The 55126-nt window shown below is 60.0% G+C and carries 60 protein-coding genes (2 of these 60 running past the window's edge); 17 read left to right on the top strand and 43 right to left on the bottom strand.

Annotation, left to right across the window (positions count from 1 at the left end; genetic code table 11):
* From ACMVPR_RS09540 to phnC (ACMVPR_RS09450), 19 genes are all read right to left on the bottom strand, one after another.
* A protein-coding gene (locus ACMVPR_RS09540) for an MFS transporter (protein WP_416882673.1) crosses the window boundary here: on the bottom strand, positions 1–665 show its 5' portion. Its footprint begins 592 nt before the window's first position; only the first 665 of its 1257 coding nucleotides appear in the window; it begins with the start codon at positions 663–665; the stop codon falls past the left edge of the window.
* Between the two features lie 7 nt (positions 666–672).
* Entirely contained in the window at positions 673–1539 is an 867-nt protein-coding gene (locus ACMVPR_RS09535) for an endonuclease/exonuclease/phosphatase family protein (protein WP_416882672.1), read from the bottom strand.
* The gene (locus ACMVPR_RS09530) at positions 1536–2648 is read right to left on the bottom strand and encodes an ABC transporter ATP-binding protein (RefSeq protein ID WP_416882671.1); all 1113 of its coding nucleotides are present in this window, start codon (positions 2646–2648) and stop codon (positions 1536–1538) included. Before ACMVPR_RS09530 ends, ACMVPR_RS09535 begins: the two co-directional genes overlap by 4 nt.
* Before the next feature lie 10 nt (positions 2649–2658).
* Positions 2659–3675, bottom strand: a complete 1017-nt coding sequence (locus tag ACMVPR_RS09525; protein ID WP_416882670.1) for an ABC transporter permease subunit — start codon at positions 3673–3675, stop codon at positions 2659–2661.
* Positions 3672–4553, bottom strand: coding sequence for a carbohydrate ABC transporter permease (locus tag ACMVPR_RS09520; protein WP_300587568.1), 882 nt, complete (start codon positions 4551–4553; stop codon positions 3672–3674). Before ACMVPR_RS09520 ends, ACMVPR_RS09525 begins: the two co-directional genes overlap by 4 nt.
* 87 nt (positions 4554–4640) lie before the next feature.
* Entirely contained in the window at positions 4641–5975 is a 1335-nt protein-coding gene (locus tag ACMVPR_RS09515) for an extracellular solute-binding protein (protein ID WP_416882669.1), read from the bottom strand.
* Between the two features lie 205 nt (positions 5976–6180).
* Positions 6181–6975 (bottom strand): metallophosphoesterase, encoded by a 795-nt coding sequence (locus ACMVPR_RS09510; RefSeq protein WP_416882668.1) that lies wholly within the window; start codon positions 6973–6975, stop codon positions 6181–6183.
* Positions 6976–7223: 248 nt separating this feature from the next.
* Positions 7224–8252, bottom strand: coding sequence for an ABC transporter permease (locus ACMVPR_RS09505; RefSeq protein ID WP_416882667.1), 1029 nt, complete (start codon positions 8250–8252; stop codon positions 7224–7226).
* The gene (locus ACMVPR_RS09500; protein ID WP_416882666.1) at positions 8249–9004 is read right to left on the bottom strand and encodes an ABC transporter ATP-binding protein; all 756 of its coding nucleotides are present in this window, start codon (positions 9002–9004) and stop codon (positions 8249–8251) included. Before ACMVPR_RS09500 ends, ACMVPR_RS09505 begins: the two co-directional genes overlap by 4 nt.
* 105 nt (positions 9005–9109) lie before the next feature.
* Positions 9110–10144 carry an ABC transporter substrate-binding protein gene (locus ACMVPR_RS09495; protein WP_416882665.1) on the bottom strand — a complete coding sequence of 345 codons (1035 nt, stop codon included), beginning with the start codon at positions 10142–10144 and terminating at the stop codon, positions 9110–9112.
* Positions 10145–10711: 567 nt separating this feature from the next.
* Positions 10712–11413, bottom strand: a complete 702-nt coding sequence (locus tag ACMVPR_RS09490; protein ID WP_416882664.1) for a response regulator transcription factor — start codon at positions 11411–11413, stop codon at positions 10712–10714.
* On the bottom strand, positions 11410–12984 hold the full coding sequence (locus ACMVPR_RS09485; RefSeq protein WP_416882663.1) for a sensor histidine kinase: 1575 nt from the start codon (positions 12982–12984) through the stop codon (positions 11410–11412). Before ACMVPR_RS09485 ends, ACMVPR_RS09490 begins: the two co-directional genes overlap by 4 nt.
* Positions 12985–13096: 112 nt before the next feature.
* A complete protein-coding gene (locus tag ACMVPR_RS09480) occupies positions 13097–13945 on the bottom strand; it encodes a delta-class carbonic anhydrase (RefSeq protein WP_416882662.1) in 849 nt (282 codons plus the stop codon).
* A 215-nt stretch (positions 13946–14160) separates the two neighbouring features.
* Positions 14161–14487, bottom strand: coding sequence for a hypothetical protein (locus tag ACMVPR_RS09475; protein ID WP_416882661.1), 327 nt, complete (start codon positions 14485–14487; stop codon positions 14161–14163).
* A gap of 2 nt (positions 14488–14489) precedes the next feature.
* The gene (locus ACMVPR_RS09470) at positions 14490–15107 is read right to left on the bottom strand and encodes a chloramphenicol acetyltransferase (RefSeq protein WP_416882660.1); all 618 of its coding nucleotides are present in this window, start codon (positions 15105–15107) and stop codon (positions 14490–14492) included.
* A gap of 1 nt (position 15108) precedes the next feature.
* Entirely contained in the window at positions 15109–16443 is a 1335-nt protein-coding gene (phnE, locus tag ACMVPR_RS09465) for a phosphonate ABC transporter, permease protein PhnE (RefSeq protein WP_416882659.1), read from the bottom strand.
* 1 nt (position 16444) lies between these two features.
* A complete protein-coding gene (gene phnE / locus ACMVPR_RS09460) occupies positions 16445–17320 on the bottom strand; it encodes a phosphonate ABC transporter, permease protein PhnE (protein WP_416882658.1) in 876 nt (291 codons plus the stop codon).
* A gap of 108 nt (positions 17321–17428) precedes the next feature.
* A complete protein-coding gene (gene phnD / locus ACMVPR_RS09455) occupies positions 17429–18343 on the bottom strand; it encodes a phosphonate ABC transporter substrate-binding protein (protein ID WP_300587546.1) in 915 nt (304 codons plus the stop codon).
* Positions 18344–18404: 61 nt separating this feature from the next.
* A complete protein-coding gene (gene phnC, locus ACMVPR_RS09450) occupies positions 18405–19214 on the bottom strand; it encodes a phosphonate ABC transporter ATP-binding protein (RefSeq protein ID WP_300587545.1) in 810 nt (269 codons plus the stop codon).
* Positions 19215–19432: 218 nt separating this feature from the next.
* Between phnC (ACMVPR_RS09450) and ACMVPR_RS09445 the strand changes: the two genes are divergently transcribed.
* From ACMVPR_RS09445 to ACMVPR_RS09365, 17 genes are all read left to right on the top strand, one after another.
* Entirely contained in the window at positions 19433–19732 is a 300-nt protein-coding gene (locus ACMVPR_RS09445) for a hypothetical protein (protein WP_416882657.1), read from the top strand.
* Positions 19733–20025: 293 nt separating this feature from the next.
* The gene (gene phnF, locus ACMVPR_RS09440) at positions 20026–20751 is read left to right on the top strand and encodes a phosphonate metabolism transcriptional regulator PhnF (RefSeq protein WP_416882656.1); all 726 of its coding nucleotides are present in this window, start codon (positions 20026–20028) and stop codon (positions 20749–20751) included.
* The gene (locus tag ACMVPR_RS09435; protein WP_416882655.1) at positions 20748–21191 is read left to right on the top strand and encodes a phosphonate C-P lyase system protein PhnG; all 444 of its coding nucleotides are present in this window, start codon (positions 20748–20750) and stop codon (positions 21189–21191) included. Before phnF ends, ACMVPR_RS09435 begins: the two co-directional genes overlap by 4 nt.
* Positions 21191–21724, top strand: coding sequence for a phosphonate C-P lyase system protein PhnH (gene phnH, locus ACMVPR_RS09430; protein ID WP_416882654.1), 534 nt, complete (start codon positions 21191–21193; stop codon positions 21722–21724). The genes ACMVPR_RS09435 and phnH overlap by 1 nt, the downstream gene beginning before the upstream one ends.
* Positions 21724–22788, top strand: coding sequence for a carbon-phosphorus lyase complex subunit PhnI (locus tag ACMVPR_RS09425; RefSeq protein WP_416882653.1), 1065 nt, complete (start codon positions 21724–21726; stop codon positions 22786–22788). Before phnH ends, ACMVPR_RS09425 begins: the two co-directional genes overlap by 1 nt.
* Positions 22785–23699 (top strand): alpha-D-ribose 1-methylphosphonate 5-phosphate C-P-lyase PhnJ, encoded by a 915-nt coding sequence (locus tag ACMVPR_RS09420; protein ID WP_416882652.1) that lies wholly within the window; start codon positions 22785–22787, stop codon positions 23697–23699. Before ACMVPR_RS09425 ends, ACMVPR_RS09420 begins: the two co-directional genes overlap by 4 nt.
* The gene (locus tag ACMVPR_RS09415; protein WP_416882651.1) at positions 23696–24493 is read left to right on the top strand and encodes an ATP-binding cassette domain-containing protein; all 798 of its coding nucleotides are present in this window, start codon (positions 23696–23698) and stop codon (positions 24491–24493) included. The genes ACMVPR_RS09420 and ACMVPR_RS09415 overlap by 4 nt, the downstream gene beginning before the upstream one ends.
* On the top strand, positions 24490–25209 hold the full coding sequence (locus tag ACMVPR_RS09410) for a phosphonate C-P lyase system protein PhnL (RefSeq protein ID WP_416882650.1): 720 nt from the start codon (positions 24490–24492) through the stop codon (positions 25207–25209). The genes ACMVPR_RS09415 and ACMVPR_RS09410 overlap by 4 nt, the downstream gene beginning before the upstream one ends.
* Positions 25196–26371, top strand: coding sequence for an alpha-D-ribose 1-methylphosphonate 5-triphosphate diphosphatase (locus tag ACMVPR_RS09405; RefSeq protein ID WP_416882649.1), 1176 nt, complete (start codon positions 25196–25198; stop codon positions 26369–26371). The genes ACMVPR_RS09410 and ACMVPR_RS09405 overlap by 14 nt, the downstream gene beginning before the upstream one ends.
* Positions 26372–26473: 102 nt before the next feature.
* Positions 26474–27274 (top strand): phosphonate ABC transporter ATP-binding protein, encoded by an 801-nt coding sequence (phnC, locus tag ACMVPR_RS09400; protein WP_416882648.1) that lies wholly within the window; start codon positions 26474–26476, stop codon positions 27272–27274.
* 50 nt (positions 27275–27324) lie between these two features.
* Positions 27325–28245: a phosphate/phosphite/phosphonate ABC transporter substrate-binding protein gene (gene phnD / locus ACMVPR_RS09395; RefSeq protein ID WP_416882647.1), complete on the top strand. Its 921-nt coding sequence runs from the start codon at positions 27325–27327 to the stop codon at positions 28243–28245.
* Positions 28246–28366: 121 nt separating this feature from the next.
* A complete protein-coding gene (gene phnE, locus ACMVPR_RS09390) occupies positions 28367–29314 on the top strand; it encodes a phosphonate ABC transporter, permease protein PhnE (RefSeq protein WP_416882646.1) in 948 nt (315 codons plus the stop codon).
* Positions 29311–30168 carry a phosphonate ABC transporter, permease protein PhnE gene (gene phnE / locus ACMVPR_RS09385; RefSeq protein WP_416882645.1) on the top strand — a complete coding sequence of 286 codons (858 nt, stop codon included), beginning with the start codon at positions 29311–29313 and terminating at the stop codon, positions 30166–30168. The genes phnE (ACMVPR_RS09390) and phnE (ACMVPR_RS09385) overlap by 4 nt, the downstream gene beginning before the upstream one ends.
* Complete coding sequence (locus tag ACMVPR_RS09380; RefSeq protein ID WP_416882644.1) at positions 30165–30683, top strand: AAA family ATPase; 519 nt, start codon at positions 30165–30167, stop codon at positions 30681–30683. The genes phnE (ACMVPR_RS09385) and ACMVPR_RS09380 overlap by 4 nt, the downstream gene beginning before the upstream one ends.
* Positions 30680–31306 (top strand): DapH/DapD/GlmU-related protein, encoded by a 627-nt coding sequence (locus tag ACMVPR_RS09375; RefSeq protein ID WP_416882643.1) that lies wholly within the window; start codon positions 30680–30682, stop codon positions 31304–31306. The genes ACMVPR_RS09380 and ACMVPR_RS09375 overlap by 4 nt, the downstream gene beginning before the upstream one ends.
* The gene (locus ACMVPR_RS09370) at positions 31281–32375 is read left to right on the top strand and encodes a GNAT family N-acetyltransferase (protein WP_416882642.1); all 1095 of its coding nucleotides are present in this window, start codon (positions 31281–31283) and stop codon (positions 32373–32375) included. Before ACMVPR_RS09375 ends, ACMVPR_RS09370 begins: the two co-directional genes overlap by 26 nt.
* 16 nt (positions 32376–32391) lie before the next feature.
* On the top strand, positions 32392–32907 hold the full coding sequence (locus tag ACMVPR_RS09365; RefSeq protein ID WP_416882641.1) for a GNAT family N-acetyltransferase: 516 nt from the start codon (positions 32392–32394) through the stop codon (positions 32905–32907).
* 3 nt (positions 32908–32910) lie between these two features.
* Here ACMVPR_RS09365 and ACMVPR_RS09360 read toward each other — a convergent pair whose 3' ends face one another.
* From ACMVPR_RS09360 to ACMVPR_RS09245, 24 genes are all read right to left on the bottom strand, one after another.
* A complete protein-coding gene (locus ACMVPR_RS09360; protein WP_300587511.1) occupies positions 32911–33123 on the bottom strand; it encodes a hypothetical protein in 213 nt (70 codons plus the stop codon).
* A gap of 84 nt (positions 33124–33207) precedes the next feature.
* Entirely contained in the window at positions 33208–34023 is an 816-nt protein-coding gene (locus tag ACMVPR_RS09355) for a sugar phosphate isomerase/epimerase family protein (RefSeq protein ID WP_416882640.1), read from the bottom strand.
* 50 nt (positions 34024–34073) lie between these two features.
* Positions 34074–34274, bottom strand: coding sequence for a hypothetical protein (locus ACMVPR_RS09350; protein ID WP_416882639.1), 201 nt, complete (start codon positions 34272–34274; stop codon positions 34074–34076).
* Between the two features lie 136 nt (positions 34275–34410).
* A complete protein-coding gene (locus ACMVPR_RS09345) occupies positions 34411–35694 on the bottom strand; it encodes a hydantoinase/carbamoylase family amidase (protein ID WP_416882638.1) in 1284 nt (427 codons plus the stop codon).
* A complete protein-coding gene (locus tag ACMVPR_RS09340) occupies positions 35682–36983 on the bottom strand; it encodes a TRAP transporter large permease (RefSeq protein WP_416882637.1) in 1302 nt (433 codons plus the stop codon). The genes ACMVPR_RS09345 and ACMVPR_RS09340 overlap by 13 nt, the downstream gene beginning before the upstream one ends.
* On the bottom strand, positions 36980–37504 hold the full coding sequence (locus ACMVPR_RS09335) for a TRAP transporter small permease subunit (RefSeq protein ID WP_300582756.1): 525 nt from the start codon (positions 37502–37504) through the stop codon (positions 36980–36982). The genes ACMVPR_RS09340 and ACMVPR_RS09335 overlap by 4 nt, the downstream gene beginning before the upstream one ends.
* A 57-nt stretch (positions 37505–37561) precedes the next feature.
* Positions 37562–38596, bottom strand: coding sequence for a TRAP transporter substrate-binding protein (locus ACMVPR_RS09330; protein ID WP_416882636.1), 1035 nt, complete (start codon positions 38594–38596; stop codon positions 37562–37564).
* A complete protein-coding gene (locus ACMVPR_RS09325) occupies positions 38593–39519 on the bottom strand; it encodes a polysaccharide deacetylase family protein (protein ID WP_416882635.1) in 927 nt (308 codons plus the stop codon). The genes ACMVPR_RS09330 and ACMVPR_RS09325 overlap by 4 nt, the downstream gene beginning before the upstream one ends.
* The gene (locus tag ACMVPR_RS09320) at positions 39512–40243 is read right to left on the bottom strand and encodes an aspartate/glutamate racemase family protein (RefSeq protein ID WP_416882634.1); all 732 of its coding nucleotides are present in this window, start codon (positions 40241–40243) and stop codon (positions 39512–39514) included. The genes ACMVPR_RS09325 and ACMVPR_RS09320 overlap by 8 nt, the downstream gene beginning before the upstream one ends.
* 36 nt (positions 40244–40279) lie before the next feature.
* Positions 40280–41677, bottom strand: coding sequence for a dihydropyrimidinase (gene hydA, locus ACMVPR_RS09315; protein ID WP_416882633.1), 1398 nt, complete (start codon positions 41675–41677; stop codon positions 40280–40282).
* 3 nt (positions 41678–41680) lie between these two features.
* Entirely contained in the window at positions 41681–42418 is a 738-nt protein-coding gene (locus ACMVPR_RS09310; RefSeq protein ID WP_292271141.1) for an aspartate/glutamate racemase family protein, read from the bottom strand.
* The gene (locus tag ACMVPR_RS09305) at positions 42418–43752 is read right to left on the bottom strand and encodes an amidase (protein ID WP_416882632.1); all 1335 of its coding nucleotides are present in this window, start codon (positions 43750–43752) and stop codon (positions 42418–42420) included. Before ACMVPR_RS09305 ends, ACMVPR_RS09310 begins: the two co-directional genes overlap by 1 nt.
* Complete coding sequence (locus ACMVPR_RS09300) at positions 43749–44630, bottom strand: polysaccharide deacetylase family protein (RefSeq protein WP_416882631.1); 882 nt, start codon at positions 44628–44630, stop codon at positions 43749–43751. The genes ACMVPR_RS09305 and ACMVPR_RS09300 overlap by 4 nt, the downstream gene beginning before the upstream one ends.
* Positions 44627–45427 carry an ABC transporter permease gene (locus ACMVPR_RS09295; protein WP_416882630.1) on the bottom strand — a complete coding sequence of 267 codons (801 nt, stop codon included), beginning with the start codon at positions 45425–45427 and terminating at the stop codon, positions 44627–44629. The genes ACMVPR_RS09300 and ACMVPR_RS09295 overlap by 4 nt, the downstream gene beginning before the upstream one ends.
* On the bottom strand, positions 45424–46251 hold the full coding sequence (locus ACMVPR_RS09290) for an ABC transporter permease (protein ID WP_300582733.1): 828 nt from the start codon (positions 46249–46251) through the stop codon (positions 45424–45426). The genes ACMVPR_RS09295 and ACMVPR_RS09290 overlap by 4 nt, the downstream gene beginning before the upstream one ends.
* The gene (locus tag ACMVPR_RS09285) at positions 46251–47336 is read right to left on the bottom strand and encodes an ABC transporter ATP-binding protein (RefSeq protein ID WP_416882629.1); all 1086 of its coding nucleotides are present in this window, start codon (positions 47334–47336) and stop codon (positions 46251–46253) included. The genes ACMVPR_RS09290 and ACMVPR_RS09285 overlap by 1 nt, the downstream gene beginning before the upstream one ends.
* 3 nt (positions 47337–47339) lie before the next feature.
* Positions 47340–48395 (bottom strand): extracellular solute-binding protein, encoded by a 1056-nt coding sequence (locus ACMVPR_RS09280; protein ID WP_416882628.1) that lies wholly within the window; start codon positions 48393–48395, stop codon positions 47340–47342.
* A 157-nt stretch (positions 48396–48552) separates the two neighbouring features.
* On the bottom strand, positions 48553–49230 hold the full coding sequence (locus ACMVPR_RS09275) for a GntR family transcriptional regulator (protein ID WP_300582725.1): 678 nt from the start codon (positions 49228–49230) through the stop codon (positions 48553–48555).
* 101 nt (positions 49231–49331) lie between these two features.
* A complete protein-coding gene (locus tag ACMVPR_RS09270) occupies positions 49332–50873 on the bottom strand; it encodes an amidohydrolase family protein (protein WP_416882627.1) in 1542 nt (513 codons plus the stop codon).
* Positions 50870–51556, bottom strand: a complete 687-nt coding sequence (locus tag ACMVPR_RS09265) for an aspartate/glutamate racemase family protein (protein ID WP_416882626.1) — start codon at positions 51554–51556, stop codon at positions 50870–50872. Before ACMVPR_RS09265 ends, ACMVPR_RS09270 begins: the two co-directional genes overlap by 4 nt.
* Positions 51556–52845 carry a TRAP transporter large permease gene (locus ACMVPR_RS09260; RefSeq protein WP_416882625.1) on the bottom strand — a complete coding sequence of 430 codons (1290 nt, stop codon included), beginning with the start codon at positions 52843–52845 and terminating at the stop codon, positions 51556–51558. The genes ACMVPR_RS09265 and ACMVPR_RS09260 overlap by 1 nt, the downstream gene beginning before the upstream one ends.
* Positions 52842–53363: a TRAP transporter small permease gene (locus ACMVPR_RS09255; RefSeq protein ID WP_300582716.1), complete on the bottom strand. Its 522-nt coding sequence runs from the start codon at positions 53361–53363 to the stop codon at positions 52842–52844. The genes ACMVPR_RS09260 and ACMVPR_RS09255 overlap by 4 nt, the downstream gene beginning before the upstream one ends.
* A 9-nt stretch (positions 53364–53372) precedes the next feature.
* A complete protein-coding gene (locus tag ACMVPR_RS09250) occupies positions 53373–54344 on the bottom strand; it encodes a TRAP transporter substrate-binding protein (protein ID WP_416882624.1) in 972 nt (323 codons plus the stop codon).
* Between the two features lie 199 nt (positions 54345–54543).
* Positions 54544–55126, bottom strand: partial view of a MurR/RpiR family transcriptional regulator gene (locus ACMVPR_RS09245; RefSeq protein ID WP_416882623.1) — the 3' portion only. Its footprint extends 263 nt past the window's final position; only the last 583 of its 846 coding nucleotides appear in the window; the start codon falls outside the window, past its right edge; the stop codon is at positions 54544–54546.

Genomic DNA, 55126 nt, shown 5'->3' with positions numbered 1-55126 from the left:
CCGGCCATGTTCACGGGCTGGGCCGAGACAACACGGTTCGTCTGTGCCGGAACGTTGCGGATGCGGTAGAGCGCAACGGACAGCGCAAGGAAACCCGCAGCCGACACCGAGAAGACCAGACCAGCAGAACCGACCACCAACAGGCCCGCGGCAAGCGCCGGGCCAAGGAACCGCGACAGGTTGAAGCCGGTCGAATTGACCGCCAGCGCCGAAGACAGCAGTTTCGGTGGTGCCAGATGCCGCGCCATCGACAGCCGCGCGGGCAGCAGCACACCGGAGACCGCGCCAAGCACCGCCATCATGCCTGCCATCGCCCAGGGTGTCAGGCAGCCGGTGAAATAGAGCAGCGCCAGAGCAACCGATACGGCCGCGCTGGCGATCTGTCCCCAATACATGATCTTGGGGGCTGCGTGTCGGTCGGCGAGCGAACCGCCCCACAACGCCGTCAACAGCGACGGAAAGAGTTCGGCAAAAGCCACCGTGCCGAGCCATGCCTCGGACCCGGTCAGCTCCCAAGTGACCCAGCCCACCGCGATGCGTTGCATCCAGAAGCCGGTGGTCATGATCAGGTTGCCCGCCTGATAGGTGGCAAAGGCGGGGATGGCGAATACGGCTTTGAAATCGGCGATGCGTGCACGAACAGCTTCAAGCGGATGCGCACGCATCAGAGCCTCATAAATCGAGTGTCACGAAAATCGGCTGATGATCGGACCCTTGGGCATCGTTCCCGATCTCCATCGACTGCACCCTGTGTGCCAAATCTGTCGTGACGAAACAATGGTCGATGCGGCGCGCACCGCGGCCTTCGCGCGGGATCGTGTCGCCTTCGTTTTCCGCATGACTGGCCAATGTCCATGCGTCGGCCAGCCCGTGCGCCCTTATGGTGCGGCCGTGGTTCTGTGACAGGTCGCCGACCACGCGGGTGTATTCCAGGCTGCCGGGTTCGAAATTCATGTCGCCCATGATGATCGCCGTCATCGGCTGAGGTGGCATCGGGCGGTCGTTCCAGTCAGGGTCTTTGACCATGCCACCTGCACTGGCACCGCGTTCATGGCCTCGTAGCAGCAGGTCACACATATACTCGACCTGATCCCGGCGCGTGTCGGTCGAGACATGATCCAGATGCACCGAGCAGAACCGCAGCGGGCCTGAGGGCGCATCGATCACGCACTCCACCAGCGTGCGCTGCAGGTGGAAGGTGTTGAGCAGAGCGATCTTGGGCAGGCTATGGTTGATCATCGACAGGATCGGCCAACGCGATAGCACCATATTGCCGAACTGGCGGCGACGGTGCACCGGCTTGCCGTCCAGGATCTCGGAGGCGTCAAGGTCGATCCCCGGACCATAGACCCAATGCATGTGGGGCAGGCGGGAAGCAATCTCTTCACCCTGATGCACCATGCCGGATCGCGCGGTAAAGGTTTCGACCTCTTGCAGAGCGATCAGGTCCGGGTCGCCCAGCTCGGACACGATGCGGTCCAGATCGAATTGGCCGTCTTTGCCCTTGCCGTATTGAATGTTGTAGCTGGCGAGCTTCATTCCGCGGGCTCCATCTGCTGTGTCGCATGCGCGTCCATGTTGATCCGAACCCCGTCCTTCGCCGCGAACACGTGCAGCTTGGTCAGATCGGCCAGAACACCCACCTGATCACCGTGTTGGAAACGCGGCTTGATCGAGGACAGAACCGTGAAGGGCACATCTTCGATCATCAGGTGATAGAGGCCCGACGAGCCCAGTTCCTCGTAGAAATCAAAAGAACCGGTCAGGTGCCCGGCGCCGGGTGCGCAGAGCGTCATGTCTTCTGGCCGCAGACCCAATTGCACCAGGGCGCCTGCATGTCTGCGGGCTGCGTCGCTGGCAATCTCGATACGACTGTCATCCGCCAGCAGAATGGCGCTTTGTTCGGCCGAAATCTGGCCGGAAAGGAAATTCATCGCGGGTGAGCCGATGAAGCCAGCCACATAGACGGTGGCGGGGCGGTTGTAGACCTCTTCGGGTGTGCCGACCTGGTCGATCGTGCCTTTGTTCATGATCACCATGTGGTCGGCGAGCGTCATGCCTTCGTGCTGGTCATGGGTCACAAACACCGATGTCGCCTTGATCCGGTTGTGGATGCGGCGGATCTCGTGGCGCATCTGAACCCGGAGCTTCGCATCGAGGTTGGACAGCGGTTCATCGAACAGGAAAACCTTGGGTTCGCGGATGATGGCGCGTGCCATGGCAACACGCTGGCGCTGACCACCCGACAATTGCCCCGGCTTGCGATCCATGAACTCTTCAAGCCCGACGGATTTCGCAACTGCGCGGACTTTCTCCAGCCGTTCGGGTTTCTTCATGCCCGCGACCTTGAGCGCGTAACCGATGTTTTCGGCCACGGTCATGTGGGGGTAGAGCGCGTAGTTCTGGAACACCATCGCGCAACCCCGCTGGCGCGGTTCAAGATCATTCACGACAGTGCCCGCGATGGAAATCTCGCCACCCGAGATGTCTTCGAGCCCAGCAATCATGCGCAGAAGCGTGGACTTGCCACAGCCGGATGGGCCGAGGATGACAACAAATTCGCCATTGTTCACGGTCAGGTCGACGCCGTGAATGACCTCGTCCTTGCCATAGGATTTGCGGACCTGGCGGATGTCGATGTTGGCCATTGGGATGCCCTCACTTATCGGTGTTGATCAGGCCGCGCACGAACCAGCGCTGCATGAAGATGACGACGATCACGGGTGGGACCGTCACGATCAGCGTTCCCGCCATGGCGATATGCCAGTTCGGGATCGCGCCACCTGTGGTGTTGGTGTCCGGAACCAGCTTGCCGAGCTCCACCGCGACCACGCCGTAATTCGGGTCAGTGATGATCAGAAGCGGCCAGAGATACTGGTTCCAGCTGTAGACGAACATGATGGTGGCCAGTGCCGCGATATTGGTGCGGGACAGCGGGACAAGGATTTCGGCCAGAAACCGAAGTGGTCCGGCGCCATCCATCTTGGCCGCTTCGACCAGTTCATCAGGGATGGTCAGGAAGAACTGGCGATACAGGAAAGTGCCCGTCGCCGTCGCCACCAAGGGAATGATCAAACCGGAATAGGAATTGAGCATGTTCCATTCGAGCGCAACTTCGATCCCCGACACGGTCTGGATCAACCAGCTGATCCCGGTCCAGTCAAGGATGGTCTGGAACGGTTGGAACGCGTTTGCGGCAACCGCATAGGTAGGCACGATCCGCACTTCCAATGGCAGCATCAGCGTGATGAACACCGCCCAGAAGATCGGCATGCGCAGGCGGTGATCAAAGAACACCAACCCGAAGGCGGTGATGCAGGCGATGAAGATCTTGCCTGTGACCACACCCACCGCGACGATCAGGGAGTTGAGGAATTTCTGCCCGAAATCCCGCGTCACCCACGCCTCTTGAATGTTGTTCCAGAATTGGTCGCCGGGCAGCAATCGGGCGGGCTGCGCATTGACCTCTTGCAAGGACAGCGTGGCGGCGTTGAAAACAAGATACATCGGGAAGAGCAGGATGATCATGCCTGTCAGCAGGATCAGATGCGTCAGGATGTTCAGCACGGGCGTGTTTTCGACCATGCCGGGCGCACGCCGTCTGCGCAGCGGGTTTGTGATGCGGGCCTCCGGGTCGCGCACCGCAGACGCAAGGGGAAGATCGGCTTGTGTCATGTGTAATGCACCTTGCGTTCGATGTAGCGGAACTGGATCACGGTGAGGGCGATCACGAGGAACATCAGGATGATCGACTGTGCGGCGGCACCCGAGTAGTCGAGCCCCTGAAACCCATCGACATAGATCTTGTAGACCATCAGGTTGGTCGCGCGGGCAGGGCCGCCGCCTGTCATCGTGTCGACGATGCCAAAGCTGTCGGTGAAGCTGTCGGTGATGTTGATCACGAGCACGAAGAAGAACGTCGGTGCCAGCAGGGGCAGTTGGATGTCGCGCATCCGGCGCAGTACGGTGGCACCGTCCATCGCTCCCGCCTCGATCAGCGACCGTGGGATCGACTGCAAGCCCGCGAGGAAGAAGATGAAGTTGTAGGCCACCTGCTTCCATGCGCCGGCGATGATCACCATCAAAAGCGCATGATCCCCGTTCAGGATCGGATCCCAGAAGCCGGGGAAGGCCGCGTTGACGTAAGACATGATCCCGGCGGAGGGGTTGAAGATAAAGCGGAACGCAAGGCCCACGGCAGGGGCAGCAACCGCGTAGGGCCAGATCGCGCCGATGCGGTAATACTTGTAGCCGCGCAATTGACGGTCTGCGAAAACAGCGAGGATCAGGGCCATGCCCATCGACAGGACGGTCGCCCCGGCTGCGTAGATGATCGAAACCTTGATCGAGTCCCAATACCGCCCGTCGGTCAGGATGGCGCGGAAATTCTCGAACCCGGCCCATTCATTGCCGCCACCCCAAGGCTGTTCGAAGGTGAACGCCCAATAAAGTGCTTGGCTGGTGGGCCAATAGAAAAAGACAAAGATGATCAGAAGCTGCGGTGCCACGACCAGCGCGGCGATCCAGTTGTTCTTGAAATAGGCGCGTCGCATGTCGTTCCCCCGTCAGGACGTCTCCGCCCCGAAGGTTTCGGGACGGAGAGAGTGTCACAACCCGCAAGGCAGGCGGGATCGCAAGGATCAGGGCAGGGTCTTGCCGCGATAGGTGCGTTCGAACTTCCGCAGTACGTCGTTCGAGCGGGCTGCAGCGGTGTCCAGCGCCTCTTTCATCGACTTCTGGCCAGCAAGTGCAGCTTCGACTTCGGCAACCCACTCGGCACGGGCCTGGATGAAACCACCCAGACGGATGCCACGGGTCAGCGGGGTCGGATCGGTATAGGTCAGCGACTTCATTGCGACTTCGCGGCCTTTGTACGGCGGGTTGTCATAGAAACCCTCTGCCGTCAGCTGCTCGAATGCGGCCTTGGTCACCGGAATGTAGCCGGTGTTGGACACCCAGAACTTTTCGCTTTCCGGCGTTGCGAGGAACTTCAGGTACTCTGCAGCACCGCGGTATTCTTCTTCGGTCTTGCCCGAAAGAACCCAGAGCGATGCGCCGCCCACGACGGTGTTTGTGCGCTCAAAGCCTTCGTAGACCGGGATCATGGCAACGTCCCAGTTCAGGCCGTCGACAGCCGACGCATGCACGGTGGCGTGCGACGCGATGGAGCCGAAAAAGATCGAACATTGGTTCTGTGCGAAGGCATCGCGCGAATTGATACCGCCCTGGCTGGTCTTGATTTCAAGAAGACCTTCGTCGAGCCAGCGCTTGATGTCTTCCATGTGCTTGACGTGCTGGGTCGTATTGTAGACGTATTCCGCGTCCAGACCGTCATAGCCGTTGTTCTTGGAGGCCACCGGGATACCGTGCGCCATCGAGAACTGCTCGAGATCGACCCATGTCGACGGGGCGTAACCGTAGTTGCACTTTTCCGGCTGGGCCGCTTCAAGCGCGCGCAGCGCTTCTTCGAAGGCTTCCCATGTGCCGGGCGGAGTATCGATACCCGCAGCGGCGAAATCGTCAACGTTGTAATACATGACCGGCGTGGACGAGTTGAACGGCATGGAGAACAATTCGCCGTTCGACGCGGCGTAGTAGTTCGAGATGCCGGGGAAATAGTTGTCCCAGTCGATGTCGATGTTGAAATCGGCCATCATCTTCTGAACCGGGTAGAACTCGCCCGACATCATCAGGTCGGCTGTACCGGCGTCATAGGCCTGCACCACGGTCGGATGCTTGCCTGCGCGGAACGCGGCGATGGTGTTCTGTACGGCGGTGGCATAGCCGTCCTGACCGACACATGTGATCTGATACGTGTTCTGGCTTTCGTTGAAGCGGTCGCATGTCTGCTGAACGACATCGCCCAGATAGCCGCCAAGGCCATACCAGTATTCGAAAGTGATCTTGTCCTGCGCGGACGCGGCGCCGCCAAGGGCAGCCGCGACAGCAAAGACGCTGATGAAGGTGGATTTCATGATTGTCCCCATTGAGAAATCTGTGTCGCGCTCCCGGCGCACCATCATCGTCTAAGTCCGTCTGGCGACGCTCTTCTGACGCTTTGATGAAGCTTCTTGGAACCTTTGGACTCGGATTCGAGACAGTTGTGATTCAATTCCGTGACGCCTGTCGTGATGGCGGAAAGGCGGTCCTTGCCCGACGAGGCAAGGATCAGAAAGGCGGTCACCCAAGGACGGCGTTGCCGTCGAGGTAATTGTCGAAATGGACAAGGGTTTGGGCCTCATCACCCAGAACGACGGCCATCTGTGCCGGTCCCCAAAGCCGATCGACTTTGGCACCTGCTTTTAGCGGGACTGTGACGTTGTAATGGTTGCCTGCCAGCGTGGTGAACGGGATGCCATGCCAAAGACCGCAGGAGGTGAAATGGACATGGCCCGCGATCACCTGACGGATATCCTTGTGGGTCTTGAGCACCTGCGCAAACTTTTCGCCGTCCTCGAGTATTATCCGATCGACCTTGACGTGCAGCGGGTTGGCATGGTGGTGGAGCACGACGGCCACAGGGCCATCATGTTCGGCCAGCCGCGCTTCCAGCCAGTCCAACTGGCGCTGGGAGAGCTGCCCGCCATGGGTATGGTCGTCGCCCTCGACAACGCTGTCGAGAAGTATCACGCGGTAGCCCTTCGCATCGATGACCTTGTCGACGCAGCCGGTCTCGGCGCGAAGATCTTCACCGAAGACCGACAGGAACGTGTCGCGATTGTCATGGTTGCCGATGGTGATATGGCAAGGTACGGCCATCTGATCTACCAGAGCCTTGAGCCGGTGATAGGGATCAACCGCGCCTTTGAAGCCGATATCGGCCAGATCCCCGGCCAGCACGCAGAAGTCCGCATCCGCGTGTTGTGCATTGATCCAATCGATGGCCTTTTGCATCCGTAGATGCGTGTCCAGACCATGGGATGTCTCGTTTTCGTCAACCAGATGCAGGTCACTTAGGACCAGAAACTTGAGCATATGCTTTTCCTCGAGATGCGCTGAGAGGGGATTTGGCCCGGAGGCCATGTGCGCGTCGCGCATACCGAAGAGTTGCAAATGCGGCGTGATGCTAATGCGAAAGTTTTACGAAATCGGGACAGGTAGGACGCCGTTTCCATGCCACGTGTCGACCCTAAAGCTGCAGGCGCCACTCCCAGTATTCCGCCATACAGTCATAGAGATGTGTGCGGTCGCCTGAAGTGCCGCGCGCAATCGGGGGGTGGTGCTCACCTTTTCCAGGGCATCATTACTTTTTGCAGCCAGTGCAGCAGCCCGGTCAGCGTCACACCCAGGATCATCACGACAACGAGGCCCGCATACATCTTTTCTGGCACCAGAACTTCCCAGTAATAGAAAGTCATGTAGCCGACACCCTGTTTCGCGCGCAGGAATTCCACCGAAATAATGACGATCATCGCCGTGCCCAAAGCGATGCGAAGTCCTGCAAAAATCACCGGCATCGCGCCGGGCAGGATGACGTGGCGCAGCATCTGAAGGGGGCCCGCGCCGTAGTTGCGTCCGGCCATCAGGTAGACTGGGTCGATGGTCCGCACGCCGGTCATGGTGTTGATTGTCATGAGGATGAAGACCGCGAGTGCGACGACCACAATCTTCGGCCCCTCGCCGAAAGGATCGGCGAACATCAGCATGACGACTGGAAAGATGGCGATCTTGGGCAGGACGTAGATGGCCGAGAGCGTCGTATCCAGCATCAAGCGGACGGTCTGATTGATGCCCATCACGACACCCAGAAGAATGCCCGGGATCGCGCCGAGCAGGAAACCGGCAAAGACCCGCCCGAGCGTTGCCAGAACGTGGCTCTCGGACAGAAGTGTGCCCACGGCGGACCAACCGCCTTCGGCGTAAACCTGCGGGATCAGCCAGGGACGGCCCAGTAGACTGGTTTCGGAGAAGCGGTCATAGGTGACGCTGACATCCCAGAGCGCTTTGCCGATGGCAGATGGAGGGGGAAACCAGATCGGAGAAATCAGGTTCATGCTGCCCGCCATTTCCCAGACCAACAACAGCAGGACCGGGAACCCAAGCGCCAGTGTGCGCTCGTAGGCGGTGCGGGTGCGCACTGGAACATGGCGCCCAATTCGTTCGCAGATCAGAACCAAGAGGACAAAACTGACACCGATGGCGGGCCACGCCCAAGCGGTCCAGAGCCCGGTAAGCGCCAAAAGGCCGTGCAGCAGGACAGCCGTAAGGGCAAAGCCAAACATGGCGCGGCGATCTCTCTCGAATGCGGTCATTGCTGCATCTCCATGGCGCGCGTCACCTCGGCGCTGAGCCGCTGCCATATGGCCGCGCGGTATTCGGCAAAGGCGGGCAAGTTCATCGTGTCGATGCTGCGAGGACGGTCGATGTCGATTTCATAAATGTCGAGGATCCGACCCGGTTGCGCGCTCATCAGGACCACGCGATCACCCAAGAGCACCGCTTCGTCCAGCGAATGGGTGATATAGACCACGGTTTTGCGTGTCTCTTCCCAGATGCGCATCAACTCGTCTTGAAGAACAACGCGCGTCTGCGCATCCAGCGCGCCAAGAGGTTCATCCATCAAAAGCACTTCCGGATCATTGGCCAGTGCGCGGATGATGCTGACACGCTGCTTCATGCCGCCTGAGATCTGGTGCGGGTAATGATTGGCGAATTTGGCAAGGCCGACGCGATCAAGCCAGCCATGGGCCACGTCCATGCGGTCCTTTTCCGAGATGCCGCGCATCTGCAAACCGAAGGCGACATTCTGGATCACCGTTTTCCATGGGAAGATCGCGTATTCCTGAAAGACCACGCTGTTGAGCGGTTTTTTTGGATCGGCCCCCGGGCGGATGGTCAAATCTCCTGACGTGATGTCCTCCAACTCTGCCAGCATCCGCAGAAACGTCGATTTCCCGCACCCGGAAGGCCCGACAATCGCCAGAAACTCACCGTCGGCCACGTCCAGCGTGAAATTGTCCACGGCGGTCATTGGGCCTGAGGCCGTCTGGTAGATCTTGGTCACGTTTCGTGCGGAAATCTTAGGGTCCGGGTGTTGCGCCACGTCCGTCCAGCCTTGTCTCTTGTTCGGTGGGGGAAGGGGCGCTCCACAGAGCGCCCCGCGATGGGACTACAGTCCCAAAGCCTTGCGGGCCGCTTCAGTGAAGCGCTCGTCAACCGCATTCGATAGATCGAGGGGATCGGTATATTCGGTCCGGCCGTTTTCACGGTGGGTCTTCTCGATATCGGCCAAGCCGTTGACCGGGATCTTCATCTCGGTGTCATAGATCACCGGGCTTCCTGCGCGCAGCGCCTCCTCGGTCGAGTTGGTGTAGGTCAGGTAGGCCGCGAGGTTTTCCGAGGCGAGGTAATCGTCACCCTGCATCAGCGCAGCTGCCTCGGTCAGGGCCAGCACAAAACGCTCGGCCACCTCGGGGCGGTCGTTCACCAGCTTGCCGGACCCGACAAAAGCCACCGTCATCAGGCCGGGCGTCAGGTCGGATTCCAGAACGGCAGCATGTCCGGCGCCGATGATCTGGTCTGCATAAGGCGAACCCGCAATGGCCGCATCCACCGAACCATTCTCGAATGCCAGTGGCATGTCCGGGTTGGCGATGTTCATCGGTTCGACGTCGCGGATGGTCAGGCCGCCGCGCTCCAAACCCTTGGCAAGCAGATACTCCCCGCCCGAGCCGGGACCACCCGCCACGGCGACACGGCGACCGGCAAGATCGGCTGCGGATTTCACCGTTCCGTCATCGAGCAGCGCTTTCCTCACCACAAGCTTGGTGGGGCTGTTCTCCATCGGCTCAAGCGCGCCGGGAGCGATGATGCGGATATCCAGACCCTTGTTCCAGCCGGACCAGAGTGACGTGACGATTGCAATGCCGCCCACGTCGACGGTGCCCTGAGTGAGGAAGGCAATTGCTTCGGTGCCGGACTTCACCCGCTCCAGATCGACATTCAGGCCGTATTTGTCAAAAAGACCCCGCTCTTCGGCCACGTACATGGTCGCAAACTTCATGATCGGCACATAGGCGACCTTGACATCCTGCGGCGGATCGAGCGGCGCCATCGCCGTGTCCTGCGCCTGAACAGCGCCCGTGGCCAGACCGACCAAAGCGAAGACTGCCGCCCAAGAAAAGCCTTTGATTTTGTTCACCATATTCTCTCTCCCTATTGTGTCCGATCCTCTTGCAAGCATCGGTCATTGTCGCGCACGTGCCCCGGGCCAATCCCTCCGTCCATCCCTTCTCCGGAGATGGATCGGCGCAGTCTGGTGCCTCACCGAGTGCTCCTCTGCGGCATGTCGGGGTTGCGCTAACCGGACCGTAACAGTCGGGAATGCATATGAATACGCTGAATTGTCGGAGAGGTGATGCCTTGGAGGCATTAATTGCGGTGTATTGCGCAGGGGCCAAAGGCGCGGCCAAGAGATTGGCAAGGCCTAAGCGCATGTTGCAATAAGTGCGTTATGTACCAATGGCCGATCTCGATGTGCCTCTGAATAACCGAGGTCCACAACTTCGCATGACCGCAGAAGTGGTCAAATAACCCGGTGTTCGTATACGCCTCGACCGCCTGCCTCACGCCGATGACACCGCTTGGCATGCTTGAAGACCTTTATCGACATAATGGTGATAGTCCGCACTTTGACCAACGACTGCCAACAAGGGCTTGCGGTTTTGATTGCCACCACGGAACTTGCGACTGGCCCCTTGACGAGGGCTGGTCAGCGACTGATCAACCCCGGCTCGCTTTCAAGTTCCTGCAGACGGTATCCGCGGCCCCGGACTGTCACGATCATCTTTTCGGCCCCGAAAGCCGCAAGATGCGTCCGAAGGCGTCGGATATAGACATCGACGACATTGGTCAGAGGGTCCTCTACCGTGCCCCAGACATTCTGCAGGATGCGTGCACGGCTGACGACTTTGCCTTTCTCCTTCATCAGAAATTCCAGCAAGGCATATTCCAGCGAAGTCAGATCAAGACGGGTGCCATCAAACGTGACAACAAGTGCGTCGCGGTCAAACCTGAGACCGCCGGACTCCAGGATGTTCGTCGCGATTGCTACATCTGAACGGCGTCCCAAAGCCAACAGGCGCGCATTCAGCTCTTCGAAGGCAAAGGGTTTTGTCATGTAGTCATCGGCACCTGCACCGAACCCTTTGACCAGATCAGCGGTCGTCTCCATTGCGGTCAGCATCAAGATCTTGGTCTTGATCCCTGCGGCGCGCAGTTCACGACAAACGTCGCGCCCCTCCATGCCGGGCAACATCAGGTCCAGAATTATGACATCAAAGGCTTCGCCAAGAGCCCTTTCAAAACCTGCACGGCCATTGTGTTCCCATGACACCTGATGCCCTTCTGCCATCAAACCGCGCAGCACGAAATGTGCGATGCGCTCTTCGTCTTCAATCAACAGGAGCTTCATCGGGTGGCGGGCCCTTGCAAGAGGGGGAACCGCACCTGCAGGTCGGCGCCACCACTGGCACTGTGCTGGACACGGATGGTACCACCATGCGCAAGGGCAATCGACTTTGCGATGGCAAGTCCCAGACCTGTTCCGGCTGGCCGATCCGTGCCTTTGACAAAGCGGTCAAAAATCCGGGGCCAGTCTTTCTCCGGAATGCCGGGGCCGTCGTCGGCAATGCTCAGCACAGCGTTGCTATCTTCGATCACCACGGACACATGGATATTCACGGCATGTTTGGCATGTTCAAGCGCGTTCGAGATCAAGATCCGGACCAGTTGTGCAATGCGGGGCCTTTCCCCGAGGATGACGATCTGCTCTGGCGCGAGGTGCTGTGTGATCACCGCGTCTTTTTGGCCTGACAGGCTTTGCAATTGTTCTATGCCCAAAGACACAGCATGCTTCAGATCGACAGGTGCGGTGCGAAAATCCAGCACACCCGCCATTTCCCGTGCGATCAAGAACAGGTCATCCACCCCTGCGGTCAGTTCATCGGCGATTGAAACAATCGTTTTCAACGCGGATTCCTGCGCTTTTTCGCGCCCGGTTCGCGCACGCAAGGCCACTTCGGCTTCTCCCCTGATCGCGCTGACAGGGGTGCGCAATTCGTGGCCAATATCGGCAAAGAACTGTCGTCGCATCGCATCGTTGGTGCGCAATTCGGCGTTGGCCGCAGATAGCGCAGAGGTCCGATCCGCAACGCGCTGCTCCAACTCGTCGCGGGCGGCTTCAAGCGCTGTCTGTTTGCTCCGGATCTGCTGTGCCATATCGGTAAAACTGCGCGCCACCGCCGAAAGTTCGTCCCGACCAGCCAGATCAATCACGTAGTCCAGGTCGTTGGCCGCATAGGCCTTGGCTCCGGCATCCAATTCACGCAATCCCGTCTGAAAGCGGCGCAGCAGCGTTAGAAAAATCGCAGTCGACAGAAGTACGGCCAACCCGACCGTCATCCAAGCCGTGGTTTCAGCGGTTTCCTGAAATGCGCGAATTTCACGCTGGGCCGCGGCAAGTTCGGCCCGTTGCACGCTCGTTGCGTCCTGGATCAAAGTCGCGATCTCGACATCAACCTGGCCTTGAAGGACCTCAATGGCCATTTTTCGCCCGTCGTCCATCTGCCCGGCGACGATCATGTCAGACGCGGCACGAATGTCGCTCAGGGCCTGCATGACTGCGGTGCGCAAGGCGTTCAGATTCTGCATCGCAATATCGCTTTGCAGACCTGACATCAGAGAGGCCTCTGCAATGAGCGCCTCTTCTATCCTGTCAAGCGTGGCGTGGATGTCTTGCGTCGCCTGTTCAAAGTCGAACGCAAACGTTCCGGGTCCAGAAATCAGATCGCGCCGCGTTTGCTTGAACGTGCGGAAGACATCACCTGAGAGCTGAAAATATCCGGACAGGCTTTCATGGGCGAGATTGGTGCGCAGCTGGTTCTCTTCGTTGCGCTGGGATGAGATGATCAGAAGAAATGCCGCGCCGATTGAAACCGCCCCAAGGGCGATGAACGAAAGAAAGAGTTTGGTGCGAAACAGCATGACACCTTCATAAGACGCCTGCGGTGCGTTGCAATTCGAATCCGGCCCCCTCTGATCGGGAAGGGGGCCGGACCTGCGTTACTCGTTAAACTGACCCACTCGTTACATGCACTTATTCGATGGGAGACAAGAGCTCTGGATTGATTACCAGATTGCGAACACCATGCGCTTTGTCTTCGTCGAAGACGTTGTTCTCAAACCATGTTGCAACGGTTGCGATGTTGACCTTGGCAACCTCGGGCCGGACGCTCCAGGATACCTGCAAGGGCGAACCTGCCTCGTTGTAGCTTGGACCTGTGGTGGACCCTTCGTATTGCACAGGGGTTCCGGTATCAGTCGGGATGTTGATTGCCTGATGCAGTCCATTGACAACGTCATGTGCCGTCAGCGTCACGAAATCGAGTGCGGATTCATCGTTCACCAGCACGTAGACTTGGGTTTCCACACGCAGCTGCGGGTTCATGATTGCTTCGCTCAGGCAGGCTCCAAGGGTCGGGCCAGGGCTGACCTGCGCGGTAGTGTGGACATAGTGGACTTCGATTGTGTCACCGGGAACCAACGGGTGGTCGGCGTCACCGATCACCTGATCAATCGGGGCAAGCTCTGCCTCGGTCAGAGTGCCCGAATACCCGAAGCCCGTGCCATATCCTTTGCCGTCGCCGTTGCCCAGGTACGTGGTGAATTCACCACCCTGATGCTCGGCGCCTGCGTGAAAGTGAATGTTGCAGAGGTTCATTTCGGTGAACGGCGGTGCATCCGCGAACACGCGATCATTTTCGCCCATGGGAGCGTCAATGTTGCGCGGTGCCTGAGGACCAAATCCTTTGCCGTCTGTGTTGGCCGCCAAGGCTGCGCGCTGCTCTGCAATCACGCTGTCCGACACGGTTTCCTGTGCCAAAGCGGCCGAGGCCATTGCAAAAATTGCGGTGGTCGAAAGCAGTCTCATCGATCTCAGTGTCATGATAGCCCCTCAGGTTGTCGCTCGATCGCAACCTAGGGGGCCAGCAGGGCCTGTTGAAGCAACTTAACGGTTCATTCATCGCGCGTTCATTTTCCGTTAATGTTTGGTCGGAATTAAGCGCTTACGCGATCCGCTGTAGCGGTCTACAAGTGTCAATGTCGAAGCAGAGGGGTACCCGGTCCGGTATGGAGGGACGTGGTTCGCCGCAGATCGGGTTACGTCGATGCTGGAGTTGTAAGGTCACTCGGGTCAAACCGCCACTTGCGCGCAATCGAGATTGTTAGATCGAGATCGTGCTGATGCGCGAAGACAAGCAACATTCCCAGCGCATCTGCCACTTCGTCTGAAAGCGCTTGCTGCAACTCGTGTTGACTAAGCCCCTTGTCCCGGCCGCGCCCGGTCTTGGTGTTCCAAACCTGCGTAAGTTCGCCGATCTCTTCCTGCAGTTTGAGCATGACCCAGTCCGGATCTCGTTCAAGCCCATGCAGTTCGCAATATTTGAGCGATGCGGAGTCGAACCGCTTCTGCAATTCCTTCAGCATGGTCAGCCCCCGAACCGTTCCAGGAACTCTTCCGCGCGGAGCGTGCGGAAATCATCCAAGGCCATGCGCAGCGCGTCATGGGGCCAGTCCCACCATGCAAGTGCGATCAGGCGCTCGGCGATCTCGGGCGGTTGACGGTCACGTATGACCCGCGCCGGGGTTCCGGCGACGATAGTGTAGGGGGCGACGTCCTTGGTGACGATGGAGCCACTGGCCACGACTGCGCCATGTCCCAGAGTGACCTCGGGTTTGATCATCGCGCCGTGGCCGATCCATGTGTCATGGCCGATCACCGCGCGCCGGGACCTGCGGTGATTGAGGAAATCCTCGTCCGGGCGGGCATCGTCCCAGTAATCCTGCGATCGGTAGAGGAAGTGGTGACAAGCCGCCGTTTCCAGTGGGTGGTCCGTGGCCCCGATCCGTACGAAGCTCGCGATATTGGCGAATTTGCCCACATCCGCATTGGCAATGTCGCCATATCGGTCGCAATAGCTGTAATCGCCTATATGACTGTTGGTGATCCGGCTGCCCAACCCGATTTCGGTATAGGCGCCGAAGGTGCTGTCGGTCAGGGTGCACCCCTCATGAACGAAGGGGGCGTCATGCTTGAGGCGGGCCATATCAGTCCTTGCGACCAATCAGTTTGCCGCGCAGCCAACCCGAGAACCAGTCCATCGCGATGACCATGAGGATCACCAGCACGATGTAGTAGGACACTTCCTCCCAATCCTTTTGGGTCTGGATGGCCTGAGTGATCAGAAGCCCGATCCCGCCCCCCGTGATCGCGCCGATGATGGTGGCAGAGCGGGTGTTCGATTCAAGGAAGTAGAGGATCTGGCTTAGGAGGATCGGCATGATCTGCGGGATCACGCCAAAGCGGTAGCGCTGCAGCGGCTTTGCCCCGGTGGAGGCGACGCCTTCGATCTGCTTTTCATCGACGTTTTCAAGCGCCTCGGAGAAGAGTTTGCCAAAACTGCCACTGTCGGTGATGAGGATCGCCAGAGCACCGGTCAACGGGCCCGGACCAAAGGCGCGCGACAGGACGATGGTCCAGATCAGGGCATCCACACCGCGCACGAAGTCGAAGAAGCGCCGCGCGACCTGACGCGCCAGACGCAACGGGGTGAAGTTCTTGGCAGCGATAAACGCGAGCGGCAGGGCGATCATCGCGGCGCCCATCGTGCCAAGGAAGGCCATCAGCACGGTCTCGCCAAGCGCCCAGACCACGTCCTTGTGTCGCCACATGGCGTTATTCCAGAAATCCTGAACAGCACCGGTGATGTTACTGCGGGTCTCGTCCAGTTGCGGGCCGAACACGATCTGGAAAACGGATTTGTTGTGATAGGGGCTGTCGAGCGTGAACCAGAACAGCTCCCATCCAAAGAAGTAGCGGAACACTTCGGTCTTGGAGCGGGTCATGGTCAGACGCCCCGCATCGGTTCGGATGTCGAGCCGCGCCTTGGAATAGCTGATCCAGTCGGGCAAATCGGCCTCGGGCAGGGACAGGGTCACGCCATCGGTGCGGGACACCTGTGCGGTGATTTCGCCAAAGGTGGGATGCAGGTAAACCGCGCTGTTGTCCGGGCCAAACAGCACGCGGTGTCCATCGGGCAGATCGACCACGGCACCTTCGTCGGTCATCTCGACCCAGTCGGGGGTCATGCCTTCGGGGTAGGCACCTTTGCGTTCACCTTCCTTGGCCACCGTTATGTCGCCCGAGCGGTTGTCGCGGGTGACCTGCGTCTTGTAGCTGTAGCTGTCCGACACAAGCGTCGCCGCATTGTCGAGGCGCATACGGTCGGCAAGACCGGGGACGTCAAAGGCAAAAAAGACGTAAACAAGATATGCCAGGATCAGACCCGGAATGCCGAAATTCTTCAGGCGTTTGCGGGCAAAAATCTTGTCGGCTTCGTCTTTGAGCGTTGAGACTGGCAGGGTGACGGTTGCGTCGGTCATGTCAGTGGCCTCCGGTGCCGATCAGGCGATTGCGGAAATGCGAAGACACCTGATCCACTACCACGATGGTGACAAAAAGCAGGATGAAGATGGCGGCGGCTTCGTCGAATCGGCCCTGTCCCCAGGTCATGGAGTTGCGCAGCTCGTAACCGATGCCGCCAGCGCCCACGAAGCCAAGGATGGCCGAGGCGCGAATGTTGATCTCGAGGCGCAGCAGCGCATAGGACAGGTAATTCGGTGCAACCTGCGGGATCACGCCCAGCATCATGCGCTGCATCCAGTTCGCGCCGACGGAGGCGAGGCCTTCGACCGGCTTGAGGTCGGCGTTTTCATTCACTTCGGAATAGAGCTTGCCCATCGCACCAGCGGTATGGAGCGCGATGGCGACCATTGCAGGCACCGGCCCGCCGCCCATCATGAAGATCAACACCAGCGCGATCACGATCTCGGGGATGGCGCGCAGGATGTCTGAGATACGGCGGAAGACAGGGATCAGGAACGGCCATTTGGCCAGGCCGCGCGTGGACATCAGCGACAGCCCCAGCCCGAAGATGACACCGATCAGCGTGGCTACGGCGGCGATGTTCAGAGTTTCGATCAGCGCGGGCAGGTACTTGACCATCAGGCCCGGCAGGTTGGCGCGCTTTTCCCACGCCTCGGACAGGACGCCCGCTGGAAAATCCAGGATTTGATGCCAGCCATCCCAGAACCCGCCCGCGTTGCGCGCGTCGGCGACGTAGAAGCCCGACACCATCAAGAGCACGAACACGGCAATCGCGATGCCGCTGTACATGCGCTTTTGGCGCGTCAGGGCCATGTAATGCGTCTGGATATCCCCGACGGTTGGCTGAGGGGCATTGAGCGTGGCGTCGATCATGGGAAGAGCCTTTTTCTGGCGCGGATGCCCACCCCCGGATCAAACCGGAGGCAGGCGAAACAAACCGGACCACGCGATGTCGCGTGGCCCGGTCGCAGTTGCGTTAGATCAGTTGTTTACCTGTGCCTGACGGACCGCGATGATGGTCTCGTAGGCGTCATGACCGATCGGCGCGAAACCTGCGGTCTCACCGGCGGCCACGCCATAGGCGCAGGTTTCGTCGGTTTCGTGCAGATTGGCGACCATCTCGACCATCTTGGCTTTCACGTCGTCCGGCAGTGCCTTGCGCAGAACAACCGGGCCTTCCGGGATCGGCTTGGACTTCCAGATTTCGACCAGTTCGTTCATGTCGACGAGGCCGGCATCGACTGCGCGGCGCAGCGCGCCCGAGTTGTAGCCGTCTTCCCAGTTGCCCAGACCATCGGCCCAGGTCACGCCGCCGTCGATGTCGCCGTTGAACACGGCAACGATGGTCTGCTCGTGACCGCCGGTGAACTTGACTTCACCGAAATAGTCGCCGGATTCCATGGTGGCACCGGTGGCCTGCGGGATTTCGACGGAGGGGATCAGGTAGCCCGAAGTCGAGTTCGGATCGCCGAAGCCGAAGACCTTGCCCTGCATGTCTTCGAGAGATGTGATGCCGCTGTCCTTGCGGGCAAAACCGATGGAGTGATACGAGAACGAACCGTCGAGGTTGGTCTTGACGAGCACCGGCTCAACCGCTTCTGCATCTTCGAGGTAGATCGCGGCATAGGACGACGCACCCAGCCATGCCATGTCGAGCGAACCGCCCAGCAGGCCCTGGATCACGCCGTTATAGTCTGCGGGTGCAAACAGACGTGTGGGAACGCCAAGCAGCTCTTCGGTATAGGCGCGCAGGCATTCGTTGTTGTTCAGACGGTCCTGAGCGTTCTCGCCGCCCAGCAGGCCGATGCGGAACTCGGTGATGCCATGGCCCTCTGCAAAAGCAGCGGTGCTCAGAGCGGTCGTGGTCGCAAGCGCAAGTGCGATGGTCTTTTTCATCTGTCTCTCCATTGGGTGTGATGAAAGGCAAAGACCCCGCCTGAGCGGGGTTTCAACTGGGTCAGGCCACCACGAGGGTCGCGTTGGCTCTGTCCAGTGTCTCGATGGCGGTGGATGTGGCGGCTTCCGAGAAGTCCGCCCCCGCGCCGTAGATGTCGCGGGCGACACCGGTCGTCAGTTGGTCGGGGCGCCCGTCAAAAACGATGCGCCCGTCACGCATCCCGATCACCCGGTCGCAATAGCGACGCGCAGTGTCGAGCGTGTGCAGGTTGGCGATGACCATGCGCCCGTCTTCTTCGTGAATGCGGCGAAGGGCGTCCATCACGATCTGGGCGTTCATCGGGTCAAGGCTGGCAATCGGTTCGTCGGCCAGAATGATGCTGGGGTCCTGCATCAGTGCCCGCGCAATGGCGACGCGCTGCTGCTGGCCACCCGATAGCGCCTCGGCGCGTTTTGGGGCCTGTTCTGCGATGCCAAGCCGGTCAAGGATTTCGATCGCCTTGTGGATGTCCTCTTGGGGGTAGAGGTTGAACATTGTCGCAAAAGTCGACCGACGGTTCAGCGTGCCGTGCAGCACGTTCGACACAACGTCCATGCGCGGCACAAGGTTAAACTGCTGGAAAATCATGGCGCAATGGGACTGCCATTCGCGCTTTGCCGCACCTTTGAGTGAGGTGATCTCGCGGCCTTCGAACACGATCTCGCCCGAGGTGGAATCGCTCAGACGGTTGAGCATGCGCAAGAGTGTCGATTTGCCGGCACCCGAGCGTCCGATAATACCGATCATCATCGGTTTTTCGACGGTAAAGGTTGCCGCGTCCACGGCAGTCTTGTCGCCAAACCGCTTGGTCAGTGCCTTGAGTTCGAGCATCGCATCCCCCTGTGTTGACGGGGCTGATAGGCGGTGCTTGCAAAGCTATTGCGACAGTTTTGAATCGAGTTTGCGAAGTTAGGGAAACAGATTTGTGACATGCCTCTTGGCTGTGCAGGACGTGTCAAGGCGCGGCGCGGGGATCACATTTTACGAAATTTTATCCACAGGCCGTCATAAAACTGTTACATCCAGTGCTGCGTTGATAGGGTCATTTCATGAGAACCTTGGTTGCCCTCACGCTCTGCGCCTTCGTCATCGGTCCACGGTCCGAGGCGGCGGCGATATCTGATCTTTTCTGTGATGACAGCGCGCGGCTGGAGAAACAGCTTCTCACGATCCACGGCGCACAAAAATTGGGCCGCGGCATGCGGGGCCCGGATGCTTTGCTTGAAGTGTGGATCGCACCCTCAAGCGGGGATTGGACGCTCGTACAGAACTACGCCAACGGCACCTCGTGTATTGTTGCAATGGGTCAGCATTGGGAATCCATCACATCGAGAGCGGATCCCGCATAGAACTCCGCGCTGTTGAAACGCCGATTTCTTAGGCTCATGAACGCGGCCTCCGCGCATGACGGGACCCAGTTCCCAGCGCATCGGACGACCTGCACCTCTTGCTGATATGATATGGGCGGTCACTGTGCGCGCGTTCCTGCATGCCATACAGCTCGTTCAGCGCTACTTTGTCATTAGAAAGTCATTGGTGGGGCCGCGATGGCACTGTCAGTTCGTCACCGATCTTTGTTGAAGTTGACACATCGCTGTCACAAGGGATCGGCATAACGTGATTCATTCGGATGAATGTTGCTATGAAACGAGATCGTTGGCGCGAAATTCGCGCAACTCTGGAAAAAGAAATCATGGATGGTGTCCTTGAGCCCGGGATGAAGCTCCCGACCGAACCGGAATTGGTGCATATCCACCAAGCCGGACGGCACAGCGTTCGGCGGGCCATCGCGGAGCTTGCCAAGACGGGCCATCTGAGCATCGAGCAGGGGCGAGGGACATTTGTTCAATCGCTGCCAAAGCTGGAATACACCATCGGTCAACGCACGCGTCTGCGGCGCAACATGGCGTCTCAGGGCGTCGATGTCTCGGGCATCATGCTCGGCGTCGACAGGCTCGAGGCCACCGCGCGGATTGCGTCACAGCTCAAGATCGACACCGGCTCAGAGGTGATCGCGACCCGGCGTCTGACGCTGGCAGATGACGTTCCTGTTTCTTTCGGGACGATCTATCACGACGCAAAACGCTTTTCGTCTTACGCCGAACGACGGGAGGCGCTTGGGTCCGTGTCGCAGGTCTACGCGTCCTATGGAATTGAGGATTACGTAAGGGCCAGCACGCAGATGTATGCGCGGCCTGCCAGCGCAGACGAGGCGCGCCAGTTGCGCCAGCATTCCGACATGCCCGTCATCGTCATCAGCGCGGTAGATGCCGAGCTTGATGGTACGCCTTTGGCTTTCAGTGAGGTGATCTGGTCAGCCGCACGCGTGCGGTTCAGCGTTGATACAAGTGGAGATCAAGGATCATGACGGATATGGCGCAGGGATTGCCGGGATGGACACACGAGGCGCAGCTGTCGGTGCTGGCCCGAGCGGATGACATGGCGCTCAAGGCGTTTGCAGAACCGCTCATCGCTGATTTGCCGGACATCGAGGTGATCGAGAACAGAACCGGGCTTGTGATGCTTCCCATGCGGGACACAGCACAGGGCACCCATTTTCACCTGGGCGAGGTTCTGGTGAGCGAGGCGCGCATCGGGGCAGGGGGGCAAGAAGGATACGGCATGCGCCGTGGGCGTGACCTCGAAGCGGCCATGGCCATGGCAATCGTCGACCTCGCGGTAGCACTCGGACACGCGCAGGGCGAATGCCTGTCTTTCCTCGAAGCTTCGTCCAATGCGCAAAAGACGACCGACACTGAAACCCTGCGCCGGGTCGAAGCCACGCGCGTTGATATGGAGACATTCTGATGAGTGTTCATCCCGTCCCGTCCGAATTCGAAGCGCGCACCAATGCCGCCTTTGACGCGATCATGTGGGCTTTTGCCCGTCCGGGACTGATGCGGGACCTTCCGGAAGCAGGCATGTCCCAGATCGTCGAGGCGCTGATCGACAGGGAGTGCTCTGTGCATTGCCAAGATCCCGATCTGGCCGAAATGGCGCGAAGAACCGGCGCGGTGATGGTCTCTCCGGAAGATGCGGACCACATCTTTGTCACAGATGTATCGCGGACATTGCTGGAGCAGGTGCGCTGCGGGTCCGATCTGCATCCCGACGATGGTGCAACGCTGGTGGCTGCAGCCGATCTTTCGACGGGCGCACGCCTGCGTCTGACTGGACCGGGGATCGCGGGTGATGTGATCGTGACGGTCGGCGGATTGCCGGGTGACTTCTGGCCCCGTCGGGCGCGCGCAATGCGGTATCCGATGGGGTTCGAGGTTTTGCTGGTCGACGGTCAGCGTCTGCTTGGCGTGCCGCGCTCCACAACAGTAGAGGTGCTCTGATGGCGTATGTGGCGACACGCGGAGGCGAACGCGCGATTGAGCAGTCCCAGCGCCTGTTCAAGGCCGAGCTAGGAGACATCACGCCCGAGCGTGTGGCCGAGATCCGCAGCGCGATGCCTTATCTTATCGACCGGGTGATGGGTGAAGCGTCGCTTTACGATGAAGACCTCGCAGCGCTGGCTTTGGCGCAAACCGGCGGCGAGCTGTACGAAGCGGTCCTTTTGCTGCGGGCATGGCGGACGACGCAGCCGCGCATCGCGGTCGCCGAACCTGTGACGCAAGATGCGCTGTTTACCCACCGGCGCATTTCGGCCGCGTTCAAGGATATTCCCGGCGGGCAGGTGCTTGGGCCAACGCTGGACTATGCGCACCGCATTCTGGCGACCGAGGTGCTGGACGGTCAGACACACAGCCCTGAACCGGTGGAGCCTGCGGCAAAGCCCGCTCCGGCGAAACAACCGTCCGTTGCTGCGTGGCAGGCCGAGAATGGTCTCCTCAGCGCCGCAGCCCCCGACACCCAGACCGGCAACGACATCCCTGATGTCACTCGTGAACCGCTCTTGTTCCCGGCGAAACGCGCGCACACGCTGCAAAGCCTTGCCCGTGCGGAAACAGGCGGGGTACTGGCGCTGGGCTATGCCGCGCAGCGCGGCTATGGGCAGGCGCATCCGACGGTCAATGAGTTGCGTCTGGCCGAAGCTGAGGTGGTTGTCACCCATCCGCGCGGGACGCAGTTCAGCGCCGGGCGCGTCAAGGTGAGCCAGGCCGAGGTGGTGTCCAAGAAAGGCGAACAGCTTGAACTGGGCTTTTCCGCGACGCTCGGCTGGAACGAGGTCAAGGTGATTGCTGCTGCCACGCTGGACCTGAATTCGAAAGGCGCGCCCAAAGGGTCCGCCACGGAAGAGGAATTCTTCCTCTACCACACTGAAGGCGTGGAAAGCTCCGGCTTCTGCATCCACTTCAAGCTGCCGCATTACGTCACCTTCCAGTCCAGCCTCGATGCGATGCGCGATGCGAAGGCCAAGAAGGCCGCCAAGGAAAAAAGCCCGGAGCCCGCGGAATGACACTTCATGCCCTGACCAAACCGTGGGAGCCAATGTCTTATGGCTTTCTGGATGCCTCGGCCAAGCGTGAAATACGGCGCAAGATGATCAAGGCCATCGCGGTGCCGGGATGCCAGATGCCCTATGCCAGCCGCGAAGTGCCGATGGCGCGGGGGTGGGGCACGGGCGGGCTTCAGGTCTCGCTCACGCTGGTGAACCCGTCGATGCGGGTCAAGGTGATCGACCAAGGGGCAGACGACAGCGTCAACGCCGCGTCCATCAGGCGCTTCATTGCTCGGGTGGCTGGGACGCCGACCACGATGGACACGCTTGATGCGGACCTGATCCAGTCGCGCCACCGCATCCCGGAGGAAGTTCTGCGCGAAGACCAGGTGCTGGTCTTGCAGGTGCCGAACCCGGAACCGTTGCGCCCGGTGCAACCGAATATGTCCATTGCCCGACAGATGCATGCGGATGCGGATTACGGGCGGATGTGGCTCCAGCTTTACGAACAGATCGTCCGGTCCGGTCGGGTGATGCAGGGGGCCAGCTATCCCAGCCTTGTGCATGGGCGGCACGTGATGACACCGTCGCCGATCCCGCGCTGGGACGTGCCCAAGCTGCACATGGCGAAACATCTGACCATCCTGTCGGCGGGACGGGAAAAGCGCATCTTTGCGGTGCCGCCCTATACGCGGGTCGAACCGCTGGTGTTCTCTGACGTGCCTTACAAAGTCGAGGATCATGCAGGTTTGACCTGCCACAGGTCCGGCACACGCGGGTTCTTCATGAATGAAATCCCGCAGGACGACGGCTCTTCGATATTCGAAGTTTCGGACAGCGAATGGGGTGTCAAGGCGATCCGCCGGCGGGATGGCGAAGAGGTCGCGATGGGTGAAACGTGGTACAAGAACGGGACGATGCCGTCATGACGCTTACACTCGACGCACCGCGTATTGTCACGACACACCCGCTATTGCAGGTGCGCAATGTCTCGAAATCCTATGGGTCGGTCAAAGCGCTGCGGGATGTCTCGGCCTTGGCGTACCCCGGCGAAGTGCTGGGGATCGTCGGCGAAAGCGGCTCGGGCAAGTCGACGTTGCTGCGCATGATGAACCTCGAGGAAACGCCGGACACAGGCAGCTATACGCTCGACCTGCCGGATGTGGAGGGCAACTTGTTCGACCTAGACCGGTTTGCGCGCCGGATGCTCTGTGCCACACGGATCGGGATCGTTTACCAGAACCCGCATTTGGGCTTGCTTATGAAGCACTCCTCTTCGGGCAACGTGGCTGAACGGCTGTTGGTGGCGGGCGAACGCAGCTTCGCCGTGCTGCGCGCCAAGGCAACGGCTGCACTTGAAGCGTCCGAGTTTCCGCTTGACCGATTGGATGCGCCGCCCATCGAACTGTCGGGCGGGATGCAGCAGCGGGTGCAATTGGCCAAGGCCATCGCATTGGAGCCTGCACTTTTGCTGCTGGACGAGCCGACCACGGGTCTGGATGTGAGTGTGCAGGCGCTGGTGCTGGACACGTTGAAGCGGCTTCAGCAGGAACGCCGGATCACCATGGTGATCGTCAGTCACGACCTGGGGGTCATCAAGACGCTGGCGGATCGTGTGATGGTGATGAAAGGTGGCGAAGTTGTCGAGGCGGGTCTGGCCGACCAGATCTTCCAGGATCCGCAACATGCCTACACACAACAATTGGTGCATGCAAAGCTATGACCCCGGTTCTGGATATCGAAGGCCTGAGCAAAGGCTTTACCCTGCATCATCTCGGCAACCAGATCGAGGCGTTCAATGACATCTCATTCACCGTCGGAGCAGGGGAATTTGTTCTTCTTAAAGGGGCCAATGGCGCGGGCAAGTCGACCCTGTTGCGGACACTCTACCGGTCCTACCTGCCGCGCGCCGGTGTGATCCGGTTTCATTCCGACCATGGCCCCATCGATCTGGCCCGTGCGGCCGATATCGACATCGCCCATTTGCGACGGACCGAGATTGGGTTTGTCACCCAGTTCCTGCTGGCCCGTCCCCGTGTCAGCGCCGAGGCGATCGTGGCCGAACCTTTGCGGTTGCACGGTATTCCTGCGGACGAAGCCCTGATCCGTGCGCGCGAGGCGCTGGCAACGTTTGGGGTCAAGCAGGATCTATGGAAGGCCTACCCGACTACTTTCTCGGGCGGCGAACAGCAAAAGGTGAACCTTGCGCGGGCGTTGATCCTGCCTCAGAAACTTTTGCTGCTGGACGAGCCGACGGCTTCACTTGACGCGAACGCGCGGGCCGCTTTGGTGTCGCGCCTCGAAGAACTCAAGGCCGCAGGCACCGCGATGATTGGGGTGTTCCATCACCCCGGAGACGTGGAAAAGCTGATCGACCGAGTGGTCGATCTCACACCTGACTTCATCAAGAGCGAGGACCGGATCGATGTGGATCTCTGATGTTACTCTGGTGCTTCCCGACCGTGTGGTGAAACACGCCTCTTTGCGGATCGAAGACGGAAAGATTGCCGAGGTGGTCGAACGCCCTGTGTCCGGCGGTATGACGGGACCAGACCTGACGGTGTATCCCGGATTCATCGACATGCATGGCGACATGATTGAGCTGGAACTTGAACCGCGCGCGCGGGTCGATTTTCCGATGGAGGTCGCGCTGGCCTCTCTGGATGCGCGGCTTGCGGCAGCGGGTGTGACCACGGCCTATGCCGCTGTGTCGTTCTCGCGCGGTGCGCGTGACGGCGAGCGCCGGTCCTATACGCATACCAGCCAGGTCATCCGGCAGCTTCATGCAATGCGCGACACCTGCCGGGTGGATCACAAGATCCACGCAAGGTTCGATATCACCTTCGACAACGCGGTTGGTGTTCTGGAACAGCTGCTCGACGATGGACAGGTCGATCTGGTGTCTCTCATGGATCACACGCCGGGGCAGGGGCAGTACCGGAACCTCGAAGTGCATGTGAAGAACAAGGCGGCACATCACGGGATTTCCGAAACCGAAGCCCGCCAGATGGTGGCCAATGCGATTGCCGTTCGGTCGCGCCCGCAGGAAATCCTCATGGGCAATATTCGCGCCGTTTCTCGCATGTGTGCAGAACATGGGGTAAGCCTTGCGAGCCATGACGATGACACCGTGTCAAAGGCCCATCTGATGGCTGATATGGGAGCCAAGATCGCGGAATTCCCGGTCACTCTCGAAGCCGCACAAGCGGCCGTGGCGAAAGGTTTGATGACGGCGATGGGCGCGCCCAATGCGATGCGGGGACAGAGCTATTCTGGCAATCTGTCTGCGCGGGATCTGCATGCTGCGGGCCTGCTGCACATTCTGGCATCGGATTATCACCCTGGCGCAATGCTCGCGGCGGTTCATGCTTTGGCACCCAGTGATCCGAATGGTCTTGCCGGCGCCGTGCGTCTGGCGTCGATTAACCCGGCCCGTGCGCTTGGTTTGGTAGACCGGGGCGAGTTGACGGTAGGCAAGCGTGCAGACCTGTTTGTGACCGATGGCCGGGGCCGTGTTGCGGTGACCCTTTGTGCGGGTGAGGTTGTTTACAACAACGGGACCTTGGACGTGACGGTGTCCCGCGCACCGGTGTTTGCCTAAGTCAATAAGTGCGAAGTTCAATGAATTGTCATTGGGCAGTGCACTAACTGTTACGTTTGATGCGTAGGGTCGGGCCAAGGAAATTCATTCGGATGAATCGTCATGGCTGCCACCCTGTCACTGTCCAATGTGTCCCGTGTCTTTGGCGAGACGCGCGCCGTCGACAAGGTCACTCTTGATATCGAGCCGGGACAGTTCGTAGGGGTGATCGGCCGGTCCGGGGCGGGCAAATCGACGATGCTGCGGCTGATCAATCGCCTGATTGATCCATCCGAAGGCTCTATCTCGTTTGATGGGGTCGAGATCACCACGCTCAAAGGCAAGGCCCTGCGCGCTTGGCGGCGTGATTGCGCGATGATCTTTCAGCAGTTCAATTTGGTGGACCGTCTGGATGTGCTGACCAATGTCCTAATCGGGCGTCTGGCGGAACATGGGTTCTTCAGCTCCATGGCGATGCGGTTCACGGATGAAGAGCGCACGATGGCGTTGCGCGCGCTCGACCGGCTTGATCTTGTTCCGCAGGCGCTGCAACGCGCGGGGACCCTTTCAGGTGGTCAACAGCAGCGCGTGGCCATCGCCAAGGCCTTGGTACAACAGCCGAAAATCATGTTGGCGGACGAACCCATCGCCTCGCTCGACCCTGCGAATGCCACGCTTGTGATGGACGGGCTGAAGCAGATCAACACCGAAGACGGGCTGACCGTTTTGGTCAACCTGCACACGCTCGACACCGCCCGTGCCTATTGCGACCGCATCATCGCGATGCGGTCCGGACGCGTGTTCTTTGACGGGACTGCCACGCAGCTTACCGATGACGTGGTCCGCGACATCTACGGGACCGAAGGCCTGCGTGACTTCAACGAAGCCGTGACCTCGACACAACGGATCGCGGTGACTGCCTGACCTGAAACATCCAACTCGACTGCCAAAATCAACCAACGGGGAGATGACCCATGAAACTGTTCACCACATCGGCGCTTGTCGCCATCATGGCAACCGCAGCCACAGCAGAAGGCTGGAAAGACGACTACCAGGTTCTCAAGTTCGGTATCCTGTCCGGCGAGAACGAAAAAGACCGCCTGATGCGCAATGAGCCGCTGCGCGTCTACCTTGAAGAAACTCTGGGTGTGAAGGTCGAAATCTTCACCGCCGGCAACTACGACGGCGTGATCCAGGCGATTGCAGCCGATCAGATTGAAATTGCCCGCCTCGGCTCCTCTGCCTATGCAGCGGCTTACACCGCAACGGATGGCGGCGTCGTTCCGACCCTGACCGGCAAAGCTCTGAACGGCGACACCGGCTACTACTCCATCGTCGTGACCCGCTGCGACAGCGGCATCGAGAGCCTCGAAGATGCCAAGGGCAAGGTTCATGCCTTTGCCGATCCGGACAGCACGTCCGGCTACGCCGTTCCTTACTTCAACATGGTGACTCGCGAAGGCTTCAAGCCGGAGGAATTCTTCAGCACCGTGACCTTCTCGGGCAGCCACGAAGCTGGTGTGACAGGCGTTGTCAACGGCACCTTCGACACCGCGGCGACCTATCAGGACAACGAGACTGATGGCGTCTACCAGCGCATGGAAGACAAAGGCATGATCGAGCCCGGTCTGGTCTGCAAGATCTGGCAGAGCCCGGAAATCACCTCTGGCCCCTGGACCTTCCGCAAGAACCTGCCGCAAGCGCTGATCGAAGACGTGACCGCCGCCATCGAAAGCTTCCCGACGGCTGATCCGGAAGGCTACAAGCTCTATTCCTCCTGGACTGCCGACAATCCGAACCCGGATGACGGCTTCGTGCGCGTCGACCATGATCGCTACCAGTGGATCGTCGACATGCGCGCATGGATCAAGGAACAGCGTCGGTCCGGGTCGTAAGCCTTTGACCGTTTGATGCGGGGTTTGCTCCGCCCTGCACCCGTGGCCCACGTTGGCGTCACGGGTGCATCCACGACGCGCGTAGGTCCACACAGCCCCTGTTGCGCTCACGAGGATCGCCATGACCGCCACAGCTGATTTCGACCAATCCCATCTGACAGACAGCGCTACGGCAATGTCCCAGTTTGAGCTGGACTATGCCGCCCAACGCAGACGGGCGCGGCTGGGCTGGACCATCGGAACGATCCTGTTTCTTCTGGCTTTTGCATTCACCACTTGGATTGGCGACTTCTTCAAGGTCACGCAGGTGACAATGCCGGACGGATCGCGTGAATGGCGCTGGATCATCCCGGCGGGCATCCCGCGCCTTGGCGAATACATCGAAAAGACCATCCCGACCCTGCGCTGGGAGACCCTTGGCGCGGATTTCGCCAACTGGTTTTGGCGCTGGAAGATCTGGATGGAGCTTTTGTTCGAAACCATCCTGATCGCTTTCATGGCGACCGTCTTCGGGGTGATCGGCGGCTTTCTTTTGTCGTTCCCGGCATCACGGAACCTTGCGCCGAACAAATGGGTGCTTTGGATCACCCGCCGCTACCTTGAGATCGCCCGCACCGTGCCCGAACTGGTCTGGGCGCTGATTTTTGTGTTCTGCTTCTCTGTGGGCCCGATGGCCGGGGTTCTGGCCATCGGCCTGCACGCGGCTGGCGCTTTGGGCAAGCTCTATTCCGAGGTGAACGAGAACATCGACATGCGCCCGCTGGAAGGCGTCAAGGCCGCAGGAGGCACGTGGTTCGATCAGATCCGCTACGGCGCCATTCCGCAGGTCCTGCCGAACATCATCAGCTACACCCTGCTGCGGTTCGAGATCAACGTGCGCGCGTCGTCGATCATCGGCTATGTCGGTGCGGGTGGTCTGGGACAGGAATTCCGCACCGCCATGAGCTTTCAGGAATACACGGACCTTTCGGCGCTTTTCGTCATCATCTTCGTGACGGTGATGATCATCGACTACGGGTCGGAAAAGCTGCGCCACCGGATCATTCATCTTGAGGAGAACCGGCCATGACCATCACTCAAGAGCAGATCGCCGAAGCGCGCGATCGGGTCCCGCTGGCCTTTCAAGCGCCCTTGCCGGTCCGCCTGCGCCGCTATGCGCTGTGGACCTTCTTCGTGGCGCTGTTTTGCTGGTGTCTCTATGATTTCAACTTCTCACCGGCCCGTATCTGGGAAGGTCTGGCGCGCTTCGGTACCGTCGCAAGCTTCATGTTCCCACCCTACATCTGGACGAGCTGGGCGGAGTTCTCGGAAATCCTGAACGGACTGGGCGAGACTTTGGCGATTGCCTTTCTTGGCACGGTGCTTGGGGCGGTCTTTGCCTTTCCGCTCTCGTTTCTAGGTGCCAAGAACGTCAATCGGCTGAACTGGTTGCGCCTGTCGACGCGCCGCGGCTATGACGTGATCCGCGCCTTCGAGACGCTGATCCTTGCGCTGATCTTCATCCGTGCATTCGGTCTTGGACCGCTCGCAGGTATTCTTGCCATCGCGGTGAGCGAGATCGGAACCTTTGCCAAGCTGTTCTCCGAGGCAATCGAGAACACGTCGAATAAACCAGTGGAGGGCGTCAAAGCCTCGGGTGGGTCGCGCCTGCAGCAGATCCGCTATGGTATTGCCCCTCAGGTCAACCCGGTGATCATGTCGATCCTGCTTTACAACTTCGAGTCAAATGTGCGCTCCGGCACCATTCTCGGCATTGTGGGAGCAGGCGGGATCGGCTTTCTTCTGTCCGACCGCATCGCGGCCTACAAATGGGGCGAGGCGTGGTCGATCATCTTTCTGATCATCGCCATGGTCTATGTGATCGACTGGCTGTCCGGCCTGATCCGGCAAAGGCTGATCGGCAAGACGGAACTGGCGAAGTGAGCCGTTTGCGGCGGATCATGATCATTGGCGGCGCAGGGTCTGGGAAGAGTACACTGGCGCAGCAGGTCGGGGCGGCCCTGAAGCTGCCTGTTTATCACATGGATCGCGAGGTGTTCTGGCTGCCGGGCTGGGTCGAGCGGTCCAAGGACGATCAACTACAACAGGTCGAACGGATCGTGGCCCTGAACGCTTGGGTCTTCGAGGGCAACAACTCCAGCACGTTTCATCTGCGTCGCGTTCGGGCAGATATGCTTATCTGGCTGGATGTGCCCGTTTGGCAGCGGATTATCCGGGTGGTGCGCCGTGGGCTTCGTTACAGAGGACGAACCCGCCCGGACATGGCGGAAGGCTGCACGGAGCGCTTGCGGATGTTGCCCGGGTTCTTGTGGTTTATCGTTTCGACGGCACGAGACAGCCGCCGCAAGCAATTGGACTTCTTCAATAGGTTTGAGCTTTGCAAGCTCCGGCTGCCCGGGCGTCGCGCGACCAACAACTTTCTGGAGACCCTGACATGAGTGGCGCTGGATCCAAGAAACACCTCACCGAGGCCCCGAATATTCACCCGGAGGCGAGTGTCGTCGATTGTGAACTTGGGGTCTGGACCGAAGTGGGCAAAGGCACGTCGATGCGGGCCTCGTCGATGGGGGATTGGTCCTATATCACTCAGCATTGCCACGTGGTCTGGACCAGCATCGGCAAGATGTGCTCAATCGCCAATTCCGCGCGCATCAACCCCGGCAACCACCCGACATGGCGCGCCGTACAGCATCACAGTGTCTACCGTGCCGAAGCGTATGGACTGGGTGAGGACGACCACGACTTTTTCGAATGGCGCAAGGCGGATTGGGTGACGATCGGCCATGACGTCTGGATCGGGCATGGTGTGACGATCACCGCAGGCGTGACGGTCGGGACAGGCGCGGTGATCGGGGCAGGGGCTGTCGTGACCAAGGATGTGGCCCCCTATACCGTTGTCGCGGGCGTCCCCGCGAGAGAGATCAAACGCCGTTTTACCGAACAGCAGGCTGACGCACTCCAAGAGATTGCCGTCTGGGACTGGTCGCGCGAAGCTTACAAGGCGGCCTTGCCAGATATCCGGAGCCTTGAGATTGATGCCTTCATCGAGAAATACCGCTAGGATCGGCTGTCGCGCCCTGAACGCAGCCGACCTTAGCATGCTCGCGCAATGGCTGGCGGACCCGCGCAATTCGGCGCACTGGGGTGGTTCCGGCGAAACGGATGCGTTGGAGGACCATCTGACCGACCATCGTGTGGCGCAGTGGATCGTGACGCGGGATGGAACGGATGTCGCCTATATTCAGGACTATGACATTCATGCCTACGAAAACCATCCTTTGGCCGCGCTGCCCAAAGGTGCGCGGGGCATAGACACGTTTATCGGCCAGAGCAGTTGGATGGGTGCGGGCCTCGGCCCATCCTATCTCGCGCTGCATGTGCAGCGTCTATTTGACAGCGGTGTGCCAGCGCTCGGGATAGACCCGGACCCTGAGAATGGGGCGGCTATCCGTGCCTATGAGAAGGTGGGGTTTCGCGGTTCAGAGGTTGTTCATACGAAATGGGGCACGGCCCGTGTCATGACTTTGTGGCCGAACAGTGCAGAGGCAAAAGATGAAGCCCACCTGCCTGAAACAGCCTCTGTCCTGGTGTGTCCAAAACTGCAACACCTTGAAGCCTATTGCTTTGCGCTCCGGAATGGCTGGTCACCGGACAATTTGCGCTCGCAAGCCGCGGACGAGCACCTCGAGTGGATTGCCCGAGATCCGCGCGGGTTTCTTGACCGTCTGGAAGATGTCGAGGCCAAGGGGCCACCGGTTCGGCTGCCCGATGGGTCCGAAGTGCCGCGCTTGCCCGGTCTGCGGCGCTGGATCTGGCAGGATGGGTTCTGCGGAAGCATCGGCTTGCGCTGGCAGCCGGGCAGCAATGACCTACCACCCCATTGCCTTGGCCATGTCGGCTACGCGGTGGTTCCGTGGCGGCGGGGCGAGGGGCTTGCGACGCGGGCGTTGATCGACATTCTGCCACTTGCTCGGACTTATGGCCTAACCCATGTGGACCTGACCGCAGATCCGGACAATCAAGCGTCGATCCGTGTCATGGAAAAGGCCGGTGCTCAGTTTGTTAAATCGTTCACGACACCTGCTGCCTTGGGTGGTGCGACGGACCTGCTTTACCGCATTCACATTTAACAAGAGGCCGTTTTTCATGCCCGCCGAAACCATCGATACCGAACGCCTGATTCTCGTACGTCCGCAGATGCAGCACCTAGCGACCTATGTTGCCTATTGTGCCAGTGATCGGGCGCGGTTTGTCGGTGGACCCTTTGATGCCGCGAAAGCGTTCGAGAAACTATGCGCGATGGCCGGTCACTGGACCCTGCGAGGCTTTGGCCGCTATGTCATCACTCTGCGCGATACAGGTAAGGCCATCGGCCATGTCGGTGCGCTGCAGATCGATGACTCCGACCTGCCGGAAATGACATGGACGCTGTGGACGGATGCAGCAGAGGGGCAAGGTTACGCTTTTGAAGCTGCTCGGGCCTATCTGGCGCAGGCGGCAGCGGTGACTGGGACAACAGAGCTGCTGATCCGGATCGACCCGAACAATGCCCGGTCGCATGATTTGGCTGCGCGACTTGAGGCGACAATCGACCCGATGGCCCCGCCACCCTATCGGCCGGACGTTGTCACATATCGTGTTCGAACAGCGGGCTCTGTTTGAGCGTCAGTTCGACAAACCATTCCCGGAATTGGATTGCAGGCCGGAAATCCAGCCGAGTATTTTTTCCTTCGGAGCGCCAAAGAATTCCGCCTGCGAGGTGTCGTCAAAGATGTGCTTCTTGGGATCAAAGACGCGGGGTCCGCGCGACGTTTTCTCTTTGATCCAGACTGCAACGACTTGCTGCGTTTCATCAAGCTCAGCGATGTAGTACGTCATAAACCGACCCACCTGAAGTGTAACAACCAGTTGACGCTATGGGTCGGATTTCGATTCGGCAAGTTTGCAGTGAAGCGGTCTGGTTCAGATGACCAGACCAAGATCGCTCAACGTGCGATAGCCTTTTGGAATGTCAGCCTTGTCGCGCAATTCGAGAACCAGATGCGGCGCACTTTGGCACTCACTCAAAGCCCGGAATACAGCGGTCCACTCGATTTCACCTTCTCCCGGGGCCCAGTGCCGGTCCGCGTGGCCGTCGACATCCTGCAGATGGACATGGGCCAGCTGATCGCCTGCGTCGCGCACGAAATCCTCGACCGGGGGCGCGCCGGACATGCGACGGGCAAGTTGCGCATGCCCGGTGTCGATCGACAGGGCGATGGCGCTGGAGTTGAAGCTGTCCACCATGGCGCGGCGTGTTTCGGGCCGCACGTCCTGGATGTTTTCGATCACGAGCGTCTGGCCAGCGTCTTCGGCGGCTTTCACCACTGGAGCTAGGGTGTCGTGAATGCGCTGCAGTTTGGTTTCTGCATAACCTTTCCAGCTGAACACGTTGTTCTGGAACCACAGCGTGTAGGGTGAATGCAGGACCATCTGCCGTGCGCCGATGCGGTCTGCGGCCTCAAGTGCCTTCAGCAGACGCGCCGTGATGAGTGGTTGCAGTTCGGCGTCCTTGTTGTCGATATCAAGCCCTTCGAACGGTCCATGGATGCCAATGCGCCCCGTGTGCCCCGCGAGCGCAGACTTTACTGCCGAGATGCGGTCGTCAAACTCGGTTGAGAGTGCCGCAAATGACATGAAGTCCTGAATTTCGATGTCACGAGCGGCATCGAACAACCACGCGCGGTGATCCGCGATTTCTGAGGCTTTGAGGCAGGCACCGATCTTGAGAGGGGTCATGCGGATGGCTCCATAAGGCAGGATTCGTTGTCACGGACGTTGGTGGCACGTCAAAGACACAGCGCCATGACAGAACCTTCAGAAATCTTACCGGCATGGAACTTGTACACGGCGGCCAGCATGGCTTGGTGAAAGCAATCGGATGCCAGCACATCGCGCGGCCCAGCCTCGACCATGTCACCGGGGCGTCGACGCCCCATGCGTTTCGGCTGCTCTCGCGACCTGCGATACAGTCTGCCGACGGTTGTCATGTGTGGTCCTTGTTCGCGTTAAGCGTGGTGTGCTGCGCTCTACGCATTTGGCGGGGGTACGGTTCAGAAAGAGCGCATTTTCCCGGTGGTGGTTCGCTGGCCCCGCCAAACCATAGCCGGGCAATGTCGGCTCACACTAACGGATCATTCCGGACGTTTCTCCGAACAGCACGTCTTCCACCCATGTCGTCAACACGGCACAGGCCTGTGAGAAATCAGGAAAATCCATATGTTCGTTTGGATTATGACTTCCGTTCTCATTGCGAATGAACAGCATCGCGGACGGAATGCCGAGGCTTGCGAACGTTGCACAATCATGGCCACCGCCTGACGGCAGTTCGAGATAGTCGATACCACGCTTTTCCGCTGCCAAGACAAGCCCGCGCCGCAGGCTTGCCTCCATCGGCGCAGCGGCGGCTTGAGTGTAGGGGCCAAGATCGATCCGCACGCCACGCCGGTCGCCGACTTCGCGGGCCTGTTGCTGCACCCACCGTTCGAACAGGTTCAGAACAGTGTCGTCCTGACTGCGGACATCCAGCGTGAAAGTCAGAAGACCGGGCACCTTGGTGATGCCATGCAGATTGGGATCGGTGGTGAATTCACCCAAAGTCAGCACCATGTCATCACCCTTGGCTTCGGTCTCCAACCAATAGGTTTCCATCGCCTGCGCCAATTCCGCACCGGCCAGAACCGCGTCCCTGCGGCTTTGGCGAGGAACGCCGCCCGCATGCGTTGTTTCGCCCTCAATTCGGCAGAACCTGTGCCGGATGTTTCCTCGGATTGCTGAAACGATACCAACCGGGCGCTGGGCTTCCACCAGCACGGGACCTTGTTCGATATGCACCTCGACGAAAGCCGCGATGTGATTGGGGTCAAGCTGGGGCTTGGCGTCGCGGATCACCTGCGGATCAAAACCAGCTTCGGACATATGCTCCGCCAGACTGCGCCTCGTATCGCTGCGCTTGACACGATCTGGCGTATCGCGGGGCAGCAGGCCAAATGCAGCGCGGCTGCCAAGGTAGTGCTCTGGGAACCAGATCATTTCCTCGGCGCGGATGGCCATCAGGGTCACGTCGCACGGGGGCTGCGGACCGTCGCTCAGATGCTCAAGCAGCACCAAGCCGGCGATCACCCCTGCCGCTCCATCGAAATTGCCGCCATGGGGAACCGAGTCGAGATGGGAGCCTGTCATCAGGACAGGGGCGTCGCGGTCCGTTCCGGGCAGGGTCACGTAAAGATTGCCAATCGCGTCTGTCCGGGTCTCGAGCCCCAGCGCCACGGCTTCGCGGGCGATCATGGCGTGGGCGGCGTCCTCGACCGGACCAAAACTGGCCCGCGTCACCCCCGGCGCATCGGTGCTGAGCGTGACCAGTTCGTCAAAAAGCCGTTTGGCTCGATCAAGCGCGGTCAATAGAGCCATCCGGGCACCACAAGCACGATCTGAGGCCAGATGATGATCAGGGCGATCATCACCAGCATGGCGAAGACAAAGGGCAGGATGCCGCGATACACATCCGCCAGCTCGCCCCGTCCGCGCACGCCTTGGACAACATAAAGGTTCATGCCGACCGGAGGTGTGATCAGGGCCAGTTCCATCATGATGACAAGGAATATCCCGAACCAGACCGGGTCAATGCCCAGATGCAGGATCACCGGCATGACAACAGGGATCGTGCCCACCATCATCGACAGGGTTTCCAGAAAGCACCCCATGACGAGATAAAACAGGACAAGGATCAGGATCATCTCGGTGGCCGAAAGGCCAAGGTTGGTGACGACCCGGCTCATCGCTTGGGGCACGCCCAGCAATCCGACGATGAAATTCAGAAAGAACGCGGCGGTGATGATGAAAAGCAGCATCGCGGAGGTTTTGATCGTGGCAATGAAGGCCGCGTGCAGCATGGCAAAGCTGAGCGCCTTGTTGTGCCATGCCAGTCCGAAAGCCATCACCACGCCGATGGCCGCAGCTTCGGTCGGGGTGGCCCAGCCGCCATAGATGGCCCCCATCACGACCACGAAGATCGCCAGAGGTGGCAGCAGGTGGCGCAAGCGACGCAGACGCTCGGCGCGCGCGGCGGGCGGCTGGACAGGTTCCGCGAGCGATGGCCGGATCAGAACGATGACCGCAATGATCACCATGAACAACCCGGTGAGCATCAGGCCCGGAAGAATGCCAGCTGCAAAAAGCTGCCCGATCGAGGTGTTGGTCAGGGCGCCGTAAATGATCAGGTTCACCGAAGGCGGGATCAGGATGCCAAGCGTCGCCCCCGCCGCGATGGTGCCAAGCACCAAGGGTTCATGATAGGCACGACGTTTGAATTCGTCCAAGGCCACGGTGCCGATGGTTGCGGCTGTTGCCACCGATGACCCGGACACTGCCGAGAACATTGCACATGCGCCGATATTGGTGTGCAGCAGCCCGCCGGGCAGGCGGCTGAGCCAATCCGACAGGCTGTCATACATGTTCCGGGTGATCCCGGCGCGCAGGAGGATTTCACCCAGCAAGACGAACAAGGGGATCGTCGTCAGCAGGAAGTCGTTCATCGTGGCCCAGAGGTTCGTGCCAAAGGACATCAGAACCGGCGGTCCGAAATAGACGAGAGCGCCAAGAATGCCCGTCGCCAGCATCGCGATCCCGACATGCAGACCGATGAACATCAGCCCAAGCATGATGACAAAGCCGATGCTTGCGCCTGTGACATCAATCATTTGCGGGCCTCTTCTATTTCTTCGGCGATACTGGGTGGGGCCAGTGCGCGGCTTGCTGCCTCCAGCCCGTTTCGCAGCGCATAGACACCCCGGCACGCGGACCAGAGCGCGGCGACAGCAAAGACAACCAGTCCCGCGACCCAAAGTGATTGCGGAATCCAAAGCGGGGTCTGCAACGGGCTGGACGAGACAGAGTTGAACAGAAGGCTTTCCGAAAGGGTTTGCCAGCTCATGTAGGCCATGAATGCGGCACCCAACCCAAGTGCCACATAGGCCAGAAGGTTCAGTGCGGCCTGCATCCGGAACGGCAGGCGCAACAACAACACGTCAATGCGTGTATGTGCGCGTTCGACCGCGGCCAGCGCCATCCCGAAGGTGCCCGCAATCGCGACGACATAGCCGCCAATTTCGTCGACACCCTGAAGTGAAACATTCAACAGCTTTCTGGCCAGGATTTCGATCACGATCAGGAAGGACAGGCCCAGACAGGCATATCCTCCAAGGATTCCAATCAGTCGCATGTTGGGGATACCCTTCCGGTCCGAACCGGGCGCGGGGTCACGCGCCCGGTGGACACTTTAGTTCAGCGAAATACCGCGCGCGGCGCCCACCGTCGCGTTCCAGATCTTGGAGCAGTCGGCAAACCCGGCATCACAGCTTTCAGCCCATCCCGGCAGTACCTTTTCCATCGTGGCCGCAGTCACCTTGGCCTGATCTTCGGCACTCGGTTCCACCAGAACCATGTTGAATGGCGTGTAATTCTCGCAGCCGTCCCCGCCGGTGTTGCAGGCCGTGGCCCACCCGTTGTTCTTGCGGGCAAGATCCCAAAAGCCTTGCTCGAAGGCGGCAAATTCGGTTTCAAGCTTGGCCTTTTCCTCGTCCGAAAAGCTGTTCCATGTGTCGAGGTTGATGAAATGCGCGTTGACCGACCACGAAATGCCCAATGGCATGAAATGGGTCGTGACCTCGGGCCAATTGCCGGTATTGCCGGATGTGGGCGAGGTGATGGCGCAGTCCACGACGCCGCGTTGTAGGGCCGGATAGACTTCCTTGAAGCTCATGGTGACCGGGCTTGCTCCCAGCGCCTCAAGCAACGCAGACATCGACGCGGTATAGCTGCGCACTTTAAGACCCGCGAAATCGTCGAGCGAGGCGATCTCGGCATTGCAATAGAACACCTGCGGGCCATAGGGCCAAACGGCAAGTGGCTTTGCATTGAACTTCTCTGCGACGCGCTTTTCCAGTTCGGGGCGGAACGCTGCGACCACCTCGGCAAGCTGATCCATGTCAGTTGAAACGCCAATCAGGTCGATGCCTTCAAGGAACGCATCGTCGCGTGCGGCGGCGCCCACAGTGCTCTGCACGATATCAAACGTGCCGGTGCGCACCATGCGCAGCGTGTCCTGCATGTCGACACCCATCACGTCCAACGGGTTGAAGTTGATGGACAGCGGAATCCCGGTCTTTTCGGGCAGCGAGGCATAGAATTCCTGTTCGAGCGCGGTGTGGAATTTGTGCGTCGACACAAGGCCAGTGGCACGGATTTCAGTTTCGGCGATGGCAGGCAGCGCCGTAGCCATTGCCAATGCGGAAGCGAGGATCGTCGTCTTCATGTCATTTCTCCTTGTCGGGTCCGAGATGTATTGGCCGCAGGGGAGGTCGCGGCAAAGTGACGGGCGATGTCGATGCGTTGGGCCCGCCAGATCTGGTCTTCAAGTGAGGCCAGATATTCGAGAATTTCTGTAACTGCCCGGAACCGGGCAGGTCGGCCGGTGATACGCAGATGAAAGCCGATGGAGAGGGTTGAGGACCGACCGCGGTCTGCTTCGATCAAAAGTTGTTCAACCGCGTCGCGAACATAATCCACCATCTCAACAGCGCGGACGAAGCCATTGGGATGAAAGAACTTCATGTCATTGGTGTCCAGATTGTATGGCACCACGGTAAGTCCCGTCGGATCGCTGTAAGGCAGATCGTCGTCAAAGGCGTTGGAGGTGTAGAGATAGCCAGCCTCGGCCAGCAAGCTGCGGGTCCACGCGCTTTCGGAACCGCGGCAAAAGAAACCGCGCGGGCGTTGCCCGGTCGCTTTTTCGATCGCCTCGGTTGCGCGCAGCAGGTCCCGTCGTTCCGCCACAGCATCGGCGTAATCCGAATGCGGCCGCCAGACCCAACCGTGGCACGCGGTCTCGTGTCCGGCGTCAGCGACCGCATGCGCAAGTTCGGGACTGCGCTCGACCGCGCGGCCGCACATCAGGAACGTGGCAGGTGTTTCGGTCCGGCGCAGCGCATCAAGAAAGCGCCACAGCCCGACCCGCGTGCCATACGCGAAAAGCTGTTCCTGCCCCTGATCGCGGTTCCCGTCCTTGACGACGCTGACGATCTCACCGACGCGTTCGGAGACTGGGTCACCATCACCCACCTGTAGCTCGGCGCCTTCCTCGAAGTTCACAGCCACGGATACGGCGACATGTGCCCCGTTTGGCCAAAGTATCTGAGGGGGCGACGCCCCATATCCGATGAGATCACGGTCAGACATCGAACACGCGTCCCCAGCCCCGGATGCGGGCAGGGTCATCCCCGGCCACCAGCATGGATTTCCAAAGTGCGGTGGACACGCTGTCGAGTACGGGAATACCTGTTTCCGCCTCAATCAGTTCGGCAGCCCCGGCACCCCTGAAGTTGGTGCAGTAGATCGCGATCGCCTCCGGTTTTGCTTCGGCCACTTCGCGACACAGCTGGAGGATTTGCGCCTCGCTATACGTGGCGAACGAGAAATTTCCCGGATCGTTCAGATGCCGTTCCGCAACCACATCGAAGCCGTGCGACGTGTAATTGGCGATGATCCGGCTTTGAATTTCGGGCAGGTAAGGCGTGACAAGACCAATGCGGCTTGCGTCGAGCCTTTCAAACAGTTCGTTCATCGCAAGCACGGAGGAACAGGCGGGTATGCCGGTACGGTCTTCGATCTCGGCAATCAAGGCGCGGTCGGTGTCGAACCCCAACCACCCAGACGACGTGCCGTTCCAGCAGATCGACTGCACCTTCGCATCCGCAAGCAGGTCCGCCGCTGCCAACATCGGTTCATTGGTGAACTGCCCCAGCGCGTCGTCTTCCATAGAGATCTTGACGACCCGGAAGCGTGCAAAATGGGCTGTGACATCCGGCAGCTCGTGCAACATCGCAGCGGTGATCGGCTCCAGCACAGTGTTGGACGACGGTGTCAACATGCCAAGTCGGGTCGTGGCGAGTTCAATTGTCATTGGCACGTTCCTTGAGGGGTGGGGCGCAAGAACGGATCACCGCAGAACATCGGGCGCCTCCCGTGTCAGGTGTTGTCCCATGGGCGCAGTGACGGGCGCGCCGTCCTGCATCGTCGTCACTCCACGCAAAAGGGTGCGCACAGGCCAGCCGGTGACCATGAAGTCTTCCCATGGCGTATAGTCGCTGCCGTGATGCAGATCGGTCTGACGGATGGGTTTCGTAAGGGTCGGGTCCCAAAGCGCGATATCAGCATCTGCCCCGACCATGATCGAACCTTTGCGTGGGAACAGCCCGTAAAGCCGCGCATGGTTTGTCGCGGTCAGCGCGGCAAAGCGATCAAGCGACAACCGGCCTTTGATGACACCTTCCGAGAAAAGGATCGGCAGACGTGTCTCAACGCCCGGTATACCATTGGGAATGTTGCGAAAGCTCTGACGTGCGCCGGGCGCGTCCTTGCCTGCGGTGTCGACAAAACGGAACGGGCAGTGGTCGGATGAGAAGAGGTCGAACACCCCGGTTTCAATCCCTCGCCAAATATTGGCCCATTCATCCCGGGTGCGCGGCGGCGGGGAGCAGACGTATTTTGCCCCTTCGAACCCGTCGCGGTCCAGATCGTCCGCCGTCAGCGTGATGTATTGCGGGCAGGTTTCGGCAAACACAGTCAGTCCGCGTTGGCGCGCGCGCATGATTTCCTCGGTCGCCTCGCCGTTCGAGACATGCACGATGGTCAGCGGCACGCCCGCGATCTCGGCCAGCGAAATGGCGCGGTGCGTGGCCTCGCGCTCAACGGGGACCGGGCGTGTGGTGGCGTGGTGGTATGGTGCTGTCTCGCCAGTGCGTTCGGCCCGGTCGCGCAGGAATTCGATGGCATCCTCGTTCTCCGCATGCACCATCACCATCGCGCCATGGGCTTTCGCCACCGACATGACTTCGAGGATTTGCCGGTCTGACAGAGCCAAGCCCTGATAGGTCATGAAGACCTTGAAACTGGTATATCCCGCTTCGATCAGTGTAGGCAGGTCTTGTCCCAAGGTTACAGGATCGGTTTCCTTGACGATCAGGTGAAACGCCACGTCGGTCAGGCAGTTGCCCTCGGCCTTGGCACGGTAGGCGGCGACGGCCTCACGCAGGGTCTGGCCGTCTTCAGGCAGACAAAATGGCAGGATGGTCGTGTTGCCGCCACAGGCTGCCGCGCGGGTTCCGGAGGTGAAATCATCCGCCATCTCGATCCCCGGTCCCGAGGGCTGAGAGATATGGACATGGCTGTCGATCCCGCCGGGCAGAGCTATCAGCCCGGTAGCGTCGATCACTTCGGTCCCGGAAAGGTCATGGCCCAAGGTTGCAATCACGCCGCCTTTGATGCCGATCTCGCAGTGGGTTGTGCCGCTGGCAGACACCACACGCGCGCCTTTGATCACCAGATCATGGGTCATGGGTCATTCTCCTGCGATGATGCTGGCAAGGGCGGGTGACAGGCCTTTGGACGGCTTTGCCGCCGGTCGTGCGACACGCTGGCCATAGGCCGGGGCAAGGCGCACGAGGCTCATCGCCTGCGCTGTGGCGGCAGCGATGGGATCGATCAGTAACCCATCGACCTCGTTTGCGATGTCCTTGGCCAGTCCTGCCAAGGGCGCACCTCCTAGGATCACAACATCTGCTCCGTCTGCGGATGTGGCTTGGCCGACCAGTTCGATCAGGTCGGATCGCAACTCGGTTGCCACATTGTCGACCGAGGCAGGCGCGATCTTAGGGCATCTCACACCTGTAAAGCGCGCCTCCAAACCGGTCTGACGGACGCAATCCGTGTACCACCGCGCCATATGCGGAGAGAACGTGACCACCGAAAAGCGGTCACCCAGCATCGCGGCGGTCATGATCGCCGCCTCGGCCATACCGACGACGGGAAGGTTGAACAATTCGCGGGCAGCGACCAGACCAGGGTCGCCAAAGGCCGCAACAATGACGGCGTCAACGCTGTCATGATGATCCGCAATCATTTCAAGGACATGCGCTCCGGCAATCTGAGCTTCGGCGCGCGATGAGATATAAGGAAAGCCCTGCGCTGCGGTCAGCGCGACGATCTCGGCAGCTTCACCCGCAAGGTCTTGCGCCACGCGCGCCATTGGTCCGGTCATCGCTTCGGTCATGTTGGGGTTGATCATGAGCAGACGCATCAGGCGGTGTCCTTCAGCAGAGATTCCAGAAGTTGCGCCGCGCCGATCAATGCGCCGTCTTGCCCAGCAGGCGCGATCAATTGAAGGCCCAGCGGCAATCCGTTTCCATCGACGCCGCAGGGCAGGGACAGAGCTGGCACTTCGGCGTGGTTCACCTGCGGGGTGAAGGCGGCATGGTCGCGGGGGCCAGCAGGTTGACCTGCGATGGTTTCAGGGGCGGACAATTCAGCAGGCCATGCCGGGCAGGGCGTGGTTGGGGTCGCGATGATCCCGTAACGGTCCAGCGCCGCACGCAGAACCGAGCGCATTCTGTAAGAGGTTTGATGCGCAGCGGCGACATCGACGCCAGTCAGTGAAAGCCCGGTTTCGATCTGTTTGGCGATCATCGGATCGAAGATGTCGGGCGTGTCGCGCCACACGTGGCCATAGGCATTCGCAAGGCCCGCGAATTGAAGCGGAAGGATGTCGTGCCCCTTGATGCCGCCCCAGGCGATCTCTGCCGACTGAACCGTTATGCCTGCTTGGCCAATCGCCTGCATCGCCTCAGAAAAGTTCCGGGCGACATCCGGTTCGACCGCCTGTCCCGTGCCGAAATCTGGACTTGCCGCGATGCTGAGCGTGTCTGGTGCGGTTGCGTGAACGCCAGCCATGACCTCCATCGCGAGTGCAATATCCCCCATATCGCGGGCGATGGGGCAGATCACCGATATGCCCCAAACCGGTTCCGGAAAGCTCGGGCCGTAAGGGATGAGATCATAGGTCGGTTTCATCCCGCACAGACCTGTGTGGGCCGGGGGGCGGCGGCTTGACCCGCCTGCATCGGTGCCAAGGGCAAGCGGTACGATCCCCGCAGCCACCGCCGCGACCGAACCGCCGGACGATCCACCCGGACCCAGTGTCAGGTCCGCTGGATTGCGTGTGATGCCGTGATGCGGCGAGTTGGTGGCGCCCTTGCAACCAAACTCCGAACAGGTTGCAATGCCCAGGATCATCGCTCCGGCGTTGCGCAGACGGCGCACGGATTCAGCATCCTCGGGCGCAATGTGATCTGCAAAAAGCCGCGATCCCTGCGATACCCGCAAGCCTTTGACCCAGATATTGTCCTTGATCAGCACAGGCACTCCGGCCAGCGGCAGGTTTTCCCCGGCTGAAAGGCGCTGCGTCACGCGGTCGGCCTCGGCTTCGAAATCGGGGTTCATGTGGCAGATGGCGTTGATCGCGGGATTGCGCTCTGCTGCGCGGGCCAGCGTTTCCGCGACGATCGCCGCTGGCGAGATGTCACCGCGGTGGACCGCAGCGGCCAGATCGCGGGCGGTCAGGTCAAGCGCGCTCATGTCATCTCTCCATGCTGGGCGGCCCAATGGCGGGCAATGTCACGACGTGGCGCGATCCAAACGCCGGGCGTGCCGGCGATATGGGACAAAACTGTCTCCAACCCGCCGATGCGCGCCGGACGACCGATGATCCGCAGATGCAAACCGATGGACATCATCCGCGCGGCGTTTGCGCCCTCGGCATACAGCCGGTCAAACCCGGCGATCACGTAGTCGGAAAAGTCCCGCGCCTGAACGAACCCGCCACCTGGCGAGAACCGCATGTCATTGGTGTCAAACGCATAAGGCAGCACGACATGGCTACCCTCAATATAGGGGATGTCGTCGTCATAGGCGTTGCTGTCATAGGTAAAGCCGCCATGTTCCATCAGCAGCGCACGGGTGTGCGGCGAGGTGGCCGAGCGGGTGTGCCAGCCAACCGGCGCGACGCCAGCAATCTCGGTCAGGGTGGCGTGGGTTTTGGCAATCACCGCGCGTTCTTTATCGGCGTCCCAGCCCGCATGGGTTTCCCAGCGCCAGCCGTGGCAGGACACCTCATGACCGCGCGCCACCGCGTCCTGAATCAGCCAGGGTGTGCGTTCCGCGGCGCGTCCGCAGGTTGAGAAGGTGGCCTTGACGCTGTGATGGTCGAACGCGTCAGCGATCCGCTTGTAGCCCTGACGCGGACCGTAGCCGAAATGGCTTTCCATACACGGGTCCGGCGCGCCTTTGACCTCTTCAACGGCTTCGTAGCGCGCTTCGTTGCGCTCGTCCCCGTCACCGATCGACAACTCCGCGCCTTCCTCGACATTCACGACAAAGGACACGGCCAGCCTTGCGTCATCCGGCCAGCACGGCGCGGGTTCTGCGCCGAAATATCCCTTCAGATCGCGCCTCATCCCTGGATCATCCGGTTGAGGCCTACGGTCCGTGCGCCGACCACCAAGGCGATGACGGCCATCAGGATCAGGCCCGAGGACATGGCCGCAAGCGAAGGGTCTGGCTGTTCCTCAAGGTATTGGAGCATCTTGATCGGCAGCGTTTTGTTGCGGGCGTCCGTCAGGAAAATGGAGATTGGGTAATTGTCCATCGACGCCAGAAAGGCGAACAGGCCGCCGGTCAGGTAGGCGGGGGCCAGATTGGGCACCAGCACCTTGAGAATGGCCTTGGGGTAGGACAGACCCAGCGTTCGCGCGGCGTCTACCAGCGAGAAATCGAAGGCCGACATCGACGCCAGCAAGGTGCGCATCACGAAGGGCAGGGTGATCACGATATGGCCCAGTAACAGCGACCAATAGGCATCGCGCAGCCCGATTTCCCGGAAAAACTGTAGCAGCGCCACACCAACCACCAATCCCGGCATCATGAGCGGGGATACGGTGAACGTGGCGATTGCCTCACGTCCCCGGAACTGGCCACGTGCGACCGCAACAGCCGCCAGCGTGCCCAACACCAACGATATTGCTGTCGAAACCAACGCAAGGTTGAGCGACAAACTCACCGCTTCCCACAATCCGGATCGTTCCTGCAGCGACCGATACCAGCGCAGCGACCATTCGGGGGGCGGCAAAGTGTAGACCGACGATGAGGTGAAAGACGCCGCGACGGTGATCACGATGGGCAGCATCAGGAACACCACGCAGCAGAGGCCAATCGTCCAGCTCAGCACAAGAAACAGACGGTCCGTCCCGGTCATTGCCGCGCCCCCAGACGATTGGCCAGCCAGCTTGACCCCAGCACGACAGAGATCGCGATGATAAGCAGGATGGACGAGATCGTGGCTCCCAACGCTTCATTCCGCAGGTAGAGGAAGGAGCGCGCGGTCAGCATCGACAGGGTTTGCTGGCGTTCGCCGACGATCAGCGACGGGATGACGTACATCGACACGGCGAGTGAGAAGACAAAGGCGCATCCCGCCACCACACCCGGCAGGCTGAGCGGCAGGGTCACGTTGAAGAACCGGAAGACAGGTGTCGCGCCCAGAGAGGCCGCCGCTTCGGGCAGGCGGCTGTCCATCTGGCGCAGGACGGCGTAAATCGGCAGCACCATGAAGGGCAGGAAAACGTTGGCCGCCCCGATGATCAGTGCGGTTTCGGTGAACAGCATGCGGATCGGCGCGTCGATCACCCCGAGCGACATCAGCATGTCATTGAGAACTCCGCGCGTCCGGAAGATGATCGACCACGCAAAGGCCTTGACCACAACGCCAACGGACATCGGCAAGACCATGGCAACAAGGAAGATTGACAACCAGATCCCATTGGCACGCGACATGGCGATGGCGGTGGGGTAGGCGATGAGCAGAGCAAGGATCGTCGTCAGTGCCGCGACCCGCAGCGTCCGCCAGAGCACGGACATGTTGTATTCATCGCTGAAGAACAGGCGGTATTCCTCGAGCGAGAACTGCCCGTCGATCTGGAACGACTTGAGCAGCAGCATGAAGAGCGGCAGGGCAAAGATCACCGCAAGAAAGGTCAGACCCGGCAGGGCCAAAAGGCCGATATTCTCCAGACGGCGCATCAGACCGTCGCCTCGTAGACCAGCGTGTCCTTGACCGACCAGCCAAAAGCGATGTCTTGCCCGCGCGTCAGGGTCGTCTGAATGCCCGGCACTTCGCAAAGCAGCCGATCCTCGGAGTCACTGACGCCGTGCAGTTGGGTTTTCGCGCCCAGCACCATGGCATCTGCCAGTGTGACGCTGATTGTGTTCTCACCGTCTCCCGGGGTGATCAGTTCGGGACGGACGCCAACAGTCACCTTGGTTCCGACGCCATAGGCCCCATTTGCAAAGACAATCCCGTTGGCCGTGCCGATCTGCATGACGCGACCATCGGTCTTTTGAATCTGTCCGCGCAGGCGCGTGGATAGGCCGACAAAGTCCATGACAAATGCCGATTTCGGCCGGGCATAAAGCTCGGACGGGGTTGCGAATTGTTCGATTTTGCCCGCGTTCATCACCGCGATGCGGTCTGAGACGCCCATCGCCTCTTCCTGATCGTGGGTCACGAAAATCGCCGTCATGTCCCGATCACGCAGCAGCGATTTCAGCTCGACCTGCATGGTTTCGCGCAGCTTTCGGTCGAGCGCCGAGAACGGTTCATCTAGCAGCAACAAGACCGGGTCGACCACCAGTGCACGTGCGACCGCCACGCGTTGTTGCTGACCACCCGACAAGGCCGCCACGGGACGGTCTGCAAAGTCGCGCATGCGGACCAGTTGCAGTGCTTCGTCCACCTTGGGGGCGATGTCCCCTTTGGCAACGCTGCGTGCCCGCAGTCCAAAGGCCACGTTTTCCGCGACGGTAAGGTGCGGGAAGAGCGCGTAGCTTTGAAACACCACCGAGATGTTGCGCCGATGCGCAGGTACCCGCGTGATCGCACGCCCATCGAGAAGGATGTCGCCCGCATCAGCCGAGGTCAGACCTGCGATGATGCGGAGCAATGTGGTCTTGCCGCAGCCGGACGGGCCGAGAAGAGAAACGAGTTCTCCTCTCTCCACGCGGAAGTCCATATCGGACATTACGCTGGTTCCCTTGAACGCCTTTCCGACGCCGACAACGTCGAGATAGGCGCGTTTGTCCGGCTCCGTCCCTGCGGAGCTCTGCATGGATCAGAGGGCCATCAGCTTGTCGAAACGTTCGATCCACTCGCGGCGGTTCGCGGCGACGAAGGCCCAGTCGGGCGAATAGATCGGCACGCCTTCGGGGATGATCGCGCCTGCGGTCACGGTGGTGTTGGCCGGGACGGAGGACGCGAAATCGGCAATGGCGGATTGCATGTCAGGGCCAAGCATTTCGTTGACATAGGCCTGTGCGAGTTCCGGATTTGGCCCGCCTTTGACAAGGCAAATGCCTGACGGCATTGCAAAAATTCCTTCGGACGGCGCGGCGAGGTCGACCGGCACACCTTCGTTTTTGCGGGGCAGGGCATAGGACGAGAAATTGCCCGCCAGCATCGTGATTTCGCCCTGTTCGAGCAGATTGAAGGCCTGACTCATGGTAGTGTAGACCGACAACAGGTTCGGTTTCAGCTCTTCCAGCTTGGTGAACGCCGCGTCGATTTCATACTGCGCTTCCGAGAAGGGTTTGCCCGAACCAAGCATCGCTGCGATGAACAGTGTCCACATGCCTTCGGTGTTCTGGAGCGATGGAATGATCACCTGACCCTTGGCCTCGGGCGACCAGAGTGTCGTCCAGGATGGCACGCCGTCCGGTGCGAATTCGGTGTTGTAGGCGACGCCCGCCCATGGCTGGACGTAGTTGCACCACATGCCGTCAATATGCACCGCGTCAGGGCGCAGGTCGGTCATGTTCGGCACCGCGTCGGCGGTGATTGGCGTCAGAAGGTCTGCCTCGACCGCCTGGATCATCACCGGATCGTCCATCTGGACCACCGACAGGTAAGGCGCGTCCTTGTTCGACGCCATCTTTTCGAGGTTCACCGAGGATTTGGTGCCCTCGAACAGAATGTCCGCGCCGATGGTCGACTTCATGTGCGGGATGACGATCTCTTCCATCCATGCAGTGTGTGATCCGGCGCAACCAATCACGATCTCAGAGCTTTGCGCCCGCAGCAGTGCCGGTGTCGCCAGTGTCCCGAGCGCGGCATAGGCCGAGCCTTTCAGGATAGACCGGCGGGATAGGTCGCCCTTGGTTCTTGTCTTCATCTTTAAATCCCCCATCAGGATGTTTTCATTCTTGAAAAAAATGGCATGCCATTTTGGGGGAGTCATATTTTTATAGGAAAGTCGCAGGGCAAAACACGGCTTTGCCTCATGTTTGGGCGAATGAGCAGGGTGGGGGGAATAATTGTGCTGGATGGAATCAGCGTGCGTTCTGGTCGCCCTGACGGCCCAAAACCTCGGCCAGTGTTTCACCTGTGTGCAAAAGGTGAGTCTTCCAGATTTCGGCAGCTGCCAAGGGGTCGCGGGACCGAAATGCCTGCATCAAGGTCTCGTGTTCACCGACCGCCTGTTCCAGCCGTTCCCGGTTCATGATCGCCATGAATCGCCCGCGCCGCGCCCGTGCGATCAGACGGCGATGGGTCTCGATCACAATCGGGTTTCCGCATCCGGTCACAATAAAATCGTGGATGATCGTATTCGTATCGAAATAATCGCTGATCCGATCGCCGCGGAATTGTTCGAGCATGGTGCCATGCAAGTCTTCAAGCTCTTGCAGGCTGTCAGGTGCGATATTTTCCGCAAGTCGTTCGGCGGCAAGGCTTTCAAGGCTTGAAATCACATCGAACAGGTGGACGGCCTCGTCAGGCCCGAAGACCGACACCAAGGCACCCCGATGCAACGTGATTTCGATCAGCCCGTCGGCTTCAAGCAGTTTCAGGGCCTCGCGGACAGGCGTGCGCGACACGTCCAATTCTGCAGACAGGCGGCGTTCGACCAAACGATCCAGGGGGGCAAGTTCACCTTTGACGATCCGATCCCGGAGGATCGAGGCGACACGCTCCGCCGCCGCCTTGGAGGTTTCCGAAAGGTTTTGCATGCTGGACCGTGGCTACACTTTTGGTTGAACAAGAGTGAGCCCGGTCATGCCGCCATCGTGGAGAAACGTCAATCGCCGTCACTTTGACGCAGGGTGCGCGTCTACCGGCGGGACGACGCTTTGTAGAACGGGCTGCGATCAGCCGTGTTCTGAAGGTAGTCGTCGTAGAACGCCCTGACCGTCGGGAAGACCGCCTCGCGCAAGGCATGGCGGTTCAGCTCATCCGCATCACGCGGCTTGGAAAGCGCGTCAGCGATCCGGGCAAGGATGGCATCCCGGTCGATCCGAGTGAACCGCCCGTCTTGGTAGACCACGTCTCCTTCGATGATCACCGTGTCCACGTCCTTGGATTTGGCCCTGTGGATGAGCGCGACCATCGGCGCGATGTCCGGATCCTGGTAAGGGAAGGTGGCTTTGTCGTAATCCATGATTACCGCATCCATCCGCCGTCCCGGCTGCAGCCGTCCGATCTCGGTGCCAAAGGCCGTGGTGCGCGCGCCATGTTCGGTCGCCATGCGTAGAACATCGCCAGCCGAGGGCACATCTGCCGGGTCGATGCCGGGAATTCGGTGCACGTTCAGCACCATGCGCAGTTCCTGCAGCATGTCGCGATCATCGTTGATCCCGGCTTCGTCGATCCCCATGCCAACGGTCATTCCGCGCTTGATCAGGTCCATCAGCGGCAAGGCACCGGACCGCAGCCGCAGGTTCGACGAGCAGTTGTGACAGATGCAGGTGCCGGTTCCGGCGCAGATCTCGATGTCATCTTCGGTCATCCAGACGCCATGGCCGATGGTCATATGCGGACCCAGCAATCCCAGCTTTTCCAGATGGCGCACGGCGGTCGTACCGGTGCGCCGGTAGGCGTATTCTTTTTGGTAGGCTGTTTCGAGCAGGTGAATATGCATGGGCACATTGGCCGACACCGATTTCTCCTGCAGCGCCAAGAGCCCGTCATCGGTCATCCAATGCAGGTTGGCCGGTGCGAGCTGTACCCGCGCGCGGCGGGAGGTTTTGGTTTCGGTCAAATGGTCGAACAGCGTCAGGAAACCCTCGAACGGCATGGTTAGCCGTTGCAGATGCGCGGCCATGGCTTTGCCGGTTTCGGAAGGCAGACGCGCACAGAAGGCGGCATCGTCTTCGTAGACAAAGCGGTTCTGTTCGCGCACGCCGTAGCAGTAGGACACGCGCATCCCGATGGCGTCATAGGCATCCAGCACTCGACTGGCCGAACCGATGACTCCCTCCAGCCCACCCATGGCCCAGCCCTGGATGTGCTGCACCGTCGTCACTCCGGACGAGATCATCTCGAACGCGGAATAGAGCGTGTCGAGATAGGGATCGACCTTGCGGATGGCGAGTCGCGCCGCGAACCACAGCTCCAGAGGGGAGTCCGGCGCACCCAGTTGGAGTGGCGTCAGCCCCAAATGGTGATGCGCGTTGATCAGGCCGGGCATGATCAGATGGTGAGAATAACTGTCCACTTGCGCGTCAGGGTAGGTTGCGACGATCTCCGATTTTGGACCCACGGCGCGGATCACACCGCCTTCATGGGCGATTGCGGCATCGTCCATCATCTGAATCTCGCCATCTTCAGCTGTGCCGGTGACGATCCAACGCGCTGTGACGATGCGAACACTCATGTTCGCGCGGCGCCTGTCTTTGACAGGGGGGCGTGGCTGTTGATCCGGGCGCGGATTTGGTGAACCGCCTCAACTGTACCGTCGATCACAGGCACATCGCACAACGGCCCGATCCGCGCAGCAAGCCCGGCCAGCGGGCCACCACCCATGACAATCGCCTTTGCGCCATCGTTCTTGCAAGTTTGGCAAAGGGTGAGAAGTTCCGCAAAAAGAGCCTCGGCCACGTCTGCCGGATCGCCTTGCAGAGCTTCGGGGTGCGCCGCGACACGGATCAATTGATCGCCAACACCATGCTCGATTGCCTTGTCCCGGAGCGGTGGCGCGACTTCTGGGGCAAATGTTACGATGGCAAAAGGCCCGCCCATCTGGCGCGCGCTTTCAAACGCGGCTTCGGCAATGCCAATGACGGGAATGTCGGGCCAGAGGGCGCGAACGTCCTCCGCGCCTGTGTCACCAAACGAGGCCAGAATGATCGCATCCGGCAGAACTGGCTGGCTTCGGATCGTCTCGACCACCCCGCGAGCAGCCTCCATCCCATCCTCGGGCGTGACGATAAGTTCGGGGCCAAACGCGGCCGACAGGGTGGTTATGCGGTCCCCCGGTTGCGCCGCGCTCTGCGCGGCTTGCCCGATGCGGTCGGTGATGCCCTGCGACGTGTTCGGATTGATGACGAGCAACCGCATCAGATCAGCACCGATGGCAGCCAGAGCGAAATCGCCGGGAACAGATTGACGAGGATCAACGCGATCAACATCGCACCGATGAACGCCAGCATCGACGGAATGATCTTGGCAATCGAGATCTTGGCAATCGCACATGTGATCAGCACGACCGATGCCACCGGCGGGGTCTGTTGTCCGATCCCAAGATTGATCGTGAGGATGAGGCCGAAATGGACCCGGTCGATGCCAAGTTGATCCGCCAGCGGCAGGAAGATAGGCACAAGCATCAGGATGGCGGGGGTGCCGTGGATGATCGTTCCTGCCAGCAGGAAGAAAACGTTGATCGCCAGCAGGACCACCCAGTAATTTTCCGAAATGCCAAGGATTGCCTGCGCGATGTCCTGCGGAATGCGCTGGTTGGTCAGGTACCAACCGAGCAGGGTCGAGGTGGCGACGATGAACATCAGCATTGCCGACCGCTTGCCCGCCACTCGCAACGTGTCGATCAATGTACCCAGCTTGACCGTACGGTAGACCAGTGCGGCCAGTACGATTGACCAGAAAGCGGCGATGGCTCCGGCCTCGGTCGCGGTGAAAATTCCGCCGAGGATGCCGACGAGGATGAGGATCGGCAGGGTCAGCGGGATTGCGGCATCCTTGCCGGTTTCGGCAACCCGCTTGAGCGAGAACTCACCTTCAGTCGGATAACCGCGCTTGACCGAGATGATATATGCCGTGGCCATCAACAGCGCGCAGACCATGAAGCCCGGCAGAATGCCCGCCGCGAACAGCTCGGCAATCGAGGCGTTCGCGACATAGGCGTATAGGATCAGGTTCAGCGACGGGGGCACGATGATCGCCATCGTGGCTGATGTCGATGTGACGGCGGCGGCAAAGGCGGCCGGATAGCCGCGCTTGCGCATCTGCGGGATCATCACTGATCCGATGGCGGCGGCGTCGGATGTGGCAGTGCCCGAAATCTCGGAAAAGAAGAGCGATGTCAGAATGTTGACATGAGCCAATCCGCCCCGGATATGCCCCACAAGCGACGATGCGAAGGCGATCAGCTTTTCCGCGATCTTACCCTGGTTCATAATCTCGCCTGCGATCATGAACAGCAAAGCAGCCACCAGAAGGTAGTTGTTGGCCCCGCCAAAGGGGATAAGGCCGATGATCTGCGGCACCACAGCCGGATCGAGTAGGATCATCGTCGCGGCTGTCACCCCCAGCACGAAGGCAATCGGCAAACCTGCGATCAGCAGCACGACAAGCAGGATCAGGATCATCCAACCGGGATCAAGGAACATCATGCGTCGCTTTCGGGAAGAAGGTCATCGGGCGACACGCGCCCGGTTGCGATGCCGACCAGCCGGACGGCGCAGAAGATCAGGATAAGCGCGCCGCCCACGGCCATCGTGCCCCGGAACAAGATCAAGGGAAGCTCGACCGAAATCAGTGTCCGTGATCCAAAGCTCAGGGCCGCAATGCCGCCGTACCAGGCCATCAACGTGCCGAAACCGCCCATCAGTATAAGGTTCATGCCGGTGATGATGCGCTTGAGGGTGGGAGACATGACCCGGAGCACGGCGTCAAAGCCCAGATGCTCATTGGTGCGGGTCAGATAGGCCGCACCAATGAAGGTCAACGCGGCAAGGATGTGTGCCGGAAGCTCCTCGCCCCAGGACACACTGTCGTTCAGAACGAACCGGGCGAAGACCGCCCAGTTCAAGAGGATCAGAAGAAGGCCCGCCATGGCGACCACAAGCGCGTCCAGTACGGCTGTTGTCCAGCGGTCAAGAACGTCGATCAGGTGCGCCAAGCGATCCATCGTTGCGCCTCACTCGATTCCGAGCGCGGCTTTGGTTGCTGCGATCATGTCTTCGCCGATCACGTCCACAAAGGTCGGGCTGGCATAAAGCGGGGCGGATGCGGCCTGGAAGGCGGCAAAATCGATCTCGTTGATCTCCATCTTGTCAGCCAGTGCCGCAATGGTTTCCTTGTCGGTGTTCTCACCCCATTCAAACGTCCAGGGGGCCACGTCCTGCGCCACACTCATGACGGTCTCTTTGAGGGCCGGATCAAGGCTGGCGAGGAACGGCTCGCCGAACACAAGGAAAGTGGGCAGGTAGACGTGGTTCGACAGGGACATGTAGCCCTGCACCTCGTAAAGCTTGGCTGTGTCGACGACGTTGGCTGGATTTTCCTGACCGTCGATGGTGCCCTGGTCGAGCGCCGAATAGACCTCGCCGAAGGACAGGGGCGTGGCGTTGGCCCCCAAAGTGTTGAACATCTCGACCCGCTGCTTGCTCGTGGGCGTGCGGATTTTGAGGCCTTCGAGGTCGGCCGGCACAACGATCGGGCGCACCTTGTTGGTGATCTGGCGGAAGCCGTTGTCCCACATAGCGGCCAAAACCATGCCGGTGCCGTCAAACCCGTCGGCCAGCATTTCGCCCGCCGGGCTGGCGGCGAAGGCCTGCACTGCGGCGCGGTCTTCGAACAGGTAGGGCAGATCGAAGATCGCCGTACGGGAGTTGATCTGAGATACGGCCGAGGCCGACAAAGACGCATGGTGCGTGCCAAGGGACAGCCCCTGCAGAACATCCTCTTCCTTGCCCAAGGTGTTGGACATGAAGATTTGCACGTCAATTTCGCCCGGTGCGGCGGCTTCAACACGGGTTTCGTATTCCTGCAGGAACACATGGGCGAACGACCCTTCGGGCAGTGAAGAGTTGATCTGTAGTACAGCTTCGGCCGAGGCAGCGGCGGGTAAAATGGCAGCGACGCTGGCGAGCAAGAAATTCCGGGTCATGGGGCGGTTCTCCTATCGAACGGGATACATCGAGGTGAAATCTGTGAAAATAGAATTTCACAAAGTTATTTTCGAGAACAAGATTTTTCATGCTGTTTCGGAGGCGTATTTCCCGCGATGCACAAGGAATGGGCAGTCTGGCCCCACTCACGCGCCAATGATTTGCAGATGGCTGACAAGGCATCAGCCCGAAGGGTGATCAGAGTTCGCCGATTCGATCATGAAGCTCTTCGATCGCTTCCATCCTCTTTCGCCCATCGGGCCCCGAAAGTTCGAGCGTCCGCGTCGCAATCAGGTTGCACAAGGCAATCACGCCGGTGTGGTTCAAGAGTGGGCCCGTTGAAACAGTCGAACAGGCAAACCGCCACCGCACCGGGAGGGCAAGCAGCTCGGCCACGTCGCCAATCACTGCAATGTGCATCTTCGCGTTCAGTGCGGCTTCGGCAACGGTCTGCGCCGCTTTCGAGCTGCGGCGCAATCCAAGCAGAACAAGCACGTCCTTTTCCGAAAAGCTTGCGGCAGTTTCGGCCAAGGTCTCACCGGGTTTCGGGATCACTCCAACCGAAGGCAGCACCTGACCGATTTGCCATGCCAGATAGCTCGCCATCGGGTATCCGGCGCGATATCCCGCAAGCCAAACTCTGGGCGCAGCGTGCATGGCTTTGACGATTTCGGTGACCGCGCCGTTGTCCAACTCCTCGTAGGTTTTTTCCAGGTTCCTGCGAGATTGCTCAAGATGTGTGCCGATCGAGTGCTTGCCATCCGCGCCGGACGCTCCCAAC

The sequence above is a fragment of the Marivita sp. genome, assembly GCF_048006345.1.
Taxonomy (GTDB): domain Bacteria; phylum Pseudomonadota; class Alphaproteobacteria; order Rhodobacterales; family Rhodobacteraceae; genus Marivita.
Note: the sequence above shows the minus strand (reverse complement) of the source record. Positions and strands in the feature narration are given on the sequence as shown.

Excerpts from the sequence above, each read along its gene's own strand:
- ACMVPR_RS09535 (WP_416882672.1), bottom strand. The coding sequence starts at position 1,539 with ATGAAGCTCGCCAGCTACAACATTCAATACGGCAAGGGCAAAGACGGC.
- ACMVPR_RS09530 (WP_416882671.1), bottom strand. The coding sequence starts at position 2,648 with ATGGCCAACATCGACATCCGCCAGGTCCGCAAATCCTATGGCAAGGAC.
- ACMVPR_RS09525 (WP_416882670.1), bottom strand. The coding sequence starts at position 3,675 with ATGACACAAGCCGATCTTCCCCTTGCGTCTGCGGTGCGCGACCCGGAG.
- ACMVPR_RS09520 (WP_300587568.1), bottom strand. The coding sequence starts at position 4,553 with ATGCGACGCGCCTATTTCAAGAACAACTGGATCGCCGCGCTGGTCGTG.
- ACMVPR_RS09515 (WP_416882669.1), bottom strand. The coding sequence starts at position 5,975 with ATGAAATCCACCTTCATCAGCGTCTTTGCTGTCGCGGCTGCCCTTGGC.
- ACMVPR_RS09510 (WP_416882668.1), bottom strand. The coding sequence starts at position 6,975 with ATGCTCAAGTTTCTGGTCCTAAGTGACCTGCATCTGGTTGACGAAAAC.
- ACMVPR_RS09505 (WP_416882667.1), bottom strand. The coding sequence starts at position 8,252 with ATGACCGCATTCGAGAGAGATCGCCGCGCCATGTTTGGCTTTGCCCTT.
- ACMVPR_RS09495 (WP_416882665.1), bottom strand. The coding sequence starts at position 10,144 with ATGGTGAACAAAATCAAAGGCTTTTCTTGGGCGGCAGTCTTCGCTTTG.
- ACMVPR_RS09490 (WP_416882664.1), bottom strand. The coding sequence starts at position 11,413 with ATGAAGCTCCTGTTGATTGAAGACGAAGAGCGCATCGCACATTTCGTG.
- ACMVPR_RS09485 (WP_416882663.1), bottom strand. The coding sequence starts at position 12,984 with ATGCTGTTTCGCACCAAACTCTTTCTTTCGTTCATCGCCCTTGGGGCG.
- ACMVPR_RS09480 (WP_416882662.1), bottom strand. The coding sequence starts at position 13,945 with ATGACACTGAGATCGATGAGACTGCTTTCGACCACCGCAATTTTTGCA.
- ACMVPR_RS09475 (WP_416882661.1), bottom strand. The coding sequence starts at position 14,487 with ATGCTGAAGGAATTGCAGAAGCGGTTCGACTCCGCATCGCTCAAATAT.
- ACMVPR_RS09470 (WP_416882660.1), bottom strand. The coding sequence starts at position 15,107 with ATGGCCCGCCTCAAGCATGACGCCCCCTTCGTTCATGAGGGGTGCACC.
- phnE (WP_416882659.1), bottom strand. The coding sequence starts at position 16,443 with ATGACCGACGCAACCGTCACCCTGCCAGTCTCAACGCTCAAAGACGAA.
- phnE (WP_416882658.1), bottom strand. The coding sequence starts at position 17,320 with ATGATCGACGCCACGCTCAATGCCCCTCAGCCAACCGTCGGGGATATC.
- phnD (WP_300587546.1), bottom strand. The coding sequence starts at position 18,343 with ATGAAAAAGACCATCGCACTTGCGCTTGCGACCACGACCGCTCTGAGC.
- phnC (WP_300587545.1), bottom strand. The coding sequence starts at position 19,214 with ATGCTCGAACTCAAGGCACTGACCAAGCGGTTTGGCGACAAGACTGCC.
- ACMVPR_RS09445 (WP_416882657.1), top strand. The coding sequence starts at position 19,433 with ATGAGAACCTTGGTTGCCCTCACGCTCTGCGCCTTCGTCATCGGTCCA.
- phnF (WP_416882656.1), top strand. The coding sequence starts at position 20,026 with ATGAAACGAGATCGTTGGCGCGAAATTCGCGCAACTCTGGAAAAAGAA.
- ACMVPR_RS09435 (WP_416882655.1), top strand. The coding sequence starts at position 20,748 with ATGACGGATATGGCGCAGGGATTGCCGGGATGGACACACGAGGCGCAG.
- phnH (WP_416882654.1), top strand. The coding sequence starts at position 21,191 with ATGAGTGTTCATCCCGTCCCGTCCGAATTCGAAGCGCGCACCAATGCC.
- ACMVPR_RS09425 (WP_416882653.1), top strand. The coding sequence starts at position 21,724 with ATGGCGTATGTGGCGACACGCGGAGGCGAACGCGCGATTGAGCAGTCC.
- ACMVPR_RS09420 (WP_416882652.1), top strand. The coding sequence starts at position 22,785 with ATGACACTTCATGCCCTGACCAAACCGTGGGAGCCAATGTCTTATGGC.
- ACMVPR_RS09415 (WP_416882651.1), top strand. The coding sequence starts at position 23,696 with ATGACGCTTACACTCGACGCACCGCGTATTGTCACGACACACCCGCTA.
- ACMVPR_RS09410 (WP_416882650.1), top strand. The coding sequence starts at position 24,490 with ATGACCCCGGTTCTGGATATCGAAGGCCTGAGCAAAGGCTTTACCCTG.
- ACMVPR_RS09405 (WP_416882649.1), top strand. The coding sequence starts at position 25,196 with ATGTGGATCTCTGATGTTACTCTGGTGCTTCCCGACCGTGTGGTGAAA.
- phnC (WP_416882648.1), top strand. The coding sequence starts at position 26,474 with ATGGCTGCCACCCTGTCACTGTCCAATGTGTCCCGTGTCTTTGGCGAG.
- phnD (WP_416882647.1), top strand. The coding sequence starts at position 27,325 with ATGAAACTGTTCACCACATCGGCGCTTGTCGCCATCATGGCAACCGCA.
- phnE (WP_416882646.1), top strand. The coding sequence starts at position 28,367 with ATGACCGCCACAGCTGATTTCGACCAATCCCATCTGACAGACAGCGCT.
- phnE (WP_416882645.1), top strand. The coding sequence starts at position 29,311 with ATGACCATCACTCAAGAGCAGATCGCCGAAGCGCGCGATCGGGTCCCG.
- ACMVPR_RS09375 (WP_416882643.1), top strand. The coding sequence starts at position 30,680 with ATGAGTGGCGCTGGATCCAAGAAACACCTCACCGAGGCCCCGAATATT.
- ACMVPR_RS09370 (WP_416882642.1), top strand. The coding sequence starts at position 31,281 with ATGCCTTCATCGAGAAATACCGCTAGGATCGGCTGTCGCGCCCTGAAC.
- ACMVPR_RS09365 (WP_416882641.1), top strand. The coding sequence starts at position 32,392 with ATGCCCGCCGAAACCATCGATACCGAACGCCTGATTCTCGTACGTCCG.
- ACMVPR_RS09360 (WP_300587511.1), bottom strand. The coding sequence starts at position 33,123 with ATGACGTACTACATCGCTGAGCTTGATGAAACGCAGCAAGTCGTTGCA.
- ACMVPR_RS09355 (WP_416882640.1), bottom strand. The coding sequence starts at position 34,023 with ATGACCCCTCTCAAGATCGGTGCCTGCCTCAAAGCCTCAGAAATCGCG.
- ACMVPR_RS09350 (WP_416882639.1), bottom strand. The coding sequence starts at position 34,274 with ATGACAACCGTCGGCAGACTGTATCGCAGGTCGCGAGAGCAGCCGAAA.
- ACMVPR_RS09345 (WP_416882638.1), bottom strand. The coding sequence starts at position 35,694 with ATGGCTCTATTGACCGCGCTTGATCGAGCCAAACGGCTTTTTGACGAA.
- ACMVPR_RS09340 (WP_416882637.1), bottom strand. The coding sequence starts at position 36,983 with ATGATTGATGTCACAGGCGCAAGCATCGGCTTTGTCATCATGCTTGGG.
- ACMVPR_RS09335 (WP_300582756.1), bottom strand. The coding sequence starts at position 37,504 with ATGCGACTGATTGGAATCCTTGGAGGATATGCCTGTCTGGGCCTGTCC.
- ACMVPR_RS09330 (WP_416882636.1), bottom strand. The coding sequence starts at position 38,596 with ATGAAGACGACGATCCTCGCTTCCGCATTGGCAATGGCTACGGCGCTG.
- ACMVPR_RS09325 (WP_416882635.1), bottom strand. The coding sequence starts at position 39,519 with ATGTCTGACCGTGATCTCATCGGATATGGGGCGTCGCCCCCTCAGATA.
- ACMVPR_RS09320 (WP_416882634.1), bottom strand. The coding sequence starts at position 40,243 with ATGACAATTGAACTCGCCACGACCCGACTTGGCATGTTGACACCGTCG.
- hydA (WP_416882633.1), bottom strand. The coding sequence starts at position 41,677 with ATGACCCATGATCTGGTGATCAAAGGCGCGCGTGTGGTGTCTGCCAGC.
- ACMVPR_RS09310 (WP_292271141.1), bottom strand. The coding sequence starts at position 42,418 with ATGCGTCTGCTCATGATCAACCCCAACATGACCGAAGCGATGACCGGA.
- ACMVPR_RS09305 (WP_416882632.1), bottom strand. The coding sequence starts at position 43,752 with ATGAGCGCGCTTGACCTGACCGCCCGCGATCTGGCCGCTGCGGTCCAC.
- ACMVPR_RS09300 (WP_416882631.1), bottom strand. The coding sequence starts at position 44,630 with ATGAGGCGCGATCTGAAGGGATATTTCGGCGCAGAACCCGCGCCGTGC.
- ACMVPR_RS09295 (WP_416882630.1), bottom strand. The coding sequence starts at position 45,427 with ATGACCGGGACGGACCGTCTGTTTCTTGTGCTGAGCTGGACGATTGGC.
- ACMVPR_RS09290 (WP_300582733.1), bottom strand. The coding sequence starts at position 46,251 with ATGCGCCGTCTGGAGAATATCGGCCTTTTGGCCCTGCCGGGTCTGACC.
- ACMVPR_RS09285 (WP_416882629.1), bottom strand. The coding sequence starts at position 47,336 with ATGCAGAGCTCCGCAGGGACGGAGCCGGACAAACGCGCCTATCTCGAC.
- ACMVPR_RS09280 (WP_416882628.1), bottom strand. The coding sequence starts at position 48,395 with ATGAAGACAAGAACCAAGGGCGACCTATCCCGCCGGTCTATCCTGAAA.
- ACMVPR_RS09275 (WP_300582725.1), bottom strand. The coding sequence starts at position 49,230 with ATGCAAAACCTTTCGGAAACCTCCAAGGCGGCGGCGGAGCGTGTCGCC.
- ACMVPR_RS09270 (WP_416882627.1), bottom strand. The coding sequence starts at position 50,873 with ATGAGTGTTCGCATCGTCACAGCGCGTTGGATCGTCACCGGCACAGCT.
- ACMVPR_RS09265 (WP_416882626.1), bottom strand. The coding sequence starts at position 51,556 with ATGCGGTTGCTCGTCATCAATCCGAACACGTCGCAGGGCATCACCGAC.
- ACMVPR_RS09260 (WP_416882625.1), bottom strand. The coding sequence starts at position 52,845 with ATGATGTTCCTTGATCCCGGTTGGATGATCCTGATCCTGCTTGTCGTG.
- ACMVPR_RS09255 (WP_300582716.1), bottom strand. The coding sequence starts at position 53,363 with ATGGATCGCTTGGCGCACCTGATCGACGTTCTTGACCGCTGGACAACA.
- ACMVPR_RS09250 (WP_416882624.1), bottom strand. The coding sequence starts at position 54,344 with ATGACCCGGAATTTCTTGCTCGCCAGCGTCGCTGCCATTTTACCCGCC.